Annotated in this window: 53 protein-coding genes and 2 pseudogenes (1 of these 55 cut by a window edge); 32 read left to right on the top strand and 23 right to left on the bottom strand. The window is 46.8% G+C overall.

Annotated elements, in window-relative coordinates:
* Together NDI34_RS04170 and NDI34_RS04165 are read right to left on the bottom strand one after the other, a co-directional pair.
* Positions 1-672, bottom strand: partial view of a sorbosone dehydrogenase family protein gene (locus tag NDI34_RS04170; RefSeq protein WP_348231948.1) — the 5' end (the start) only. Its footprint begins 687 nt before the window's first position; 672 of the gene's 1,359 nt are visible here — the first part of the coding sequence; its start codon is at positions 670-672; its stop codon lies beyond the left edge, outside the window.
* Between the two features lie 167 nt (positions 673-839).
* Positions 840-1,925, bottom strand: a complete 1,086-nt coding sequence (locus tag NDI34_RS04165) for an RNA ligase family protein (protein WP_348231947.1) — start codon at positions 1,923-1,925, stop codon at positions 840-842.
* 213 nt (positions 1,926-2,138) lie between these two features.
* Here NDI34_RS04165 and NDI34_RS04160 point away from each other — a divergent pair, with 213 nt between their 5' ends.
* On the top strand, positions 2,139-2,357 hold the full coding sequence (locus NDI34_RS04160; protein WP_190430814.1) for a hypothetical protein: 219 nt from the start codon (positions 2,139-2,141) through the stop codon (positions 2,355-2,357).
* On the opposite strand, the gene NDI34_RS04155 is transcribed toward NDI34_RS04160, so the two are convergent.
* Both NDI34_RS04155 and NDI34_RS04150 read right to left on the bottom strand, forming a co-directional pair.
* The gene (locus tag NDI34_RS04155; protein WP_348231946.1) at positions 2,354-2,596 is read right to left on the bottom strand and encodes a hypothetical protein; all 243 of its coding nucleotides are present in this window, start codon (positions 2,594-2,596) and stop codon (positions 2,354-2,356) included. The two genes, NDI34_RS04160 and NDI34_RS04155, sit on opposite strands and share 4 nt — an antisense overlap.
* Complete coding sequence (locus NDI34_RS04150; RefSeq protein ID WP_348231945.1) at positions 2,586-5,114, bottom strand: tetratricopeptide repeat protein; 2,529 nt, start codon at positions 5,112-5,114, stop codon at positions 2,586-2,588. Before NDI34_RS04150 ends, NDI34_RS04155 begins: the two co-directional genes overlap by 11 nt.
* Before the next feature lie 172 nt (positions 5,115-5,286).
* On the opposite strand from NDI34_RS04150, the gene NDI34_RS04145 reads away from it, so the two are divergent.
* On the top strand, positions 5,287-5,922 hold the full coding sequence (locus NDI34_RS04145; RefSeq protein WP_190430817.1) for a hypothetical protein: 636 nt from the start codon (positions 5,287-5,289) through the stop codon (positions 5,920-5,922).
* 5 nt (positions 5,923-5,927) lie between these two features.
* Here the strand turns inward: NDI34_RS04145 and NDI34_RS04140 are convergent, their stop codons facing one another.
* From NDI34_RS04140 to NDI34_RS04120, 5 genes are all read right to left on the bottom strand, one after another.
* Positions 5,928-6,611 (bottom strand): chromophore lyase CpcT/CpeT, encoded by a 684-nt coding sequence (locus tag NDI34_RS04140; RefSeq protein WP_348231944.1) that lies wholly within the window; start codon positions 6,609-6,611, stop codon positions 5,928-5,930.
* Between the two features lie 15 nt (positions 6,612-6,626).
* A complete protein-coding gene (locus NDI34_RS04135) occupies positions 6,627-7,043 on the bottom strand; it encodes a hypothetical protein (RefSeq protein WP_348231943.1) in 417 nt (138 codons plus the stop codon).
* Positions 7,044-7,106: 63 nt separating this feature from the next.
* A complete protein-coding gene (locus NDI34_RS04130) occupies positions 7,107-7,976 on the bottom strand; it encodes an FAD-binding domain-containing protein (protein WP_348231942.1) in 870 nt (289 codons plus the stop codon).
* A 107-nt stretch (positions 7,977-8,083) separates the two neighbouring features.
* Positions 8,084-8,767, bottom strand: coding sequence for an S-layer homology domain-containing protein (locus tag NDI34_RS04125; RefSeq protein ID WP_190430327.1), 684 nt, complete (start codon positions 8,765-8,767; stop codon positions 8,084-8,086).
* A gap of 439 nt (positions 8,768-9,206) precedes the next feature.
* On the bottom strand, positions 9,207-9,431 hold the full coding sequence (locus NDI34_RS04120; RefSeq protein ID WP_348231941.1) for a hypothetical protein: 225 nt from the start codon (positions 9,429-9,431) through the stop codon (positions 9,207-9,209).
* 94 nt (positions 9,432-9,525) lie between these two features.
* Between NDI34_RS04120 and NDI34_RS04115 the strand changes: the two genes are divergently transcribed.
* The 6 genes from NDI34_RS04115 (at position 9,526) to NDI34_RS04090 (ending at position 17,837) form a co-directional block, all read left to right on the top strand.
* Positions 9,526-11,322 carry a serine/threonine-protein kinase gene (locus NDI34_RS04115; RefSeq protein WP_348231940.1) on the top strand — a complete coding sequence of 599 codons (1,797 nt, stop codon included), beginning with the start codon at positions 9,526-9,528 and terminating at the stop codon, positions 11,320-11,322.
* A 23-nt stretch (positions 11,323-11,345) separates the two neighbouring features.
* On the top strand, positions 11,346-11,513 hold the full coding sequence (locus tag NDI34_RS04110) for a hypothetical protein (protein WP_190526880.1): 168 nt from the start codon (positions 11,346-11,348) through the stop codon (positions 11,511-11,513).
* 24 nt (positions 11,514-11,537) lie between these two features.
* Positions 11,538-11,885: a hypothetical protein gene (locus NDI34_RS04105; RefSeq protein WP_190532715.1), complete on the top strand. Its 348-nt coding sequence runs from the start codon at positions 11,538-11,540 to the stop codon at positions 11,883-11,885.
* Between the two features lie 209 nt (positions 11,886-12,094).
* Positions 12,095-14,308 (top strand): polysaccharide biosynthesis tyrosine autokinase, encoded by a 2,214-nt coding sequence (locus tag NDI34_RS04100; RefSeq protein ID WP_348231939.1) that lies wholly within the window; start codon positions 12,095-12,097, stop codon positions 14,306-14,308.
* A gap of 1,097 nt (positions 14,309-15,405) precedes the next feature.
* Positions 15,406-16,653, top strand: a complete 1,248-nt coding sequence (locus tag NDI34_RS04095; protein ID WP_348231938.1) for a glycosyltransferase family 4 protein — start codon at positions 15,406-15,408, stop codon at positions 16,651-16,653.
* On the top strand, positions 16,650-17,837 hold the full coding sequence (locus tag NDI34_RS04090; RefSeq protein ID WP_190411463.1) for a glycosyltransferase family 4 protein: 1,188 nt from the start codon (positions 16,650-16,652) through the stop codon (positions 17,835-17,837). The genes NDI34_RS04095 and NDI34_RS04090 overlap by 4 nt, the downstream gene beginning before the upstream one ends.
* A gap of 702 nt (positions 17,838-18,539) precedes the next feature.
* Here NDI34_RS04090 and NDI34_RS04085 read toward each other — a convergent pair.
* From NDI34_RS04085 to NDI34_RS04075, 3 genes are all read right to left on the bottom strand, one after another.
* Positions 18,540-18,725, bottom strand: a complete 186-nt coding sequence (locus NDI34_RS04085; RefSeq protein WP_190678293.1) for a hypothetical protein — start codon at positions 18,723-18,725, stop codon at positions 18,540-18,542.
* A 141-nt stretch (positions 18,726-18,866) separates the two neighbouring features.
* On the bottom strand, positions 18,867-19,046 hold the full coding sequence (locus tag NDI34_RS04080; RefSeq protein ID WP_190532706.1) for a hypothetical protein: 180 nt from the start codon (positions 19,044-19,046) through the stop codon (positions 18,867-18,869).
* 146 nt (positions 19,047-19,192) lie between these two features.
* A complete protein-coding gene (locus tag NDI34_RS04075) occupies positions 19,193-19,672 on the bottom strand; it encodes a hypothetical protein (RefSeq protein WP_348231937.1) in 480 nt (159 codons plus the stop codon).
* 874 nt (positions 19,673-20,546) lie between these two features.
* On the opposite strand from NDI34_RS04075, the gene NDI34_RS04070 reads away from it, so the two are divergent.
* From NDI34_RS04070 to NDI34_RS04050, 5 genes are all read left to right on the top strand, one after another.
* Positions 20,547-21,947: an oligosaccharide flippase family protein gene (locus NDI34_RS04070; RefSeq protein ID WP_190411467.1), complete on the top strand. Its 1,401-nt coding sequence runs from the start codon at positions 20,547-20,549 to the stop codon at positions 21,945-21,947.
* A 125-nt stretch (positions 21,948-22,072) separates the two neighbouring features.
* The gene (locus NDI34_RS04065; protein ID WP_348231936.1) at positions 22,073-23,365 is read left to right on the top strand and encodes an O-antigen ligase; all 1,293 of its coding nucleotides are present in this window, start codon (positions 22,073-22,075) and stop codon (positions 23,363-23,365) included.
* Between the two features lie 105 nt (positions 23,366-23,470).
* Positions 23,471-24,568 carry a glycosyltransferase gene (locus NDI34_RS04060; protein ID WP_348231935.1) on the top strand — a complete coding sequence of 366 codons (1,098 nt, stop codon included), beginning with the start codon at positions 23,471-23,473 and terminating at the stop codon, positions 24,566-24,568.
* Between the two features lie 74 nt (positions 24,569-24,642).
* The gene (locus NDI34_RS04055; RefSeq protein ID WP_190689533.1) at positions 24,643-25,590 is read left to right on the top strand and encodes a glycosyltransferase; all 948 of its coding nucleotides are present in this window, start codon (positions 24,643-24,645) and stop codon (positions 25,588-25,590) included.
* A 119-nt stretch (positions 25,591-25,709) separates the two neighbouring features.
* Positions 25,710-27,887, top strand: a complete 2,178-nt coding sequence (locus tag NDI34_RS04050; RefSeq protein WP_348231934.1) for a hypothetical protein — start codon at positions 25,710-25,712, stop codon at positions 27,885-27,887.
* A gap of 284 nt (positions 27,888-28,171) precedes the next feature.
* On the opposite strand, the gene NDI34_RS04045 is transcribed toward NDI34_RS04050, so the two are convergent.
* The 4 genes from NDI34_RS04045 to rpmI all read right to left on the bottom strand — a co-directional run bounded on the left by NDI34_RS04045 (position 28,172) and on the right by rpmI (position 30,321).
* Positions 28,172-28,699, bottom strand: coding sequence for a tetratricopeptide repeat protein (locus NDI34_RS04045; protein WP_190413797.1), 528 nt, complete (start codon positions 28,697-28,699; stop codon positions 28,172-28,174).
* 97 nt (positions 28,700-28,796) lie between these two features.
* Positions 28,797-29,570 (bottom strand): transporter substrate-binding domain-containing protein, encoded by a 774-nt coding sequence (locus NDI34_RS04040; RefSeq protein WP_348231991.1) that lies wholly within the window; start codon positions 29,568-29,570, stop codon positions 28,797-28,799.
* A 98-nt stretch (positions 29,571-29,668) separates the two neighbouring features.
* Positions 29,669-30,025 carry a 50S ribosomal protein L20 gene (gene rplT, locus NDI34_RS04035; RefSeq protein ID WP_190413799.1) on the bottom strand — a complete coding sequence of 119 codons (357 nt, stop codon included), beginning with the start codon at positions 30,023-30,025 and terminating at the stop codon, positions 29,669-29,671.
* Between the two features lie 98 nt (positions 30,026-30,123).
* Positions 30,124-30,321, bottom strand: coding sequence for a 50S ribosomal protein L35 (gene rpmI, locus NDI34_RS04030; RefSeq protein ID WP_190413800.1), 198 nt, complete (start codon positions 30,319-30,321; stop codon positions 30,124-30,126).
* Positions 30,322-30,451: 130 nt separating this feature from the next.
* Between rpmI and NDI34_RS04025 the strand changes: the two are divergent.
* Positions 30,452-30,883, top strand: a pseudogene (locus tag NDI34_RS04025) (late competence development ComFB family protein); the annotation flags it as partial.
* Positions 30,884-30,949: 66 nt separating this feature from the next.
* Here NDI34_RS04025 and galK read toward each other — a convergent pair.
* Both galK and NDI34_RS04015 read right to left on the bottom strand, forming a co-directional pair.
* Positions 30,950-32,008, bottom strand: coding sequence for a galactokinase (galK, locus tag NDI34_RS04020; protein WP_190986277.1), 1,059 nt, complete (start codon positions 32,006-32,008; stop codon positions 30,950-30,952).
* Between the two features lie 184 nt (positions 32,009-32,192).
* Positions 32,193-32,666 carry a tryptophan-rich sensory protein gene (locus NDI34_RS04015; protein WP_190413802.1) on the bottom strand — a complete coding sequence of 158 codons (474 nt, stop codon included), beginning with the start codon at positions 32,664-32,666 and terminating at the stop codon, positions 32,193-32,195.
* A 686-nt stretch (positions 32,667-33,352) separates the two neighbouring features.
* Here NDI34_RS04015 and NDI34_RS04010 point away from each other — a divergent pair.
* From NDI34_RS04010 to NDI34_RS03995, 4 genes are all read left to right on the top strand, one after another.
* Positions 33,353-33,997, top strand: coding sequence for a PEP-CTERM sorting domain-containing protein (locus tag NDI34_RS04010; RefSeq protein WP_348231933.1), 645 nt, complete (start codon positions 33,353-33,355; stop codon positions 33,995-33,997).
* Between the two features lie 67 nt (positions 33,998-34,064).
* Positions 34,065-34,757, top strand: a complete 693-nt coding sequence (locus NDI34_RS04005) for a PEP-CTERM sorting domain-containing protein (RefSeq protein ID WP_348231932.1) — start codon at positions 34,065-34,067, stop codon at positions 34,755-34,757.
* A gap of 135 nt (positions 34,758-34,892) precedes the next feature.
* Positions 34,893-36,182, top strand: a complete 1,290-nt coding sequence (locus tag NDI34_RS04000) for a choice-of-anchor tandem repeat NxxGxxAF-containing protein (protein ID WP_348231931.1) — start codon at positions 34,893-34,895, stop codon at positions 36,180-36,182.
* A gap of 74 nt (positions 36,183-36,256) precedes the next feature.
* Complete coding sequence (locus tag NDI34_RS03995) at positions 36,257-36,979, top strand: PEP-CTERM sorting domain-containing protein (protein ID WP_348231930.1); 723 nt, start codon at positions 36,257-36,259, stop codon at positions 36,977-36,979.
* A gap of 1 nt (position 36,980) precedes the next feature.
* Here NDI34_RS03995 and NDI34_RS03990 read toward each other — a convergent pair whose 3' ends face one another.
* Positions 36,981-39,338 (bottom strand): ATP-dependent helicase, encoded by a 2,358-nt coding sequence (locus NDI34_RS03990; protein ID WP_348231990.1) that lies wholly within the window; start codon positions 39,336-39,338, stop codon positions 36,981-36,983.
* 231 nt (positions 39,339-39,569) lie between these two features.
* On the opposite strand from NDI34_RS03990, the gene NDI34_RS03985 reads away from it, so the two are divergent.
* On the top strand, positions 39,570-41,390 hold the full coding sequence (locus tag NDI34_RS03985) for a glycosyltransferase family 39 protein (RefSeq protein WP_348231929.1): 1,821 nt from the start codon (positions 39,570-39,572) through the stop codon (positions 41,388-41,390).
* A 177-nt stretch (positions 41,391-41,567) separates the two neighbouring features.
* Here NDI34_RS03985 and NDI34_RS03980 read toward each other — a convergent pair whose 3' ends face one another.
* Entirely contained in the window at positions 41,568-42,668 is a 1,101-nt protein-coding gene (locus NDI34_RS03980; protein ID WP_348231928.1) for a RuBisCO accumulation factor 1, read from the bottom strand.
* A 244-nt stretch (positions 42,669-42,912) separates the two neighbouring features.
* Here NDI34_RS03980 and NDI34_RS03975 point away from each other — a divergent pair, with 244 nt between their 5' ends.
* The 4 genes from NDI34_RS03975 to NDI34_RS03960 all read left to right on the top strand — a co-directional run bounded on the left by NDI34_RS03975 (position 42,913) and on the right by NDI34_RS03960 (position 47,421).
* Entirely contained in the window at positions 42,913-43,857 is a 945-nt protein-coding gene (locus NDI34_RS03975) for a response regulator (RefSeq protein ID WP_348231927.1), read from the top strand.
* A gap of 66 nt (positions 43,858-43,923) precedes the next feature.
* A complete protein-coding gene (gene ubiE, locus NDI34_RS03970) occupies positions 43,924-44,625 on the top strand; it encodes a bifunctional demethylmenaquinone methyltransferase/2-methoxy-6-polyprenyl-1,4-benzoquinol methylase UbiE (protein ID WP_348231926.1) in 702 nt (233 codons plus the stop codon).
* A 140-nt stretch (positions 44,626-44,765) separates the two neighbouring features.
* Complete coding sequence (locus NDI34_RS03965) at positions 44,766-45,995, top strand: DUF445 family protein (RefSeq protein ID WP_190413809.1); 1,230 nt, start codon at positions 44,766-44,768, stop codon at positions 45,993-45,995.
* A 46-nt stretch (positions 45,996-46,041) separates the two neighbouring features.
* Positions 46,042-47,421 (top strand): serine/threonine-protein kinase, encoded by a 1,380-nt coding sequence (locus NDI34_RS03960; protein ID WP_348231925.1) that lies wholly within the window; start codon positions 46,042-46,044, stop codon positions 47,419-47,421.
* Between the two features lie 69 nt (positions 47,422-47,490).
* Here NDI34_RS03960 and NDI34_RS03955 read toward each other — a convergent pair whose 3' ends face one another.
* On the bottom strand, positions 47,491-47,946 hold the full coding sequence (locus NDI34_RS03955; protein WP_348231924.1) for a hypothetical protein: 456 nt from the start codon (positions 47,944-47,946) through the stop codon (positions 47,491-47,493).
* 118 nt (positions 47,947-48,064) lie between these two features.
* Between NDI34_RS03955 and NDI34_RS03950 the strand changes: the two genes are divergently transcribed.
* Positions 48,065-48,286 carry a helix-turn-helix transcriptional regulator gene (locus tag NDI34_RS03950; RefSeq protein ID WP_190413812.1) on the top strand — a complete coding sequence of 74 codons (222 nt, stop codon included), beginning with the start codon at positions 48,065-48,067 and terminating at the stop codon, positions 48,284-48,286.
* A 90-nt stretch (positions 48,287-48,376) separates the two neighbouring features.
* Positions 48,377-49,606 carry a serine/threonine-protein kinase gene (locus NDI34_RS03945; RefSeq protein ID WP_348231923.1) on the top strand — a complete coding sequence of 410 codons (1,230 nt, stop codon included), beginning with the start codon at positions 48,377-48,379 and terminating at the stop codon, positions 49,604-49,606.
* 83 nt (positions 49,607-49,689) lie between these two features.
* On the opposite strand, the gene NDI34_RS03940 is transcribed toward NDI34_RS03945, so the two are convergent.
* Positions 49,690-49,899, bottom strand: coding sequence for a hypothetical protein (locus tag NDI34_RS03940; protein ID WP_190666224.1), 210 nt, complete (start codon positions 49,897-49,899; stop codon positions 49,690-49,692).
* A gap of 8 nt (positions 49,900-49,907) precedes the next feature.
* Between NDI34_RS03940 and NDI34_RS03935 the strand changes: the two genes are divergently transcribed.
* The gene (locus tag NDI34_RS03935) at positions 49,908-50,807 is read left to right on the top strand and encodes a class I SAM-dependent methyltransferase (RefSeq protein ID WP_348231922.1); all 900 of its coding nucleotides are present in this window, start codon (positions 49,908-49,910) and stop codon (positions 50,805-50,807) included.
* A gap of 364 nt (positions 50,808-51,171) precedes the next feature.
* Here the strand turns inward: NDI34_RS03935 and NDI34_RS03930 are convergent, their stop codons facing one another.
* Positions 51,172-52,155, bottom strand: a complete 984-nt coding sequence (locus NDI34_RS03930) for an AraC family transcriptional regulator (RefSeq protein ID WP_190678249.1) — start codon at positions 52,153-52,155, stop codon at positions 51,172-51,174.
* Between the two features lie 359 nt (positions 52,156-52,514).
* On the opposite strand from NDI34_RS03930, the gene NDI34_RS03925 reads away from it, so the two are divergent.
* The 6 genes and pseudogenes from NDI34_RS03925 to NDI34_RS03900 all read left to right on the top strand — a co-directional run.
* The gene (locus NDI34_RS03925; RefSeq protein ID WP_348231921.1) at positions 52,515-53,018 is read left to right on the top strand and encodes a cupin domain-containing protein; all 504 of its coding nucleotides are present in this window, start codon (positions 52,515-52,517) and stop codon (positions 53,016-53,018) included.
* Positions 53,018-53,545: a cyclophilin-like fold protein gene (locus NDI34_RS03920; RefSeq protein ID WP_348231920.1), complete on the top strand. Its 528-nt coding sequence runs from the start codon at positions 53,018-53,020 to the stop codon at positions 53,543-53,545. Before NDI34_RS03925 ends, NDI34_RS03920 begins: the two co-directional genes overlap by 1 nt.
* An 83-nt stretch (positions 53,546-53,628) precedes the next feature.
* Positions 53,629-54,720, top strand: a complete 1,092-nt coding sequence (locus NDI34_RS03915) for an alpha/beta hydrolase (protein WP_348231919.1) — start codon at positions 53,629-53,631, stop codon at positions 54,718-54,720.
* Between the two features lie 23 nt (positions 54,721-54,743).
* Positions 54,744-55,538, top strand: a complete 795-nt coding sequence (locus tag NDI34_RS03910; protein WP_348231918.1) for an SDR family oxidoreductase — start codon at positions 54,744-54,746, stop codon at positions 55,536-55,538.
* Between the two features lie 224 nt (positions 55,539-55,762).
* Positions 55,763-56,824: an NAD(P)-dependent alcohol dehydrogenase gene (locus NDI34_RS03905; protein ID WP_348231917.1), complete on the top strand. Its 1,062-nt coding sequence runs from the start codon at positions 55,763-55,765 to the stop codon at positions 56,822-56,824.
* Between the two features lie 161 nt (positions 56,825-56,985).
* Positions 56,986-57,281 (top strand): annotated as a pseudogene (locus tag NDI34_RS03900) (alpha/beta hydrolase); the annotation flags it as partial.
* Between the last annotated feature and the right edge of the window lie 113 nt (positions 57,282-57,394).

Below are 57,394 nucleotides of genomic sequence, written 5' to 3'. Positions count from 1 at the left end.
ATCGGGTGAGGCAACGACGTTGCGCGTCCAGTGCTGGTTGTAGCCGCCGGGGGTTAAGTTAGCAATTTTTTCGCCGGTTCCGGTGAGTTGTTGTTGTCCTTGAGTGTAGGGATACCGTCGGACTTCGCCTGTGTTGCCGAGGAAGAAGTATCCGCCCGCAAAGGTCATGCCAAAGGGGATATTTACCCCATTTTGGGAACTGGCAAAGGTTTGGCGGACATCGGCGACGCCATCGCCGTTAGTGTCGCGCAGCAAGCGAATCTGGTTTTGTCGGGTTTCGGTGACTAACACGTCACCGTTCGGGGTGAGTGCCAGCCAACGGGGTGCATCTAATCCATCGGCAAAAACGTTGACGACGAAACCAGCCGGGACGCGCAGGGTGGGGTTTTGCGGGATAGGCACCACATTGGGCGAGTTGGAGGCACTGTCGCTGGCGTAGGGTTTGGGTAAGTTATCGAGGGTGATGCGAATCGGTTGGGGTGTGAGTGGTTCGGTTCGCACCACGTTGTTGGTCTGCGTCGCTTGGGAAAGCTGTTGGTTCGGCTGTGCCGGAGTTTCTGTCGGTTGCTCGGTTGGTTGGGTTGTCTGGGGGTCGAGGGATGCCTGAGTTGAGTCACAGGCGGCTGCTGTAGTCAGGATGAGCAGCAGCAGCAAGAAACGTATCGATTTCATGTCAAAAGGTGGGAACTCTAATTCCAGGGTAGTCATTGAAGACTAGAGTGCGATCGCGCTCATGCGAAGCGAGGCGTTAGCCTAGCGCAGAAAAAGTCAGTTCGCACTCTTCGTTTCAGATCGAGTATTTAGTTAGCCGCTGCTCACCCTACACCTGTTCCTAAATATTATTTTTTGAAGTAATTATTTATCAATTTTTTTGATTCCTGCTCCAATTGTTCGATTAAAGTCTGTTGACTTTTCTCAGGTAAGCTTTTAAAAATGCTTTCATAAGATTCGTCAAATGTTTCTATTACATCATTCACAAATAATTGAAAAACTTTGTCTATTGCTTTTGGGTCTTTACCAGAAACCCGGCCTAGTTTTGATAGAGTATTCATCAATCTATTTTCTGTAACCAATGCAAGCATCGCCTCATGTAGCCATTTTTCATCACTCAAATAGGGAGGAGATGTTGCTAATTTTTGGCTGCTCCATTTTTCTGCTTGATGGAATCGGCTCTCTTCAGCAAATTTTGGAATTTTTCTCTTCAAGACCGGCCTAATTCTTCCCTTGGGAGTATCTATATAGATCGACTTTACAGGTTTAATGACAATCCCTTCCGCCTGATTGCTAAACGGCAATTTTGGCAAACCTAATAAGCCAGGAATGGTAGATTCAAACTCTATATTCTGTGCAATGGCTTGTTCGTATTTTCCAATAAATAGTGGTTTGGCAGCCAGCATTTCTACTTGCTGAAATAATTTTAGCGTTTTCTCATAATCTATGTAATCTCGTTTTGCAGTTCTATGATTTTCTTCAACAGCGATATCAAAAGCACAAAATTCAATTTCGGGTGAATAATAGATTCCTGTTTGGACAGCCTGTACATTAGGATTGACGGGCACATCAGAATGCGGATATTCTCCGCCAAACAATTCCCCATATACAGAAACTCTAAACGTTGCCTGACGTTCAGCCTGGATAATTTTGAATATTTCTTTGACTTGTTGGATTAATTTAATTTGAAGGGATTGATGACCAAAAAAGTCTTCATCTGGCTGCAAGAACTCTTTCTTTTTTGCAAAGCGAACTTCTGAGCCATCAGTGACTATACAAAAATTAGCTCCGTGAATTTTTTCAGTTACCACCCAGGCAGTTTTCTTAAAAGCGCGAAAATCTGATTCTGCCAACTTCCAATTATTCGGGTTTTCCGGTATTTTTTCATAACTGGTATGCGTCCAGTTAGTAAAGTTGTCTTTTTGTTTGTCCATCGGTTTTATTTTTTTGGAAAGAAGCGGCTCAATCGCGATCGCATAGCTGGTTGAGGGATGCGATCGCGATTGAGCCGCTTGTGCCTTGAGTGCCTATGTAATTCAGATCACTCGAAAGGCTGAGAATTTTCACACGTTACTCATCGAAGCGATCGCTCGGCGGGACGGAAAGGGGTGAGATATTAAATATCGTAGAGTTGACGCCCAACAACCATGCTTCCCCAAATCCAACTACTCCCCGGTGCTATCTCTGAAATCCTAGCCTCTGTCAGCGAAACTGGTATTCTGACTCTGGCTGACCGTTATGGACTGATGGCAGCTGCTTTGGATGAGTCCTTGGATGAAGAAGAAAGAGGTTGCGTCAACAGACTGCTGCGTTCTGTACTCAAAGGACGGGTAATAGTAGTGGCTGACCTCTCCGCTGCCGCTTAATCTCGAAGTAAGGAAATGTGCATTGCTGCTGCCAGGACAATGGGCGTTGAACTCAGCAGCGATCGCATTCTAAAATTTTGAACCAAAATTGCAACTAGATGAAGCTTCAAGCTTATCAAGAGCGATCGCGTCTTTAGTCCCGGTTGAGGGAATGTGATCGCGTGGCTGGTTGAGGGATAAGATGGAGCACAACTCGTGAAGGCAGATTTTCTGCGTGCAGCCGCGATTTTAATTTTCATAGCCGAGAGTAGCGCGGACAGCATTAAGATTTTTACGGACAGTAACACTGAGAGGATAATCTGCCCCCAACCGTTGCTCACAAATAGCCAAGGCTTGTATATATAAGGGTTCAGCGTCCCTATAGCTACCCTGAACATCGTAGAGAACTGCTAGATTATTTAAGCTAGCTGCTACATCAGCATGGTCTTCTCCTAGTATGTTTTTTCTCAGTTCCAAAGCCTGCTCAAAGAATTTTTTAGCCTCGCTATAGAAGGTTTTACGTTGGTAGAAACATCCCAAGTTGTTCAAGCTATTAGCTAAGTTGGGATGGTTATTCCCTAGGCAATGTTGTAATAGTTCTAAAGCTTGTAGAAAAAGCGTTTCTGCTTTGTCCTCAAAACCCTGAAATGAGTAAATTTCTGCCAGGTTATTCAGAATAACTGCCATATCAGGATTCTTCTCTCCAAATAAACAGCGGATGAGTTCTAAAGCTTGCAAAAATAATAGTTCTGCTTCGGAGTATCGGCCTTGCTCAAGGTAGAGCGTTGCTAGATTATTCAGTAATTTTATTATTTGAGGTTCTGCCTGTCCTGCCCAGCAGCGAATGAGTTCTAAAGCTTGCAAAAACAGTTGTTCTGCTTCGTGGTATCGACCTTGCTCACAGTAGAGTAATGCCAAATTACTCATCGTTTTCACCGGGGGATGCTCCTGTATCGGTAAGCGCTGATGAAGTTCTAAAGCTTCTAAAAAGAGTGGTTCCGCTTCGTTGTAACGGCTTTGATCACGGTAGAGATTTGCTAGATTATTCAGGGTTAGTGCAACATAACAATTCTCCTCTCCCAGCAAACGACGATAAAGTTCTAACGAACTTACTAAAAGTGGTTCGGCTATACAATAACGACCCTGATATTGGTAGAGGAGTGCCAAATTATTCAGGCTAGTTGCCACTTGAAGATGATCTGAGCCTAAGCGTGATTCAGTAACGGAAAGACACTGCTTTAACCAAGGTTCTGCTAGGTGATACAACCCTTGACCTTGGTAAAACCAGCCTAACCCTGTAAAAGTCCAGATTAAATCATCATTGGCCAGCAAGTTTGTCAAGTTTTTAGCTGCTAGTGCTACATGAGGTATAGCAGGGCTAACTTCTGCAATCACCTCACGGGTTGGCTGCTCAGGAATCTGCTTTGCCACTGCCACCATTGTTCGACAATACGCGATCATTAGATTATCTAGCTGGTCAAACTGTCCCAACTTCTCCCGAAAAAATTCCCGAATCAGCTGATGTAAGAGGTAGGTTCCGTCACCCATGCGCTGAAGCAGATGCAGATTCAGAAGGAAATCGTCTCTCATTTCTTCCAGGTCTTCTGGATCTTGATCGGGCGCGGCTTTTTCCACCAACTTCCAAGGAATGGGAGCAGGAGCAAATAAACTCAGTAGATACCCTAACTGCTTTGCCTCATCGTTCAATGTTTCCCAACTCAACTCAAAGGCTCCTTTCACTGCCCATTTTGCGGTCATGTCTGGATCTCGTTTTTGGAGTGACTTTTCATTGAACCCTTTATCTTCTAGCCGTTGCAGCATTTCTGCCAGCAACAGATCAGGTTTCCGATCCAAATATCGCCCTACTAATTCCAACCCCAAGGGCAAATAACCCAACCCCGCACAGAGTTTTTTAGCTTCGGTTAATTCCTGTTGGATGCGTTCCTCTCCTACAAGTGACACCAACAACTTTAAGGCATCTGGTTCATATAAAACATCTAAGGACAAGGGCTGAATTGACCTACCTAACCGCTGGATTCTTGTTGTTATCAAAACTTTAAAACGTGGTTCCACTGGTGGTAGATATGGCTGGATGCGCTCATAGTCAGTGACATCATCCAAGACTATTAACACATCGCCAGATTGCCAGCGTCGCCAACAGAAATCAACCTGAGTCTTTAAATCCCAATCTTCTAGGGGGTTTAATGCGAACTGCGATCGCGCAAAGCGCACCAACTCAATCCCCATATCCGGTTCTTTTCCTGGTAGCCAGCAAACTCCACCTACGTAGTTAGCTAAATGTTGCTGTGCGTATTGAATCGCCAGTTCCGTTTTGCCTACTCCACCCATCCCAGCGATGGCAGAAATAATCGGTACCTGGCTCTTTTGCTGTAACAACTGGTGTAGAGTTTCGAGTTCACGCGAACGTCCAACAAACTGCTTGGGAATAACACCACTGCGGGGAATATTCTCGTAGCGTGTCGCGCTAACCTCAGATATCTGCTTTGGTTCTGGGGTTTGGAGGGCTGTATTCCACTCGTTGGGATCGACAATATCCGCCGGATGCAAATTTAAGGCTCTGGCAATCTTTTCAATAGCGTCTCTTTGAATCTTGCGTCCCCAATGTGGGTTGAAAAGATGCCTAACCCGATCCAAACTTACATCCGCCTTTTCTGCCAAAATTTCGTGAGTGTATCCCTTCTCCAATCTTTTAGCTTCAAGCCTTGTCAGCCCCTCATGGCTAGCAAAAAAGCCACGAGGCTTACGCTTTTGAGTCATAGATAACGGATAGATTCAGTTACGGCTACTAATACCTTAGCCAGCTTCAAGTGTCTTGTGGGAATGCAGATAACTGATTTTAACTATCTGTACCTATCTGCATTGATTCTCTCTGTTGTCAGCCCTGTTTACCTCGATATGATCCAAATCGTAACTTTGAGGTATCCCATCCATGACCCAGCTTAACGGCGCATATATCGGCTATCCTGGCTGTCACGTCCACGACCTTATTTCACCAGATGATTTTGATAGTGAATTAAATATTCCCCATGTTGAAGAAATAATCAAATTTGGTCGCAGTATTGGGATATCAAAAATTACCATCAAACCGGGTTATGAACAATGGTGGAACATTCTCCATGAAATTGGTCACTTTGCTGTCAAGCCTGATAGCTATATTCAAATGTGGCGATCGCATGGAGCGCCCGACGGTATTCCTAATCTAAACTGGTTTGCTGGTCAGAACGTAATTAAACCCGAAGATCCAACACCTGATGAGTGGGGAGTCCGAGCTTGGTGCTTATCAGTTTTAGAATTGAAAGGCTGGCTCAATCCCCTACAATGTATTGATTGGCCTGTCGCTAATGACTGGGAAGGACGAGGAAGAAATAACCCTCATTTGTGGATGAAGTCAGAAATAACTAGTCGTTGTCATCCCCTCTATAAAAATGGATTTAGGCAATTAGCAGCTATAGGTATCGACTTCAACCGTGGCATCTTGCGTCCCACAAAAGAAATCGTGACTGTTGGCTGGCAACCAGTGTTTCGTTGGCAGGTTGCCGAAAGTACAGAGGACATCAGCTTTTAATGGATTCACCGACTCGCGCTTGGCTGAACCCATCGAAACTGATAAGGTTCACCTTTTGACCCCCAAACTTGATTTCCTGCGGCATCAAAAGCCCGATCTAATGTGTCCATTCCCGTAGAATGCAACACAATTCTATTTGTTACTTTCACTGCGCCTTTGTAGTCGCTGGAACAACCTGCCTTCGGTGTCTCGCCGATGTAGTTCTCACCGTCAGGTTTTAAAAATACGCTGCATTTAGCAGCACCAATATCGGTTAATTTGATGACACGCTTTGCTTCTGGTTTGCTACATAGACCAATCAAAGCTTCTGGTGTTGGTGGTTTAAATGATTGCGATTCTATGCTTTGGTGATCAGCACTGGGGGCAATTTTTAGGAATCTCTGCCGATAGGGTTTGGCAAGATTCTGAGACATGGCTTGTTCTTGGTAGAGGAAAACTACCTTGGGATTTTTTTTAGTATTTTCTACGCTGACTTTACAGGTAGTCATTCTCACATTTGGGGCTTTGGGATTGGCTTGCGCTTGTGCAGACGTGTCCATTACTCCGACTAAATGCGACACTACTTCCCCAACTTGTTGCTGCATTGGTACCAATGTTTGGATATTCGTTGCTGGACGCGAATAAGCCGCTGTGCCAGTTGAGGAAAAAAGAGCGATCGCGATCAAACTCCGAGTTCTTGTATTCTTCACAATAGTCTGCCTGTGCTAATCAAAAACATAACGTTCGGCAACGCGCCAGTACCGAGAAAAGCGTTTAAGGTCAATATATCCGTCGTATTTCACAAACGGCTCAACAGGTAACACTTCGATAGGCAGCGATTCCTCAATGTTGTCGCAAATGAGGCCAAAACGGGGGCTAGGACTTTCTGCTGTAACAATTCCATCGGCACTGTGTTCCTTGGCAAAAGCGATAACTTCAACAGCGACATCCCCACGTCGAATCGTTACTGGAAGTTCTAGCAAACATTCATAAATAAAAGTAATCCGCTTGAGACTCATCTGCCACTCTTCAATCAAAGCATCGTCCCAAACCCATATCGCGGGGCTTTCAGGGTATGCTTGCAATGCGGGATTTCCAGGACTTAAACAGTCTCCATGCACCCAAATTATCGGCTGTTTCATTAATTCAAGGCTCACGCACTCAAAACTCACGCACTCAAAACTCGCGCACTCAAAACTCACGCACTACCGACGCTTCTTCCCGCGCTGAAAACTCTTGCTACCGCCACTTCGATCGAAACTTTGAGCTTTAGGAAACAATCGCTTCTCTAGTTCATCGTAGCTGCCCTCGAAGTCACAATGACCGTACAGGGGGCATTGGCGGCAATAGACGCCATCCGTATAGCGTTCTAAGTTCTCCCGGTTAAAGAAATAAGGCTTTTGGCTAAAGGTGCTGGCAACCCACTGCCAGGAGAGATTATTGCTGGCTGGATCGCCATCCAGTAAGTGTTGCAGAAACCATCTTGCCCCGACTTGCCAACGAATCCGCCGCCAGTGAACTAGGTAAGCGGCTAGCCACATTCGCCCGTGGTTGTGCAGGTAGCCAGAGGAGTGCAAGTCGCGGCTAAAACTGTCAAGACACACCATGCCGGTGCTACTTTTGTCAACATCTGCCGGTAACTTTTCGGTATAGTCTTTGGCTGTGTAGCCTGTCTTGTAAGGCTCTTGATCTTCCCAAATGTCGTTTCCCAGCTTGGCATAGAGACGCTGCCAGTAATCGCGCCAGCCGAGTTCGTTGATGAGTTTTTGTGCGTCATCTCGGTTTTCCACTTTGTTCAGCACAGCATCCCGCACTTCTGCTAAGCTCAAGACGCCGTAGCGGAGATAGGGCGAAAGGCGCGTGACTGCGCCACTAAAAGAATTGCGCGTTTTGGCGTAACGGGCGGGATCTACTTGACTTAAGAAGGCTTCTGCGGCTTTACGTCCTCCTACAGTGGTAGCGATCGCGTCATCGCGTTCGGCGGCGGTAGGAAATTGTTCGCGGAGATAGGTAATTAAATCGTCGCGGCTGGCAAAATCTCGCCGCATATCTCGATTATTTGGCGTGGCGTTCATCGGTTAGCGATCGCTCCAAACTTATCGAGTGTAACAAGTGAGCCGCCTTCTGGCGCTCTTCAAAAGCAAAAAAGCCGTTTTCTCAAAGAAAACGGCTTTTTCGGAACTTATTGGATTGGTAAGCTCGCTGGCGAAGGTAAATCTTCTTCCAACATCGGTGCGGGTGCTTCTTGTCGCTCCAAAAATTTACTCAAGGCGTAAGCCATATCCCCTCTCGTCATCGGATTTAGGGGATTCAGATTGCCTTGTTCATCGGGATTAGCAAATCCCTCGTAAAGTGCAGTTGCCATCGATTTTTTAGCCCAATCCGGTATATTCCCGGAATCTGGATACTTCGCAAGAATTTTAGCAACGGTGTCATTCGGAAACTGAAATACACCGTGAGCTTGGGCAAAGATAGATAAAGCTTCAGCGCGATTGATTTTTTGGTTGGGGAAGAACATATCTCCCCGATATCCCTTCATAATGCCAGTTTTTAAAACTGTCTGAATGTCGTTATATGCCCAGTGGGAAGAAGGTACATCTTGAACTGAAATAACTTCTTGTTTGGTGGCACCCGCTCGTTTGTCCAGTTTAAAAGTTTTGACCAAAATTGAGGCAAGTTCTGCACGACTGATGAATTGTTCTGAACGAAACTGTCCATCAGGATATGCAGTCATTAATTTGGCAGCAATCACCTGTTCGATGGGGTCAGATGGGGCGTCTGAAGCAGGTTGTGTTTGAGCAGAAACAACTGCTGGAAAACATTGTAGAAACCCCAATAGAGAAAGAGTGCCCAGGATCTGACGCATAATTAAAATCACTTTTCAGTTGCTAACTTCACTGTATAAACACTGGAACCAAATCTTCATCGCCCATTCGGGTCAATCCAAGCGGGGATGTTGGCAATAATGGTGACGAATCTGGAGTTTGCAAAGTTGCAACCAGTGCTAAGACCGTGGATGCTTCCGAGGAGCCGTTGCAAAAAGTGGCATTCGCTGGCGACGATCCCGGCTAAGAGCGCATAGGAAGAAGGCGATCGCAACAATCAATCAGCCTAGACACTCCCAACCTAAACAATCGGAACCTCTCGAATTATTAACTTCCTTAGAAATCGCCACATTCGCTTCTGATAGCTGTGTCATAATTACGATCCTTAGATATCAAGTTCTTAACTAGGTGTAGCTCACTCACTTTATTTTTATGAACTTTCACAGCGAAAACAGAAATTCCTACTCCTAAGCTGGTGAACTAGGATGAGAAGGGACAACTGGGAAAAGGGGAAAGATGAAGTCTCAAAAAAGGCGTACACCCACTTCCTGTATCTGCCATCCCTGGTTTGTTCGGATTGCGCGATCGCTCTGGCGTATGCCGCAAGTTAGCGGCTACTCGCTCTGGCGTATGCCGCAAGTTAGCGGCTACTCGCTCTGGCGTATGCCGCAAGTTAGCGGCTACTCGCTCTGGCGTATGCCGCAAGTTAGCGGCTACTCGCTCTAGCTGCTCCCGCTAACTGCAACTGCTCGCGTAGCGGTTGCATAGAATCATTCAACCTGCGTTCGTTCTCTCACACATGAGCAACTTTCCAGACTTATCCAGCCACGGTTATCAGGTCGTCCGAGAATTAGGACACAACCGCGCCGGTGGTCGAGTAACCTACCTGGCGCTCAATCTGAAAACTCGGCAACCCGCTGTCATTAAACGGTTTCAGTTTGCTAAAATCAACGCTACCTGGTCAGACTACGACGCCTACCAGCGCGAAATTCAAGTGTTACAGGGACTGAATCATCCCGGAATCCCCCGCTACCTAGATTCCTTCCAAACATCCGATGGCTTTTGCATGGTTCAGGAGTATAAAAAAGCACCGTCTTTAGCCGTACCTCGTAGCTTCGACCCGGATGAAATTAAGAAAATTGCCGTCTCTTTATTAGAAATTCTTGTTTATCTGCAAAATCGCATTCCCACCGTTATCCATCGAGATATTAAACCCGAAAATATCTTGGTCGATGGCAACATCAATGTTTTTTTAGTTGATTTTGGTTTGGCTCGAATTGGGGATGGGGAAGTGACGATGAACAGCGTGGCAAAAGGAACTTTAGGGTTCATGCCGCCCGAACAATTATTCCATCGGCAGCTTACTGAAGCCTCAGATTTATATAGTTTGGGAGCAACGCTAATTTGCTTATTAACTGGAATCAAATCTTCTGAGATTAGCCAGTTAATTGATGATGATTATCGAATTAATTTCAAGCATCTCGTTCCCAAGCTCAGTCTGCGGTGGATTGACTGGTTGCAAAAGATGGTGGAAATCAAACCAAAAGACCGCTATCCTAACGCAGCGATCGCCTTGGAAGCTCTCAAGCCTATCTATGTGATTCGCGTACCCGAAGCGAAGCTGAGTAAACCCATCCTAGAATTTAAGGCAAGAAAATTAGGTGAAAGGGTGACTCAAACAATCGCAGTTACGAACTCGATTCCTGATACCCTTCTGGAAGGAAATTGGGAAGTGGCACCCCACGAAAGCGATCCCCCCCATACACCAGATACTCACACTTGGATTTCTTTTGATTCCGTTAAGTTTGAGAACAATCAGGCGAAGTGTAAAATCAATGTGAATACCAGCCGGTTGATGGCAGATAAAACCTACGAGCGACATCTGTTATTACACACAAATTCTCTGCCAGAAACTCACGATATTACTGTTAAGATTCAGACTGCCCCGGTTCCGATTGCGAACAAAAAACTACCTTATATCGCGCTCGCTTTACTGGTGACACTTGCTGCCTCGGCGGCTTGGATTGAGGGAATCGCTTGGGGCGGAACGATTGCCCAAGTTGGGGCGATGGGTGTGGTCATGGCTGGGTTTATCACGCTGTTTGTCGCTGCATTTGGTGTGGCAGCAGCGGCTACGGCGGCGGCTGGGGCTGTGTTTGTCGCTAAGCTTCTATCCAGGTATAAAGTTAAGTTTGCGGGTATAGACACGGTTGTAGCTTTGTTGGTTGCGGGAATTGTCGCTTTTTTTGTGACGGGTTTTGGCGAGCAATTTAGAGCGGCAAATTCGGCGGCGGTTGGGTTTGAAGCGGTGGATTTTGCTGTATTTATGGCTGGTTTTGGGGCGCAGAGTCTGGCAGTTAGTTGTTTGAAAAGAGGATTTAGTCCCAATCTCGCGATTGGGGTGTCGCTATTAGCAATGGCGTTAGGCATGACTTTAGGAGTTGGCTTCCAAGTTGGATTGCTAAATCCTTTGGTGATGGGCGCTGTTTTGGCAGTTGGTTTACCTTTGGGAACCATCTTGTTTTATCCCCCTTTTGAGCGGGCAAGGTTAATTGGTAACTATCGCAAGTTTGAGCAACATTTGATTAAGCCGTAGTCAGGCAATTTGGCTCACGCCGCGTGCAACTTTTTTTAGGGAGTTTAGGCAAAGGCTTTCAACCTGTCAAACAGGTTGAAAGCTTTAAGGTAAGAGATTTATCTTCAGGAGCGGGGACGGTTTCTTCACACACCAAGGATATTCATGCCGTGAATCCTGGCAATCATCCGATTTGTTCAGGCTGGTGGTAATCTCTTTGGCTAAAGAATAATCGGATGTTTATACAGATATCTCAGGATTTTGAGGGCGATCGCACAAAGCAGAAATATGTTCCCAGATATTTGTGCCAAATTAATCTTCCAGTCACTCCGGCAATCGTCCCAAAACTGCCTCCGATAGGACCTAAAATATTTCCGACTCAATTGTTTGAGTCATTCTATAGCGATCGCGCAGTTAATTCTGCTTTAAGGTGTAAGCTTAAGGTGCTTTCATCCAAAGCGATCGCACTTCTACTCTTTGCCATAGTCCGGTTGTCCGTCAGCATCAAAAAAATTTCGCAGCCCGCTTTTGTTAATCCCTCTTATCTAGAGCTACCAGCCGAATGCTACTGCATACAGCTTTAAGCTCATCCTTTCATTGATTAACAGTTTTTTTTATCACTCCAACTTTTACTAGCCTTGTTAGGATACAATTGTCGGCTGAGTAAGAACTACCAGATGCTGCCTCTCGATAAGCGAGGAAATAGTCTACACTGCAAGGACTCGCTTCTGGGAGCGGCTAATACACCTGCCTCCAAAACAACCTTATTACCACTCTCCTACACGAGCCTCTTATGGAAACTAGACAATACACAGAAGATATAGATTTTAAAAAATACTGGCTTATCCTCAAACGGCGTTGGCTACCCGCCAGTACCGTCTTTATATTTACAGTTGCACTCGCCGCCGCATTTGCGTTCTTAAAAAAGCCTACCTACGAAGCCGAAGGGAGGCTTTTGTTTAAGAAGCAAAATACGACTTCTGCTTTAGTCACAGAGGCGGGAGCAAAAATCGGACAGTTAGAACCGCTCAATGTCTTGAATACTCCTCTGGATACAGAAGCCGAGATAGTCCGTTCTGAGCCTCTGATACAAGAGACGATAAATTCTCTAAACCTAAAAGACAAAAAGGGAGATCCCCTAAAACCTGCTGATTTCCTAAAACAGCTTACGGTAAAAGGGATCAAAGGAACCGATGTTTTGCAGATATCCGTTAAAGGCAAAGATCCCCAGGAAGCTGCAAAGATAGTCAACAAACTGATGGATTTGTATCGCGAGAAGAATGTACTTAATAACCGCGCTCAAGCAGCGGCGGCTCGCGAATTTATTAGTAAGCAGCTACCGAAGACTGAAGCCACTGTTCGTCAAGCAGAAGCCGCTTTGCGTAGTTTCAAAGAACAGAATAACATTGTAGCTCTAGAAGAAGAAGGAAGCTCAGCCGTAAAAGCGATCGCAGAGCTAGACAGCAAAAAAGCGCAAACTCAAGCTGAACTTGAAGATGCAACTGCTAGAGTCGCCGCCTTCCAAAGTAAGATAGGACTGAATTCACAGCGGGCTATGGCTCTAAACTCGCTCAGCCAATCTCCCGCAGTTCAGCAAGTGCTGATAGAACTCCAAAAAATTGAAGGCGAGTTGACAGTTGAGCGCACCCGCTTTCAGGATGAAAACCCCAAAATAATTAATCTCGAAAGCAAACAAGCGGCATTAAAAGCTTTACTACAGGAACGGGTAGGAGAGATTGTTGGCACCAACCAACAAGTATCCGAAGCAAATTTACAAATTGGGGAACTTGAACAAAAACTGACCGCAGAATTAGTCAACGCAGAAGTGCAACGCTTAGGTTTGGCTAATCAAGTGACTTTTTTATCTCGCGCTCAGGAGGCGTACAAACAAAGAGCGAACATTTTACCTAGATTGCAACAGGGTCAGCGGGATTTACAACGGCAAGTAGAAGCCGCGCAATCTACCTACCAAATTCTTTTGAAAAATCTTCAAGAGGTACAGATTGCGGAAAATCAAAATGTAGGCAACGCTAGTTTAATTTCCGCCGCTACAGTTCCAGAAAAGCCCGTAGGTACTCGCAAGCTAATAATCATAGCTGCCGGAATTGTTGCAGGCAGTCTACTTTATGTAATTACTGCTTTCCTTGTAGACCTGAAAGATCCAACTATCAAAACTGCCAAGGAGGTGCGGGAGTTATTTAAATATACTGTCCTGGGAATGATTCCTTCTTTGAAGAAAAAAGTTACTTTTCGCAGTAAGAAACTAGAAAGAATTCTTCCGCAGCTTCCTGTTAGAGATAATCCACATTCGGTTATCAGTGAAGCTTACCGTATGCTTCAGGCAAACTTGAAGTTTCTCAGTCCAGATCAAGAGCTGAAAGTCATTGCGGTGACAAGTTCTGTTTCTAAAGAAGGCAAGTCTACAGTTTGTGCCAACTTGGCTATCGCTATGGCTCAACTAGGAAGACGAGTTTTATTAATAGATGCGGATCTGCACCATCCCATGCAGCATCATATTTGGGACTTGACTAATGCAATTGGTCTGAGCGATGTCATCGTTAATCAAGCTGAGTTTGAGATGGCTGTGCGAGAAGTGATGGATAACTTGGATGTGCTTCCTTCTGGGGTGATTCCTCCTAATCCATTGGCTCTTGTTGACTCAAAGCGGATGGCTGGATTAATTGACAATTTTTCTAAAGACTACGATTTTATAATCCTTGATACGCCTCCAATTGTTCTGGTGGCAGATGCTCTGGCAGTAGGCAAGATGACTGATGGTATGTTATTGGTAGTTCGCCCAGGCGTGGTTGATACTGTCAGCGCTGCTGCTTGTAAGCAATTTTTGGTACAGTCAGGTCAGAAGGTCTTGGGCTTGGTTGTCAATGGTGTGATTGTGGAAAACGAACCTGATAGTTATTTCCACCATGCCAAGGCATACTACAAGGAAGATGCCAGTACGCCAAAAATGCTGACAGCGAAGGCTTTTAAAAATAGCGATCGCGCTTAAACAAGCATTAATCGATTACTTCTAGCTCGAACCATAAGCGTACCGTTGTAAGGACGTTCTATACGCTTATGGCGAATCCTCTTCTCCTAACCGTGTTCGGGGTAGGAGAATTTTGTTATGGGAAAAAGGCGAGTCCCCTTTCCGTGTAGAGAAGACCGCTGATATACACTTGCTTAAATGCGTTACGTTGATACCCCTCACCAATAGGACAACTAAGCAAATTCGCTCTTGCAGGCTGCTACTGCGGATCGGCAAAGAAATATTTTCTAGTAGAGAATATTAAATAAAATTCTATTTTTGTATAGTGGCTGTCAAATTACACTTTTAAATACAGACTTCGTTAGCAGTCTATATCCGATGCCTCGGAAAGTTAATTGTAAAGTACGAAAGTACAATTTATACAATTAAGCGGCTTTATGTATAAACTCAGTTCGCATCTTCCATAAGGAGTATTCATAATTCCTACTTTTGATAGTAGTAATAGCCTTCGGAAAGTTAATTTCGAAGTACAATTCATAAAACTAAGTAATCTTACGTATAAACTCAGTCCGCATCTTCCATAAGAAGTATTCATAATTCCTACTTTTGATAGTAGTAATAGCCTTCGGAAAGTTAATTTCAAAGTACAATTCATACAACTAAGTAATCTTACGTATAAACTCAGTCCGCATCTTCCATAAGGAGTATTTTATAACTCCTACTTTTGATAGTAGTAGTAGGAGTAACGAGTTCTCTTTCAGGGTGGTATTAGATTTGGTAAAAGCTTAGGAATGGCTGGGTCAGGGTTTTTCGGGTTTGGGAGAAATTATTGGGCAGTGTTAAAATTGAGCCATTTTTTGCCTTCATAGCGTCTTGAACCTCATTATAAAGTTGCCATGAAGTCAAGTGGGAAATTTGAGAACTTTCTGTAAAATCTGGCAAATTCAATTTACTTAAGTAGGGTTTTACAGTAATCTAAGCAATTATGAGGAAGAGAATCTCAGACTCTCAAGTCAGCTAAGCAATCATGCTGAAATAAATCTACTGACAGACTGCTTAATTAATCTTTGCCACAACAAAAAAACAACCAATACACCTAGCTATATATAGGTATTGTTATGCGTAAACCTGTTTTGACTATCTTCTACCAGTTCAATCCGAGTAGCATTAGCATCGGGGGTATACAAACAGTCATACGCACTTTTGTTAAATACGCTCCTAGCGAGTTTGAAATCCGGCTGGTAGGAACGGAGAACGATCCATCGCAACCCATAGGAGTATGGAGAGACGCCCAGTTGGCAGGCAGAGAGATCCGCTTTATGCCCTTGTTTTTTATAGAAAACGATAACTTTAAAAAATTAGTACCAACCACTATTAAATATACGGCTGCCCTTTTGGGTCGGAATTTGAGTTCGGATTTCATGCACTTTCACAGGCTGGAACCCACACTTTTTACTCGCAACTGGTCAGGAGAAAAGACTCTCTTTATTCACAACGATATTCAAAAGCAAATTAATTCTGCGGACAAAAAAAATGCGATTCTGTGGCAACGTTTTCCAGCAGCATATTTTGCTATCGAACGCTATCTTGTAAGTCAGTTTTCTCAAATCTTGTCGTGTAATACTGAATCGGTGCAACATTACCAGCAGCATTACCCAGAGATAGCAGAGCGCATTTCCTACGTCAAAAACACAGTAGATAACGAAATCTGCTACCCATTGACCTTAGATGAACGAGAGAAAGGTAGGCGCACACTTGCACAGCAGATGGGTTTAGCGGAAGATACACGCTTTATTCTATTTGCTGGTCGCCTTCACGCCCAGAAAGATCCCGTCTTGCTAGTCCGCTCCATTGCTGCCCTGAACGATTCAAATGTTCACCTCCTCATAGCAGGCGATGGAGACTTAAAGGATAAGCTACGTTCTGAGATTTCCCGCCTTGGATTGTCCGGACAGGTAACGCTGCTGGGACCATTAGCCCAGGCAGAACTTGCACAGTTGCAACGTATATGTAGTGTTTTTGTACTAACGAGCGCCTATGAAGGTCTTCCTATGGTCGTTCTCGAAGCACTTGCCAGTGGTACGCCAGTGGTGACAACCCAATGCGGCGAAACTCCAAACCTACTCACTACTGATAGTGGAGTGGTGTGCGAGGAGCGATCGCCAGCCGCAATTGCAGATGCCTTGCGGAAGGTACTGCACAACGGTAGAGATTATCCAATCGAGGCGTGCGTTAAAGCTGCCAAACCTTACAGTGCCAAGACTGTCGTGGGTGATATCTACAGCGATATGCTAAGCCGCTGGCAACAGCGGAATTTGTCTACTAGCCAGATTAATCAAAAAACTTTTACCGGGGTTTCGCCATGAAAATTGCCGTAATTGGAGCAAAAGGGTTGCCTGCTAAACAGGGTGGTATCGAGCACCACTGTGAAGAAATTTATTCACGGGTTGTGGAACAGGGTCATGAAGTGGATTTGTTTGCCCGTTCCTCATACACTGGAGATGTTTCGCTCAGCCACTATAACGTTCATGGTGTGAAGGTTGTTTCCATACCCAGCTTGAATATCAAGGGAATGGATGCTCTGTTGAGTTCGGCGCTGGGAGCGATCGCTTGCAATGCGAAGCGTTATGATATCGTTCACTTCCATGCTTTAGGACCAGCCCTCTTTACTTGGCTACCCAAAATTGCTTCCTCGGCAAAAGTTGTTGTTACCTGTCATGGCTTAGATTGGCAACGTGCCAAATGGAACAAAGCTTCTAGCGACCTAATCCGTCGCGGCGAACGTGCTGCTGTCCGCTTCTCTGATAGCATGATCGTCGTCTCAGAGGAACTGCGCTCATACTTTAAGGAAACTTACGGTAAGGAGACAATTTATATTCCTAACGCACCCTCAAATATGGGTGATTCAGACCCTACTTTTAGCTATGGAACTTCGCTAGGTCTGGAACAGGGACGCTATATTCTATTTTTAGGTAGACTCGTACCGGAAAAGTGCCCTGACTTACTCATCAAAGCCTTCCAAAACCTTCAGCAAGAAGGATGGAAACTCGTCATGGTGGGCGGTACCAGCGATACCAATGAGTTCACCTCGGAGATCACCGAGATGGCGGCGAATAACAAGAACATCATATTCACAGGTGAACTTAGAGGTCCCCGTCTTGCAGAAATCCTTCGGGGTGCGGGATTGTTTGTACTTCCTTCTGAGTTGGAGGGATTACCTCTATCAATGTTGGAAGCAATGCAGGAAGGTGTTCCCGTACTCGGTAGTGACATTCCCGTGCATCAGCAATTGATCGGCAAAAACCGAGGGATGCTTTTCCAGGTAAAAAATGTAGACTCCTGCCTCCGCAGCTTGGAATGGGCAATCAATCACCAGAATGAATTGGCGGTAATGGCTAAAAACGCCCAGAGTTATGTGCAAGCACACTATACCTGGAACCAGATTACTAGCGAAACATTGGAGTTGTACAGAACACTCACCGCCCTTGCTCCACTAGACAACGAAAACGGCAAACGAATTCCAGTTCCATCAGACCTGGTCAAGGCTTAAAAGCGCTGTTGCATTTCTAAATTGTCAATATAACTTAATATTTTCCTGCCAGGTGATAGGGGCGCACAAATAGCTGTACGCCCCTACTATTTTTTGTCTTTATATTATCTTTATATTTTTTTTACACAAAATAGCCATGAACACTCACTTCACTAGTGTTATAAGCGCGACACACATATTTACATTCAATTACGTATTTACTAGCAGCATTTAGCAGCATTCAGTTAAAAAAACTTAGCTTTCAGGACAAAATCAGAAAAACATCCTTTAATTTATTTGTAGAAAAATATACTTAAAGCGTCTCCGTATGTTTTCGGGTTTATAAAGGAGTTCTTTACAAAAAATTCAAAAAATTCACTGATGTCAAGACCCTGTAGTGTTTCATATCCTAGAGGGGTAAACAAAACTATTTACCAAAATGAACGCCTTTATCAAGAAACTAATTTCTACAAGCGTCATGTTTCTCTTCACGGCTGCTGGTTTCGTAGTATTGGCATTTTCGGTAGTCTTGATGACGGTTGAATCCCTCGTCTCGTACGTGTTGTCACAAGTAACAGCACTACAAAATCATTCTTTAACAGAACGTGTTACTAGCGTGAAAGAACCGTCTTCTGTTAAAGGCTAATGCCTTGGTACTTTTCGGGTAAATTTAACCAGTATTCAGGGGCGAATTGCGTGTACGGGCGCGGAAGATAAAGCAGCCTACTCCTTGGAATCGTCAGGAGTTCCGTAGTAGATGCCCCTGCCATTGGTACCAACGAAAACCAAGCCAAACTGTTGCCAACTCGCCTCCATCGCATTTGGCTCGCCAGCGATGGGATTTTGGCTAGAACCAATGCTTATCCAAGTTCTGCCTCTGTCGAGAGAACGGAAGATCCCCTCGCCCATACCAGAAATTTTTCCATACAAATAAAGCTCTGGAGTTGTCCTTCCGGTCTGCGGTTTCCCAAAAGTAAACAAATGCGCCTTTTCTACTGAAGGCAGCTTAGCGAACGTTTTGCCACCGTCTGTGGAGTTAAATAAACCTTCCTAGTCTAAGCTGAGCCTGACTTCAGTTTTCGCATCTGGAACTGTTTTCAGCGCATACGAATAGTAGTCACTCTTAATATTGGGAATCGATGAGTTGACAATGCTAAAGGCTAAAGGATGCACCTTGGTCAGTGCTGCGGTAAACTTTGCTGTCGCTGTAATAGTAAAAAGTATTTCCATCTACTTTATTCGCCACCAAGGGCTGATCTCAATACCAGGGACATTCTGAGCAATTTGGTAGTCCAGACACTGCACTCCCTGAAGCGCCGCCATTAGTGGTGCGTAGGGGTAGAGCTTTACTTACAGCTACAACAAACAAGTTTGGATTAGTTGCCGATATCGCTACGCGCAGTGGTAATTGATGCCGGAAACGACGCAAACTTCTTCCAGGTTAATCCAGCGTCTGTTGAAGTTGCTTCTGTATAAGTTGAGTGCCACCTTGAACCGCCAACGCAGACGAGATGCCAACGCCTTTGGTAAGCGTTGGGGATAAAGTTGCGACTTTCGCCCATTGTCGCGCCTGCATCCGAGTATCTCCACACCCCATCGTGCCGCGAATCAATGAAAATAATGTTGGAGTTAGCCGGATTGAGAGCTAGTCTTTTTCCCACCCAGCCATGCTCAACATTACTGTCTATCCCTAAGTTGATGTTTAGTTTAGTCCAGTTTTTACCTCGCTCTGTGGACTTAAAGATTGATCTTTTGGGTTGCCGCTGGGAGTATTTACCTGCTGCCATGTAAACGATATTTGGGTTGATGGGATCTGTTGCGATCGCTTCTTCCCCGTAATATGTTTTCTCTTTCATTGTGAAGCTGTCATGTAATCGAATGCAGGTTTTATCTTCGGCATTCCAGCGATAAAAGCCACCAACGTCGGTTCTGAGCTAAACCAGATCCTTTTGTACGTTGTGAGTATAAACACCTGTAACAAACCCTCCACCTCCTATCGACACGTTAGCCCAGCGACGTAGGAAGTGGGTGCCATCGGTACGGACACAAGATCCGCGCCTACAATCGGCTGTTGGTTGCTACCTATTGCTACTAGCAGTACACCCAAGCATAGTGCCAATAAACACAGGAGCCACAGCCCGATGGAGAAGTTTTAATATCATGATTGCCTAAACACTGGTAAGATTACAGACATTTTGCAGAGAATAATGTAAGTTATCTATTTCATAAAGTTGAAGTTCTAATGAAGAATTATCAAGCCTTCCATAGCTCAATGCCAAATGTGTAAATATTCAGTGTCTTTATAAAAGCTTTAAACTTTGGGGGGGAATTCTCACAAATCCACACTGTTGTCTGTGGTAAATTAAATTTGCTTGCTTAAAAAGAGATTGGCACCCAAGTACGATCGCTTTAACTGTTGCTGAGATATTTTTGCCAATCTGTACTAGCGTTAGTAGCAATTGACTATTTATTCAATGAAATATGCTGACGACCTTAGAAGGCCGTCTACTGATGCAGTAGCGATGAACCAAGGCAAACTAAGGAGAAAAATGTGCTGGAGCTGAGCCACCTGCTCAAAAAATTGATGAGCATTCTACCGATTTTCCCGCATCTTGCGCCGCTAAAGACTCCCAAGCTGCGATCGCTATCTATAAATCTCTTTTTCTGGAAGTCTTCATTGGTAGAACATCAAGGATTTCTCCGTAATATTTGCTACTTTGAGGGTCAAGCATGAACCTGAAAACGCAAGTCATGCGGGGAGGAGTCTACCTGGTACTGCGTCAGGGACTGGGAGTATTCATCAGTCTGGCAGGAGTGATGCTAGTTACCAAAGTCATAGGACCGGAGAAATACGGTCTCTATGCTGCCACCATCAGTATATTTTTGTACCTTCAGATGCTCAGCCAGCTAGGCATTGAAGTTTATCTGGTGCGGCGGGAAGGGGAAGAGGAACTCGGAGTATATCACCAAGCTTTCACCCTGCTGTTGCTGCAAGCGTTTACAGGAATGCTTTTAGCTTTTTTGGCGCTTCCCTTAGTGGAAAGCTGGGTGAATATCCAAGGGTTTCGCCCGGTAGCGCAAGTCTTGTTTCTGGGACTTCCCGTCGTTCTCCTCAATCAAGTCCCGATGGCTCGGCTAGAGCGCAATCTAGATTACAAGCGGGTAGCTTTAATTGAACTTCTCGGTCAGTTAGTTTACTACGTGATAGCCTTTCCAATGGCTTTTCGGGGAGCCGGAGTTTGGGCGCTGGTGGCTGGATGGTGGCTACAGCAAGTTCAAACTCTAGCACTACTCTACTGGAGTGCCGGATATCGTCCCCGCTTTGCTTGGAATTGGGTTTTAGTTAAGCAGATGCTGGGATACAGCATCGGATTTTCCACCTCAGTCTGGGTGTGGCAACTACGTACTCTGATCAACCCCCTGCTAGTAGGTAGATACGCTGGTGCCGAGGCAGTGGGATATGTAGCCCTAGCCATCCGGATCATCGACATTCTCAGTTTCGTAAAAACCGCAACGTGGCGGATTTCCATTGCCACCTTGGGGCGCTTGCAGGGAGATCGAGAGCGGTTACGCAGAGCTGTCACTGAGGGCATGGGTCTTCAGATATTAGCTTTAGGACCCCTACTCGTAGTAGTCAGCTGGGCTTTGCCTGTGCTTATTCCATTGGTGTTTGGCGATCGCTGGCTTCCTGTAGTGGCGATCTATCCTTATATCGCCTTGAGCAATCTGACCAACTCCATGTTTAATATGCATTCCTCAACCCTCTACGTTTTGCGGCGGAACTGGGAAGTTACAGTTTTTCACATCGTGTATATGGCTCTTTTTGTAGGAGCAGCATTCGTGCTGTTACCCCGCTTGGAATTAGTGGGATACGGCTGGGCTGAGGTGGCGACTTTAGCGAGTTATATTGTCATCCACTTCTACCTAGTGCGGGACATTGGCAGTCCTGACTATCGATTGGCTGGCTTGTGGTGCGGGACTTTTGGAATAGCTTTGTTTGCCTACCAGTTAGGATGGTGGGTAGTTTTGGGCTTAGTAGTCGTGGCATTGTTGCCCAGTACCCAGCAGAAGCTGAGAGATTATATTAAAAGTATCAAAGGAGTAAAGCAGGAAAAATCATCCGAAGCTTAACGCCACCTTCAACAAAAACTGCATCATCCTAGAAACTTGTCAAAAGTCATTTTCTCCCCCCTCACCCGACTGAAAAGACCTAGACTTGAGTTGAATTCTAGATACTTTTACCACCCTCTAAAGTCGTGAATCCACTCCTAAATTTCGCTGAAAAGAGATTCTCGGTTCTGGCGCTGCTAGTGTTCTCAGGATTATTAAACTTTGCCAGCTTAAACAATGCGTCGGAGGGAACAGCTGGCTACGCTGTTTATGTTCCTTCCGTGTTTGACAAGATCATATCGCTGCTACAGTTGGGAGTCTATGCGGGGACAATTTTTTTTATTCTTGCCCGGTTCAAAAGTGTTGTTCGTCCAGCTTTGAGAGACATTTTCTTATGGGGTTTAGTCGCAACGATTGTAATCTCATTTTTTTGGTCTGATTTCCCGCCTATTTCTAGAAAAGCTGGCATCAATGTGTTACAAACAACCTTGTTTGGACTGTATTTTGCTTCGCGCTATACCTTGAAAGAGCAAGTACGCATAATAGCGTGGGCGCTGGGTATAGGAGCAGTAATTACCGTAATGTACACCCTAGTTTTTCGGGGAGGTGGAATAGAAAGTGGAACTCATGCAGGAGCTTGGCGGGGGCCTTTGTTACACAAAAACCTCTTGTCTCGCCTGATGCTGGTACCAGCATTGTCTACCTTACTTGTGGCTCTGAACGTTCGCAAATATCGTTACTTGGTATGGGGTGTTTGTGGTATTTGCGTTGGCGTGATTGTACTTACAACTTCAAAAACTGCTTTAATTATCTTCTTGACTTTGATAATTCTCTTGCCTTTTTACAGCGCTTTACGGTGGAGCGACAACTTAGCTATTCCCTTCTTCATTACATTGATATTAATCGGTGGAAGTCTAGCTACATGGGGCGTGGCAAGTTGGGATAACTTGCTGTTTAGCTTAGGCAAAGATCCTACCCTCAGCGGTCGTACAGAGATTTGGGATGCTGTAATAGAAAAAATCTGGGATCGCCCTTGGTTAGGCTATGGTTATCAGGGATTTTGGCTGGAGGGAGGGGAGTCGGAATATGTTTGGCGTGTACTTCGCTATAAGGTATACCACGCTCACAATGGCTTTTTAAACTTGACGGTTGATCTCGGCTTTGTAGGGATATTCTTCTTTGGGATTAGTATTATTTTCACCTATTTTAGAGCCATAAAATGGGTGCGTTCCACTAAAGAACCCGAAGATTTATGGCCCCTAACTTACGTGACGTTTTTACTAATGTATAACTATACCGAAAGTACAATTGTAGAACCGCACTCTCTGTTTTGGATATTGTATGTATCAGCAACTTTATCATTGAAGCGCCTCCCAATGTCGAATATTAGGTCGTTTGAGACGGAGGAAAGAAAAGAAGGATTAGTTGAAACAACGTAGTAAGGTTAGCAATAAATTTACCAACTTTTTCAAGTAACCCTTCCCTTAACTCCTCCCCAGAGAGCGGGAATTAGGGAATAGAAGTATTTTCAACCTCAAATAAAAATGTCTAGCATAACAATTTTTCTTACTTCCCTATATGGCGGTGGCGCTGAGAGAGTCCTCGTTAATTTGGCTCGTGGTTTTGTCGAGCAAGGCTTAAGCGTAGACTTAGTTTTAGTGAAGGTGGAAGGACCTTATCTGTCTCTAGTACCGCCAGAGGTGAGAATTGTGGACTTGAAAGGTAAGCGGCTGCTATCAAGTCTCCCCGCCTTGGTACGCTATCTGAAAGAAAATAAACCTACAGCTTTGCTTTCGGCTTTGGAAGATACGAATATAGTGGCTTTGTTGGCTCGAAGGCTGGCTGGTGTATCTACAAGAGTGGTAGTGAGCGTACATAACACCCTATCTCAGGAGGCGCAAAACTCTAAGCAGCTGAAAAGGCGAATTGCACCTTACTTGGTACGCTGGTTTTACCCGATGGCTGATGCAGTTGTTAGTGTGTCTCAAGGGTCGGCTGATGATTTGGTGCATCTAGGATTAGCAAAAGAACAAATCAAAGTTATTTACAACCCAGTTGTTACCCCGGATCTGTTCAAAAAAGCCAGTGAACTTGTGGAACATCCTTGGTTTGAGCCGGGACAGCCTCCGGTAATTTTGGGTGTGGGACGCCTGGAAAAGCAGAAAGACTTTCCTTCTTTGATTCGCGCCTTTGCTCAAGTGCAACAACAGCGTCCGGCGCGGCTGATGATTTTAGGGGAGGGAACGGAGCGATCGCAGCTTGAAGCTTTGGTGCAGGAATTGGGTATAGCATCGAATGTGGCTTTACCTGGGTTTGTGGCAAATCCCTATGCTTATATGGCATCTTCAGCAGTATTCGTCCTATCTTCTTTATATGAAGGATTGCCTACTGTACTCATTGAGGCGATCGCTATGGGGACCAGGGTAGTTTCTACCGATTGTCCTAGCGGGCCAGAAGAGATTTTAGCAAACGGAAAGTACGGTCAGTTAGTCAGTGTTGGAGATGTCAAAGGTTTAGCAGAAGCGATCGCGACTACCTTAGATAAGCCTTCTGACTCGGAAGCACTGCGGCTAAGAGCTGATGAGTTCTCCCTGGAAAAGTCTGTAGCACAGTATCGGCATGTATTGGGTATTGATTCATAGGCATTGCTGTGTTCTTCCCAAGCTTGCTGCTATTGTCACTACTCAAACCAGACGCTCATAACAACACTAAAAGCATGAACAGCAACCCTAAAGTTAGCATCGCCATTAATAACTACAATTATGCTCGTTTCCTATCACAGGCAATTGATAGCGCCCTAAGGCAAACCTATCCCCACGTCGAGGTAATTGTGGTGGACGACGGTTCTACCGACAACTCACGAGAAGTTATTGCCAGTTATGGCGATAAAATTCTCCCGGTGCTAAAGGAAAATGGGGGACAAGCTTCAGCTTTCAATGCAGGCTTTGCGGCGAGTAAAGGAGATATTGTTTGCTTTTTGGATGCTGACGATACTTTTGTACCTGAAAAAGCAGAAAAAGTAGTAGAAGCATTAGGCGATCGCCCAGATTTAGGTTGGTGTTTCCATCCTCTTAAATTTGTGGACGAAAAGTTAGTGGAAATAAATGATAAAAAACTTAAAACCAGTCCCGATTTATTCCGCGAGTACGATTTGACACAGTTAACTAAAAGTGGCAGATTCTACAAAAACTTTCCTTACCCCTCTACCTCTGGTCTTTGCTTGAAACGGTCACTTTTACAACAAATTCTGCCAATGCCGGATAAAGCAGGAAGCACTTTGCTCAATGATGCTTTTTTAATTTTTAGCTCATTAGGGCTAAGTAAAGGGATCGTTTTGGATAAGGAATTAAGTCTTTATCGGGTACATGGGAAGAACGCCAATGCTATCGGAAAAGAGACTAAGGGGAAATCAAAAGACTATCAGAAGCGAACCGCCAAGATCAATATCCTTTTAGGCTATTGGATAGGAGTCAAATTCCCATCATTTTATGAGTTTTCTAACCACATGATGGCGACAGGAATGGGTGTGTATCTCCGGAATGGAGAAATGGATGCGGAGTTTAAAAAACTTGTTAAAAATCATCTTGCCACCGTAAAACCGATAGATAAACTAAAAATCTATATTAGAGCTTTCTATAATTTTGTAAAAAATCCTAAATATTAAACTTAAGCAATATAACTTCTCGTACACCATTAATTTACTGGGAATGAAATCGGGAATGAACAGAGACTTACACAAATAATTGATTGGTGTTCATCTGTGTTTATCTTTGGTTATAAATTATGAAAATACCAAAATTTATCGCTTTGACTGGTTTGCCTATTTTGGTGGGAATTATTGCTGCGTGTGCCACTAGCAACCAACAACCGCAAACATACAAAAGCCTTGGCATAGCATCTGTAGCCGCAGCACCCATCTACTCGATCGGGGGAAATGGATATCGCTGGGCTAACGTTTCTATAGGTGGAGGTGGGTTTGTTACAGGTGTCTACCCCCATCCTTTAGAAAAGGATCTTGTTTATATCAGAACTGACGTTGGTGGTTTTTATCGCTGGAATGCAGCAGATAAAAGTTGGATTCCTTTAAATGACAGCTTTCCACTTGCCCAAAAAACTTATTACGGGGGAGAAGCACTAGCCGTCGATCCAAATGATGCGAATATTGTCTACATGGCGGCAGGCAAATACTCCCAGTGGGAGCCGAAGGGGTCAATTTTCAAGTCTAGCGATCGAGGAAAAACTTGGACTAAATTGAAGATAGACTTAGGGATGGACAGCAACTCCGAAGAGCGGTGGGCAGGAGAAAGGTTAGCTGTCGATCCGTCTAACTCTAAAGTAATCTTTTTTGGTTCGCGGCACGATGGGTTGTGGAAGTCGTCTGACGCGGGGGCGACATGGGCTAGAGTTACTTCTTTTTCCCCAAATCTGACAAAAGGAATTGGAATTTTAGGCATTGCGTTTGACAAGCGATCGCCCGGTTTAGTCTACGCGAATGTCTATGGAGATGGAATCTATAAATCTACTGACACGGGTAATACTTGGAGCAAAATCCAGGGAAGCCCGACACAGGCACAGCGAATGGCTGTTTCCAGCAACGGTATTCTCTACGTTACGCACAAATCAGGAGTTAGCAAATATGCTGGTGGAACCTGGAGTAACATCACTCCAGATGGCAAGCCAGCGTTTTTCAATGCCTTGGGTGTTAACCCAACGAATCCCAATCATTTAGTCGTATCTTTAGGTCAAATAACTAGCAAAATCCTCTATAGTTCCTTAGATGGGGGAGCGACTTGGACAGAAAAAAAGGCAAATATAGACCACACGGTTTCTTGGTGGCATGATGCCATGTTTGAATCGTGGGTTTCAGCAATTGAATTTGACCCGAAAGTACCGGGAAAAGTTTGGTTGACGAATGGTTCTGGAATTTGGCAAACAGACAATATCAATGCCAATCCGGTGACTTGGGCTAACTATCAGCAAGGACAAGAAGAGATAGTCGCTTTCGCCCTAGCTGCACCTCCAAAAGGTGCTGTGTTATTAAGTGGTGTAGCCGATGTAGACGGTTTCAATCACAACAATGGGCTTAATTCTTATCCATCGAAAAGGATGGGCGGTATCGGACCTTGGCCTCAGCATACTTACGGTATTACCTACTCTGAAAGCGACCCGTCGCGGGTGGTGCGGGTTGGTGGTGTGGAGTGGGAACCAATCCACAATGGCGGAACAACTTCGACAGACGGCGGATTGACTTGGAAGAAGTTTGGGTCATTTCCCTCAAAGGCAATGCCGTTGCGCGTAGCTATATCGGCAAATAACCCAAACAATTTTGTCGTGACTCTCAGCGAGGCTCAGCCGATACAGACAACTGATGGCGGCGCGTCATGGAGTAAAGTGTCGGGGCTACCTAATGGGGCTAAAGGCCCCTGGTATTGGGGTGAGCCGTTGGCCGCAGATAAAGTAGATGGCAACACGTTTTACTATTACAGCGAAGGCAAAGTTTATCGCAGTACTGATAGGGGCGCATCGTTTCAGGTTGTTAACTCATCGATTAAAAGCGAGTATTGGGCAGATTTGTGGTGCAGGCTGAAAACAGTTCCGGGTGTGAAAGATGAGGTGTGGCTTAGTCTGGATTGGAATGGTTTGTACCGTTCAACAGACGGTGGCAAGACTCTGACTAAGCTGCCTTCAGTAGAGAGGGCACATTTGTTCGCCTTCGGGAAACCGCCGGATGGCAGCACGACTCCGGCACTTTATCTGTATGGAAAAGTTGCTGGCATGGGCGAGGGAATTTTTCGGTCTCTTGATAGAGGCCAAACTTGGACGAGCATTGGCTCTCAAGAGAATCCTATCGGTGGTGAGCCAAATGTGATGGAGGCGAGTTGGCAGCAGTTTGGGCTGGTGTTTATCGGTACCAATGGTAGGGGCATCTACTACGGAAAACCAGATGGTTCCTCTGGATAGGCGGCTTCATCTTCCACGCGGGCGATCGCTGTCTGTCACTGAAAGTTTGCTTTTTCCCGCTCCCAGCCTCCAACTTGAAACGCCTGTGATGAGGCTGAGCCTCATCGCAGGCTTCAGCTTTTTTAATTAACTTTGCCTTGTGTAGCGTCCCATCAGTTCTACAGCCTCGAAAATATGACCTTGCTACGGATAAAGCTGTAGGGGCACAAAAGTTTGCGCCCCTACAATCGTTACGTTTTATTTGAGTTCCGCAGGAGGCAGAGCCTCAGGGATGACAAGGTGTTTTAAGTCGAGGGAACCAACCGTTTCCGCAAGGATTCGGCGCGGCGCTTGGCGGTGCCATTGTCAGGCTCGTGCTTCAGCGCTTCCTCATAGCTTTCCAACGCCTGAGCAGTTAACTTCTTCTTCTCGTAAACATGACCCAGATTATTGAGCGCCGTGACATAATTTGGAGCTATTTTCAAAGCTTCTTTGTAGTTGCGAATCGCTACGTCGTACTGCTCTTGGGAGAAGTAAGCAAAGCCTAAGGCATTGTAGATAGGCGCGAGGTTTTCCTCTTCGGCATCCTCAGCTTTGAGTGCTTTTTGAAGCAGCGAGATTGCCTGAGTGTAAAGTTTTTTATCTAAATAGATGCTGCCGAGTTCGTAAAACTCTTGGGTTGTGCATTTGTCGTTTTGCACCTTATTTTGCAGCCGGGAGAGGACACTTTCAACTTTGCGGGTTTTGAAAACCTGGCGCACAACTGCCCAACCGGCAACGGCAAGCAGTACCAGCAACAAGGAGAGATAAAAAATTGCCAGAGAGTTATCCATTGCCCTTCAAATACAGAGATTAATTTGCTTTCTCTATTCATTATGGGACGTGATTGCGGCGGAGGTAGATCGCTACAGGTGCCCTATCGGAAGTTTTCTAAAATCGGTTGGTATTGCTCTGGGGGAGTCCCCAATACTTAACCCGTTCTTGTAGCCAGCCTTCTCGCTTCCAACGCGCGATCGCATCATTTACCCGTTGCCGCAATTGATTGTACTGCAAGCCTTTGGGCATCACTACTGCTAGCGGCTCCCCTGACAAGCGTACCGGCAGCAGTCGGTACTGGGGGTATTCCTGCACCCAGCCGCTGAGAATGCTGGCATCGGCGGCGAAGGCATCGGCGTTACCCGATTCCAGGAGCGATCGCGCCTGTTCGTAGGAATCTACGCCAATTAGCTGAACTTGGGGGATAAGATAGCGCACCGTAGAAATCGTATCCGATCCTTTCAGAACGGCGACTTTTCTCTGTTGCAGATCGTTAAGCCTTTGTAAGGATGCGTCCTGAGTGACTAAAGCGGTGCCGTCTAGGTAGTAAGGAATGCTGAAGTTGACCAAGCGATCGCGCGAAGCATTTTGTGTCACCCTCGCGATCGTCAGATCGACCGTTCCATCCACCACCACCGAGAGCCGCTCTCGATTCGCCACCGGCTGCAACTTTACCGCATCGGGTTTATCTAGGAGTTCTGCTGCTAAACGCTGGGCAATGTCAATTTCCAGCCCTTGCAGTTTGCCTTCCCCATCCCGAAAAGCCAGGGGACGAACATTGTCTTTCACTGCAACAATTAGGTAGCCGCGCTCCACAATCTCTTGTAGCTCGGCAGCAACCGCTAAGTTTGGCGTTTTTATACTAGCAAAGAGCCAAAGAAAAAACATTCCCAGGCGGTGCCTGGGAACGAGGCTGGCAACAAACGAGTGGCGAGCTTCATTCATCCCACCCTCTGGGAAGGACAAAGCCCTACATCCTTCATCCTTTACCCTTGAGCCTGTGTAGCGAGTTGCAGCACTTTGTCAAAGCCAGCGGGATCGAGAACAGCCATCTGTGCCAGCATCTTGCGATTAATCTGGACATTTGCCTTTTTCAATTTGCCCATCAGCTGGCTATAGCTAATGCCGTGCTGACGTGCTGCGGCGTTGATACGGGTGATCCAGAGGCTGCGGAAGTCGCGTTTGCGCTTCTTGCGATCGCGGTAGGCGTTACGCAGCGCCTTCATGACCTGTTGATTGGCTGTCCGGAACAAAGTTGAATGAGAACCTCGGAAGCCTTTGGCTAGTTTGAGAATTTTTTTGCGGCGTTTGCGAGCAACGTTACCGCGTTTTACCCGTGTCATGGCTAATTATTAGTTGTTATTGATCGGTGGTCAGCAGTCATTCGTCATTAGTCATTAGCAATTGACTAGAGACTCATCATAGAAAGCAAGTTGCTTCCTTACAAATAGGGCAGCATCAAGCGTACATTTTCTTCATCGCGTTCATGCACCAGAGCCATTTTAGAAATCCGCCGTTTCCGGTCAGAACTCTTGTGCTGTAGCAAGTGACTTTTGAAGGCTTTGCGGTGGACGATTTTGCCGCTGCCGGTGGCTCTAAAACGCTTTGCCGCTGCTTTACGGGTTTTCAGTTTAGGCATGGATGGTCTTTAATTCGACACAATCTATAAAATTAGCACTATTTAGGCTAATTAGACAAGTTATAAATTTCAAATCTAAGGCAGAATCATAGGATTGCCGTTTGAAATGCGATCGTCAGGGAGAGATGCGATGAGTTTGGAAAAGCTCACGATAGGAACAATTGTTGAACAAGCTTTGCAGGACGGATATATGACGCCATCTCTAGCACAAGAGATTGGCAGCATCTGCGAAATTTCGGAAATTTCTGTTGACGACTACATCGCTTTAGATCGCTTATTCGGGCAACTTTTAACCGATGAAGCGATCGCGATTCCCGGAAAACAGTTTATCAATGTGATGGAAGCATTGGTGCTAATAGAAGCGAGCGTGCAGGTGCTAAAAATGGAAGTAACCAACCCTTGCCTTCTGGATCTGGGAGAGATTGCTGCTTATGCGCTCAATCGACTGCCACCCCTCTATGCCACCACTGAGGAAGGCGCTAGCTTTCAGCGTCAGCGTGGCAAGGAGGAACTTCGAGAGTTAATTACCCAGAAAGTTAAAGAAGCGATCGCGCGATCGCTGATGCCAGGATGATTCGGCTGCTCGCCCTTCCCCTGAGTGTATAAAGTGTATACCGCTAGCTTCGCCTTACTGAACCAGAATCCGTCCGGTGTAACCCGATCCGTTGTAGCGTTGAAGTACGTTTTGGGCGATCGCTTCCGCCTTCCCAACCTCTACCAAAGCAACGCAAGCGCCCCCAAACCCAGCACCCGTCAATCGTGCGCCGAATACGCCACGGGTTTCTTGCAACATTCTCACCAGCGTATCCAACGCCGGTACGGAAACTTCGTAATCGTCCCGCAAACTGGCATGAGAAGCATTCATCAACTCGCCAAAGCGCTCCGCAGAGACGCCCTGTATCGCCTCCAGCACCCGGTTATCCTCTGTAACCACATGAAGAGCGCGACGCCGCAGCGGTTCGGGTAAAGACTCTACAGCTTGCGGATCGGTGATATCTCTGAGCGCCTTCACTCCCAACAACCGTGCTGCTTCCTCACAATCAGCGCGTCGTTGGTTGTAGCCACTTGCCGCCAGGGTACGAGGTACGCCGCTATCGATTACCACAACTTCTGCTCCCTTTGGGAAAGGAAGAACTTGACGTTCCAGCGTGCGCGTGTCCAGAAACAGCATCGAATCAGTGTCAGCAAGACTCGACGCCATCTGATCCATAATTCCGCATTGCACGCCAGCATAGTGAATTTCTGCCTGTTGTGCGAGTTGGGCGATTTGCACATCATCGAGAGTAAGTGAAAGAAGCGATCTCAATCCTCTGAGAGTCGCCACTTCCAACGCCGCACTGCTAGACAAACCCGAACCAATAGGAACGGAGGATGTAACATACACGTTAACCGGCGGGATAGTGTTACCTTCCTGCTCTAAAAGTCGGATACACCCAAATACATAACTTGCGAAACTAGACGGCGTATGAGTGCTTTCTAAAACGTCTACTTTTTCGTCAAGTTCCGCAGAGTAAAAGTGGTGCTGTTCATCTTTGCTAAATCCCAATTGTACCGTCGTTTTTTGGGGGATAGCTGTTGGGAGGACAAATCCATCGTTATAGTCCGTGTGTTCGCCTAGTAGATTTACTCGTCCTGGTGCGCTGGCTTCGACTTCTGGTTCTGTACCGAATACTTGTTGAAAATTCATCATGGTTTGTTGAGAGAAAGTACCTAGCGATGTTTATAATCGCAACTTCTGCCCCCCTTCAGAAGAAGGAGGGCAGAAATTGCGAGAGCTTTTATCAAACGAAGTCTGTCTTCGCTGACTGTCGAGAGGCAAAGTTTCGGGTCTTTACAAATAGATTTCAAACCGGCTGAGAAGCCTTTCCTAACTATATAGACTCAGGATTCAGTTGAATCATCTCCCAAGTCGTATAGGTTCCAACTGGACTCCAAAGCACATAGGGGAGTAATAAAAGAGCCGATAATCCAGAAATCGGTAATACAAACAATGCTAAAAGAACCCCTAAAATAACGCCCGATCCCCCTAATAGGGTACCGACTGTAAGGCTGCGGAGTCTGAGCGTGGTAGGAATGTAAGCGACTGTGACAATTTCCAAGAGTAGGTAAAGTGCCATCAACAACCAAGTTTTGAGGCTACCTGGATCTTGTTCCCAAATTATGGTTGCTGATAAAGCTCCGCCTGCAAAAACAATCGTCCAGATAAACGGAATCAGAGGCTCAAAGACAAGCCAACTAGGTCGGGTCAAGTTTTTGACCCATTGAGTATCGCGCGGTCTAAACAAGAGACTTCCTAGCGCAACGAATAAGGTCACGCCCCCAATAATCATCATTGAATTAATCATTTTTTTACCCTCTGCGATCGCCTAGCGTGCCAAATGGTTTATCGCTATACTTGCGCTCTCGATCCATCTGAAGCAACCTTTACAAATCGATCGTGTCAATTTCAAGAATGACTTTAATCAGTCTTTGGTGAGAGAGTGTAGGGAATTTTGACTATTATTAGCTTCGCAGCGCCCTTTATCTATCAAAAGATAGATTCAAAATTTTAATCCATTCTAGATTTAGAACTTACAGTTTTTCTACTATTTCTGCGGTGGTAGATGAATCTCAAAAATGAAGAAAATTTAATTAAAACCTTGATTATGCATCTACCTTAAGCTTGACTTGTTTTACCTACACCAAAACTTTATATAGTCTCAGTAGAACCACTTAAAGCCAGACTGAGCGAATCATCAGGGCTTTAGCGTTTTCCCCGTTTTTTTTTGCTCCTCAAAGTTTATTGTTTTGATAAAGATTCAGTATAACTACTATCATTTTCATAAAAAAAATGTGAAGCTTTCATGACAGGCGAAGATACTCTAAAAAATAGGCGCTCAACAGATTACCAGCCTAAGTAATTTCCGCAAATATTTATCGCTTCTGTTGAGCGCCAAATATACACAGTTGCCCTTGGTAAGACAATTGTGGCGATCGCACTTTGGATCATTTCCAATATCAAAATTAAGCTTTACGGAGGAAGGGTTATTTTATGTCTATTTCAACCATGTGGAAGATGTTGCCAATAGCTGTTAGTGCAATATTTGTGGCTCTGGGAACCGTTAATTTGGCTCCAGCGAACGCCATAACATTTAACTTCCAAGGGGATGTTGCTATCGACGGATTGGTCAACTCACTCGAAGGCAGCTACACCGTCGCCGATGATATCCTCGAACTCTTAGTTAGTGATGTACGGAGACAAGATCCTTTCCTACAGGTAGAAAATCCTCTTGAATTTTTTTCCTTGAGCGTGAACGGCAATAACGTTTTTAGTGGCAAACCATCAAACTCATCTTTAATATCTTTGATTCCGGTAAAAGGAGTCTTTGCTCTTAGAGAGCTTTTGAGACTAGATGTTCAGGATAACTTTTTCGTCCTTCAGCTAAGTGTAGCAACCGCTGATGAGGGGCCAAGAGAACCTGTTGCCCAGTGTTTAGTTAAAGAATGTCAAGGATTTACGATTTTTGGCTTTGGAAGTAGAACTCTTCCAGGTGTTTTTGGAGATGGATTTGTTTCCCATAAACCCGTGAATGTTGTCGAGTCCGTACCAGAACCAACGGCAGCGATCGCGCTTGGTGTGATAGGCGCTTCCATGCTAATTCGCAGAAGAAAGTTATCGTCCTCGCCACACGCCTAAACTAGATTTCAATTAGCAATATTTGTCATAACAAGCTGCTTAGCAACAGCCTGCATTTTTTCAATTTATGGCAAATTTATGGCGGTTCCATAAGCAGTTAGAAGCACCAATTTTATCAACAGTTAACTTTACGGAGGCTTGTTTTATGTCTACTTCAAAAATGTGGAAGAAATTGTCAATAGCTGTTAGTGCAGCATTGGTGGGTCTGGGAACAGTTAATTTGGCTCCGGCGAACGCCATAACATTTAATTTTCAAGGAAATCTTGATGGAGACTCAGTTGAAGGCACTTACACCGTCGCCGATGAAATTCTAGACTTATTAGTCAGCGATGTACGGATAGGAAATTATCTAGATGTCAAAAATCCTTTTGATTTTTTCTCCTTGAGCGTGAATGGCAATAATATCTTTAGTGGCAAGCCATCAGACTCATTTTTAACATCTTTGATTCCGGTAAATGGAGTTTTTGCTTTCAGAGAGGTTTTGAGACTAGATGTTAATGATACGAATTTTGACTTTCAGCTAAGTGTAGCAACTGGTGATAATGGGCCAAGAGAACCTGTTGCTCAGTGTTTAGTTAAAGAATGTCAAGGATTTACGATTTTTAGCGTTTCGGGCGTTAATGGAAGTGGATTTGTTTCCCATAAACCTGTGAATGATGTCGAGTCCGTACCAGAACCAACCGCCACGATCGCGTTAGGTGTGATAGGCGCTTCTATGCTAATCCGCAAAAGAAAATTATCGGCCTCGCCACACGCCTAAACTAGCTCCCAATTAGCAATATTTGCCAGAATAAACTGTTTTACTACAGTCTGCACATTCTGGCAAATTTTTGGTAATTGCAAAACAAGTAACTCCTCTTGTCGCTAGTCACTCCATTTCAAAAGAGAAATAGCTATGAAATTACACTTAAGCATTCCCACAGCATTGATGGGCTTATGCCTCAGCTTTTTGGCAGCGGGAGAAGTGCAAGCTGCCAGCTTCACCTTTACGAAAATTGCGGATACAAGCGATCGCTTCAGTTCCTTTCTGTCATCTCCCGCCTTAAATAATGCTGGAACCGCCGCCTTTTTGGCTGGACTAGATACAGGGAGCATAGGTATTTTCACGGCCAATGGCTCCACAATTACCACGATTGCCAACACCAATAATTTCTTTAGTAGCTTTCGTACTCCTCTCTCCATTAATGATGGAGGAACCGTCGCCTTCAGCGCTGTCCTAGCTGAGGTAGGTGGAGGTATTTTCACTGGGAACGGAACAACAACGCCCACTCCTATCGCCCTTGCTTTCCCTCAATCCGACTCGAATGGTGTTGAGTCACCCTGGATTGATGATGACGTTATTGTAGCGAAGGACTACTTTAGCGATTTTTATTCGCCCTCAATTAATAATGCTGGAGTTGTAGCTTTCGTAGAGAGACTTTACCGGGGCGAACGTATTCTCACCAGCGAAGGAAAAGTTATCGATACTATCTTTTATGGCAGCGTCAATTCTCCCTTCATCAATGATGAAAGAACTGTAGCCTATAGAATTGAAAGTGGGAATCCTAGCACGGTAATTGTTACGAGTAACGGCACTACAAGGACTATCGTTGCCAGCATTGGAAATAATTATCCTGAGGATTCTGGCTTTGGTTCCCCTGCCCTCAATAATGTAGGAAACGTTGCCTTTTATGCTCCCCCGGCTATTGATCCAAGCAATGATTGGTATACTCCGCCAGAGCCATTTGTGGGAGGAAAAAATGAAGCTTTGTTCGCTAGCAACAGCAAAACAACAACCTTAATTGCAGACACGAGCGGCTCCTTTAACGGCTTTCTTGGCGTTCCCTCAATTAATGATGTGGGAACCATTGCCTTTTTTACTAAACTGGATGCAGGCGGGACAGGGAGCTTCACTGGAGCCGATCCCCTAAAAGATAAGGTAATTAGTACTGGTGATACTCTATTTGGTTCCACCGTAACGTCCCTTAGTTTTTCGCGGGAAGGATTAAATAATGCTGGTCAGGTGGCATTTCTTGCCAGTCTTGCGGATGGCACTATGGGCATTTTCCGCGCCGATCCGGGAGTGTCTAGCGAACCGCCAAAGGATGTTCCCGAACCCGCTTCAGGTTTGGGTTTACTCGCATTGGGTGCTTTGGGTGCTGGTTCAGTGATGCAGCGTCAACAGAAACAGCAGATCGACGACTAATTATAGATAGCGATCGCATTCCACTTTTACCCATTCCCACTTGCAACTTCTACAATTTTTGAGAAATGGCTTGTATGGCTACCTTCAGAAAAACACTTTCAGCCTTAGTCTTCAGCACAGTCTGCTTTTCCTTATCTGCACTGATGGCACCTAAAAGCGTGCAGGCTGCTACATTGACTACATTAACTTTTGATGAGCTGCCGACTCAACCAGCGGATGATTTGAGTTTTAAGGGCGTTACATTTGACTTTAAAGTAAATGGAGAAAACTCAACTGCTGCCACCTACAATGTTGAAAGAAAATTGAATCTCGGAGGTTTGTTCGGCGTTGAAGAAGCATTTTATTTCCTTGATTTATCACCCCCCGTCTTAGAGATTGGTGCGCCAGGAATTTTAACCCTTGACTTTGCCATGTCTACTTCTAATATTATGTTCGACGTGGCGAAGCTAGGGGATTTTCGCTTTCAGCCTCTACCCAAATTAACCGTCCAACTTTTTGACGAAGACTTCACTTCTCTTGGCATCACAGAGGTGATTCTGGATAAAACATTCGTAGACGACTTTCCTTCCCCACTCAGAATTAGTGTTTCCGGCACTACTTTTACTTACAGCGGCACCCCTGTAAAACGGGCAGTTGTAGATTTCACTAACGAATTAGGTTCATGGGGATTTGACAACCTTAGTTATCTAACCGCCGATCGAACCGCTTCGGTTCCCGAACCAGCTTCTGTATTGGGTTTACTGGCATTGGGTGCTTTCGGTGCAACTTCACGACTTAAGCGCAAACAAAAAAAGTAAACTAACTCGGCATCCTAGACAGAGCAACCACCGATTTAGGAAAGCGACTCTTTAACGCGGGTATCACCGGACACGGTTTTTTCTCCTGTAAATTGTCTTGATTATTCCAGTTGAAGGTGTTCCAGCGGAAAGGTCCCTTTTGAGCAGCTGCCATCCAGAGTAGGCGCTTCGCTCGTGTCATCGCCACGTAGAGGAGGCGGAATTCCTCTGCGTTTTTGAGCTGTCCCGCTTGTTCCCAGGCTGCGGGTGCTGGGGGTAAGGGATATTGACCGTGGAGACTGGCGCGAATCTGCGCCCTAGCGACCTCTGCTAGGGTAAAATCGCCCAGGAATTGGGCAGCAGTAGGCACCCAAGGACTGCCGGGAATACTATCTTCGTGCAAAAACGGCATAAAGACATAATCCCAGTCCAATCCCTTGGCTTTGTGCATCGTAATGATGGTGAGTTGACCGGCGCGGACATAGCGGGCGTCTGTGTCCTCAGTTTCTACGGGTTCAAAGCGTTCGGAATTCACAATTTCGCTTAAGACTTCCAGAGTAGAACTCATGGAACTGTTGCCGTAGGTTTGTTGGGCGATGCGTTCGGCTAATTTATCCGCTGTGGCGAGTTCGGACGGGTCGTATTTTAAGGTGAGAGCGAGAAAGGTGGGCAATTGGTAGTGGGGCAGTTCCAAGCGGGCGCGAAGCAAACTGCGACAGTACCGCGCCGCCTGATGCACGGGTGGCGTTTGGGGAGGATCGAGCGGGCCGGGATAGAGAAATTGCTCTGGAAAAGTGGCGAGGGCGTTGAGGTCTTGGGTGGGAATCAGCTGACGCTGTACGAGTACCTCTAGTGCGGCTTTTATGTAGTCGGGGGAGTGGGGACGATCGAGAAATTGTAAGAGGGCGAGGATTTCGGTGGGGACGTTAGAGTGGCGATCGCTCTGGGAAACATCGTACACCTGAATTTTGTGCTGGCTTTGCAGATAACTCAGCCTTTCAGCCACAAATCGGGCTTGCCGATTTTCCCGCACCAAAACCGCCGCCCGACCTTTGGGATTTTTCTCAAATAATTCGATCGTCCGTTCTCCGATCAGCTGGACGGTATGGTAAATGTCGCGGGGGGTGTAGATTTCCAATCCTCGACCCGTTGGTTCCGGGTTGGCGTCAGATTGGGGATCGCCCGCGTCAACGGGATGAATGGTTTGGGGACGAAAGGGCAGTTCAGTTGGGTTTTGGGAGGATTTTGACGAAGTTGTTCCTCTACGGTCGGGTTTGCCTCCATAGGTGTGATTCACCCACTCCAGGACGAAGTTCGCGGCGTCAACAATGGTCTGACTACTCCGACCCGCCCGATCCATCGTTGCCAAGCGTTGCTGGCCTTCGCAGGCTTCGCAGAAGCGACGGAAGTATATCGGATCGGCAGGGGTGAAGGTGGAGTTAATTGCCTGGTTGGGGTCTCCCACGCGCACCAAGTTGAGGGCTGGGGAATTGCTGGCGGGTTGAGCGGCGAGAATTTCTAAAAGTCGGCTTTGGAGGGGGCTAGAGTCTTGGGCTTCATCTTCAAAGACGGCAAAGACTTGGTTTTGCCAAAGTTTGCGGGCGCTTTCGTTTTGCAGCACCCGCAGGGCACCGAGAATCATTTCGTCGTAGTCGATCAAGTCGCGCGATCGCAATAAAGCTTGATATTGTTCGTACAACCCAGCAGCGACGCTCAAAATTCCATAATCATCCGGCGTCTGTCTTGCCAGTTCCCACAAATTTTCCGGCAACAATCCAGAGCTTTTTGCTTCGTGAATCACTGTGTTAGCAAGACTGGGCAACACTTCGGTGCGTAAAACTGCCTGACGGCGCAACCGCTCGGTTTCTTCCCCATCAAATTGCAATCCCTCCAACAGCGTGGAGTAGCGCTGAGGATTGTGGGAAATCCATCGCTCTACGCAGTCTCGAATCAAGCGGTGGCTTTGGTTTGGAGAAACCAAAGTTACCGTTTCCAAATTCAAACCCGATAGCTCTGGATGACGGGTAGCAATATTCAGTGCCAAACCGTGTAACGTATGGACAACAAAGCCCGTTTGCGGTAGTCGCAAATCCTCCCGCAGGCACTGCCGAATCTTGGCTTTAATATTTGCCGCAGCCGAGCGAGTAAAGGTGACAACGACTAAATAGCGTCGAGTATGCAATTGGTAACGAGCGATCGCTAATGCCGCCGCCACTGCCATCCCGGTAGACTTACCCGCACCGGGTACGGCAGAAACCGCTAAAGGGCCACCTCGCCAGTCAGCCATGCTTTGCTGCCCCGCTCGCAACCCATTGCGGAGTCGCTGCATTGCCTGTTCGCGCACTGCTGCTAGCGACACCTGAGCCAAATCCGGCACCATTTGGGCTGCTGTACCATCTGGGTGAATAAGATTATCGTCATTCATGGCTAATGGCTTGTGAGAGTTTTGAGTTGTAGAGTCGCGGTTTGTCGCGTCTAAGGTTTAAGTTTTGAGGTTTGAGTTGTAGAGTCGCGGTTTATCGCGTTTGAGGTTTGAGTTCCAAGAGAATTTTTTAGTTCAAAATTTAACACTTAAAACTTTTTACTAATTAGCAGCTAACAACAGAAAAACATGAATCGCCTAAAGTTCTTTCTACATTATTTAGCGCTAGCTGGGGTAATTGTCTTGGGCGCTGCTTTGCGGTTTTGGCATCTTGACCTGAAACCGCTGTGGCTAGATGAGGTGATTACAGGGTTATTTAGTTTGGGACGGACTTACAATGATGTCCCGCTTGACGTAGTTTTTCCCCTATCAACCTTAAAGCAAATTTTTACCCTGAAGCCAGACGTTAGCTGTGCTGAAATTGCTCATACACTTGCAACTCAGTCTACCCATCCTCCCCTATTTTTTTGCCTGATGCACGGCTGGCTAAAATTACTCAGCCATGAGTACGGACAAGGCGCTACCGTCCCCCTACTGCTCAGCACTGACTTGCGATCGCTTCCTGCAATTTTCGGAGTCGGCGCGATCGCGGCAATTTACTGGCTGGGACGCATCGCCTTCTTCCCCGCGGTCGGTTTGATGACCGCCGCAATCATGGCGGTTTCCCCTTTTGGCGTCTACCTCTCCCAAGAAGCACGGCACTACACCCTTCCGGTGCTGTTGATTACCTTGGCACTGGTAGGATTCATTCAAATTCAGCAAGACCTGGAAAAAAATCGGCAGACGGGATGGCGCGTTTGGCTTGGCTGGGGCGTTGTCAACAGTATTGCCTTCTACGTCCACTACTTTTTTGTCTTGGCTTTCGTGGCGCAGCTGGTGACGCTCCTGACGATATTTTACTGGCGGCGGCGATCGCTTAAAATTCACACCTGGGTTGGGCTGAGTCTGACAATTTTGGGGATTGTACTCAGCTTTCTGCCTTGGTTGCCGGTACTACTGGGACATTCTGGACGTTCCGAAACCAGTTGGCTTCCGTCTCCCCATAATGTTGCGCCTTTATACCAAACTTTGGTCGGTTGGCTGCTGATGGCGATCGCCCTACCCGTAGAAAGTCAGCCTTTATGGATTGCGATTCCATCGGGGCTGCTGATGCTTCTGTTTGGCTGTTGGCTGGGAAGGCAAATTTATAATTTTTTTAAGGGAAAGAGGCAATTAACCGTCTCTGGAGGGCGCACGCAGGTCAATCCAAGTCGTTTTAAAACCCTCTATGCCTCAGCAATTTTCGCCTTGGGTAGTTTCACTTTTTGCGTGCTGCTGCAATTCTTAGCCATTGTCTACCTGCTGGACAAAGACATCACCATTGCCCCTCGCTATCACTTTGTCTATTACCCAGCTTTGTGCGCCCTTTTGGGAGCTATCCTCACCATCGGGACTGCGGCAAAAGAATTGCCGACTGAAGATGCCCAAGAAAATTTTGATGGAAATCCACGGACTCAGCACCAAAGCCAAGCTCCATACTTACTCCTGAGTCCTCAGTCCTCAGTTGTACTGCTAGTTTGCCTTCTCAGCAGCGTCTTTGTCGTTTTTAACCTAGCATTCATAAAGCCCTTTAACCCCCTGCAAGTCTCCCACCATATGAACTTAGAACCGACCGTTCCTCTAATGGTTGTGGTGGGATACAACGATTCCCAGGATGTCGCTTTGGGGTTAAGCTTTGCCCTTGCTGTCGATAAAATCCGGGCACCTCGCGTCGGTGATTTTGAGCCGGAGGGCGAGAAAGCCTACTTTGCTTTCTTAAACGCGAAACCTAGTTATGATGCCCTTTGGCAAAATCTCTCTGCCATCCAAACTCCTTTGAAATCGCCACTGAATTTGTGGGTGGTTGCCCCTGGACTCAAGCGGGTCGATTATCCCCACTCTTTGGCACTTGCCGAGCCAACGAGTTGTACTATTGACTCTACTCAGCACTACCGAATCGGGGTTCCTTATCAGCTATATCGATGTCGTTAGCCAGTTTTGAGTTTTGAGTTTTGAGTTTTGAATTTAGGACTTACGCACCAGGAACGGAAAAATGAACCATCTTCGCTTAAGACACGAAGAAATAAGAGTGTGAGAGAGTTTTTGCATAAGTCCTGGAATGAAAAATTCTCTTGTAACTCAAAACTCAAAACTCATAACTCCCATCAACTATTCTTCAATCTGCCATAAATCCTTAGTCATGTCTTCATCGACAATTTTCTTCGGACGCAACACCAGGAGGATTTGTCCCAAGATGGGGACAGTAGGAGCATCGGGGAACCAGTGAAGTTGCAGCTCTCCTGACTGGTCAACGATAAAATAGCTGCTGTCATTCCATTCTTGTCGAGATCGATCGATGAGAACTAGAATTCCTTCCGGTTTGTTGGTATGTTGGCTGGGCAACTGGCTGCTGTTGCAGAGAATGACGACCGGGTCTTGTGCGTTCAAGACGACTTGCCAACCGGGTAGAGACACCCAAGATCCACTCCAAGAAGTTTGCACTAACCGGAACGGCTCAATCTGTTCTACTGGGGGAACCAATTGCAAGTCTGCGGGTGTCAAGGGCAAGGCACCGGCGACGGGTATCGTCCGAGGTAGTTGTTCGTCCTCGTCCAGTCGGTACAGGGGTAAAGTAGGGGCGCGACGAGGGGTAGCCCCAGCGACTCCTTCGGTTAGCATCTGTTCGATTTGATTTCGGGCACTTTGGCTGTGAGCAAACATTAAGCCGCGTGCAATAAAACGCGATCGCTCTTGCAAATTACTTAATTGTTTTGCCCGTCTCCAATACTGATAAGCAACCGCGTCTCCAGGATGGTCGGTAAATCCCTGCGGTAGAGTCCGCATCCGGGACAATTCTTTCACGTCTTTGGCGACTTCACGGGCAACATCGGCGTCGAGGTTTCTGGATCGAATAAAGTCTGCCGCTGCGACCCGTTCTGGCTCAGTCAGAATCCGCAATTCGTATAAAATATCACTGCCAGTGCGAGAATAGTGCGATCGCACTTCTTCTACTGCCCCACCATTCACTAACGACGTATAGACCTGTGAGCCTACAATTACTTGATTCTGATGTATCGGCTCAAAGCCAGTTGCCTCAAAAATCGCTTGGGTACTGTAACCGGCTTTTTGCAATTTGGCACAGGCGTGTCCCCAGTCAACCCAGGTTCCTTCTTTACGTCGGAGCGAGAACAGCAAATCTTCAACATTCACGTTCGCTGACTCTGGTTGAAGGCTACGATCGGGAGTGTCTGCGGAAGGTGTTTCAGTCATAATGACCTCAAAAAGCTTTTCATCGCTATCAAGCGACCAGGAACGTTTTTAAATGTATCGCGTTCGGGTCACGAATAAATTTACATGGCAAGTTTAGTTTGATGTCCGGTCTGTTTGACGCAAACCAGGAATTCCTAGTTATGTCATTTGTCCCGAAAGCGCTACTAAACGATCGGTCTTAAGATAGATGTTTTGTGTATCTGAATTTGCCTTAACAAGTTGACCAAGAGTTTGTTGTATCGTTATGGACAATGCTATTCCAGAGCTTGATAGTATCAGCCGTCAGTTAATGAGCCTAGAACGCCCCAAGAAGCCCAAAATGTTGGTGGTAGACGATGAGCCAGATAATTTAGACTTGCTCTACCGCACTTTTCGACGAGATTTCAATGTGCTGAGAGCCGAAAGCGGTATTCACGCCCTGGAAGTGCTGGCGACAGAAGGGGAAGTAGCCGTGATTATCTCCGATCAGCGGATGCCAGAAATGAAGGGAACGGAATTTTTGAGCAGAACCGTGCCCAAGTTCCCGGATACGGTACGAATCATCCTCACGGGTTTTACCGATGTGGAAGATTTGGTAGAAGCGATTAATTCTGGACAAGTCTACAAGTACATTACCAAGCCTTGGGACCCCAACGAATTAAAGGCGGTAGTCCAGCGGGCAGCAGATACCTATGAATTGCTAAAGCAACGCACGGAGGAACTGCATCGCGCTCAAGCACAAACGGCACTGCTGGCAACGATTGTGCAAGTGGCTCAGGAGTCTCCCAATGTAGAGGCAACGCTAGAACCCATCGCCAGTGCCTTTGGCAGAAATTTCGCAGCAGATGGCTGTATTTTACAGCAGGTAGAAGGCAATCAGCTGGGAGCGGCAGGAACTTATAGTGCTGTAGGCGACACGGAAAACTGGTTGGAAAAAGACCCTCTGGTACAGGATGCGATCGCCTCTCGAAAACTTCAGGTTTGGGTAAATACTCCGGGAACGACTCCTCCAGCAAGTATCGAACAATACCAAGCTTCCGGTCTCCAGGCGCATCTAGCGATCCCGATCATCTATCGGAGCGACGTGCTAGCGTTGCTATCCCTCCAGTGGAAACGACCCTGTAAACTACGCGAAGATGAGTTGAAATTCATTCACTTATCCGCCCAGCAGATTGCTCTGGTTCTAACCACGACCCGCACTCATCAGTAATCGTTAAGGGCTAATGGTAATTTCCTAATTAGCCATTAGCCCTTACCTGTTAGCAACTGAAACATCATGACCTCTGAGCATATTCAAGCCATCTTTGACCGCATTGCACCCGTTTACGACGAGCTTAACGATCGCTTAAGTCTGGGACAGCACCGCGTATGGAAGCTGATGACGGTGAAGTGGAGTCAGCCGAGTCAGGGAGATATTTGCTTGGATGTCTGCTGTGGCAGTGGTGACATTGCCCAGCTACTGGCGCGACAGGTGGGAGAGAAGGGGCAGGTATTTGGGGTGGATTTTTCACCGGCGCAATTAGCGATCGCCAGAGAGCGGTGCGAAAATAGGGGTACCCAAAACGAGTGCCCTATCACCTGGATAGAAGGAGATGCCCTGAATCTCCCCTTCCCCGACAACCATTTCGACTGCGCCACAATGGGTTACGGACTTCGCAACGTCATCAATATTCCCCGCTGTCTTGAGGAGTTGCACCGCGTCCTTAAGCCGGGTGCCAAAGCCGCTATCCTAGACTTCCATCGTCCCAGCAATCGTTTAATGCGAAGCTTTCAGCAATGGTATCTCGATACCATCGTCGTCCCAACCGCCAAACAAATGGGATTGACTGAAGAATATGCCTACATTAGCCCTAGCTTAGATAAATTTCCCACGGGCAGCGAACAAGTGGATTTAGCCGGAAAAGCGGGATTTACCGCCGCGACCCACTATCAAATTGCGGGTGGGGTCATGGGCGTATTGGTAGTAACCAAAGCCTAAGATGGTAGTAGGGGGTAGCAGATGAGTTTTGAGTAATCAGTGTTGAATTATCAGTTATGAATTGACCCTAACTCAACACTCAACATTCAACATTCATAACTTCCCTTAAAACGTAACCCCTGCCTAATTGGATCGCCGCCTTGAATTGGTCTAACCTCTGGCTTTACGTCAGCCCCCCGATTGTTGGTGCAATTATTGGCTATTTCACCAACGATATCGCCATTAAAATGTTATTCCGCCCCTATCGGACTCTTTACATCGGTGGGCGGCGCGTCCCTTTCACGCCTGGATTGATTCCCCGAAATCAGGAACGGCTAGCCAACCGGGTTTCTGACACCATCATGGGTTCTCTGCTGACGCCAGAAGAATTGCAAAATCTGGCACGACGGCTGCTGCATACAGAACGGGTGCAGGGAGCAATTCTTTGGTTACTCCGGCTAGCGCTAGAGCAGGTCAAACCCGATGCCGAGCAGAAAACCGCTAAAATTATGGCGGGAATTCTGCGGGATTTGCTGGGTGAATCGTTTCCTCGCCTGCTGAAAGTTTTAGCTCGCCGCGAGGATTTTCTGGAAGTCCAACTCAACCAAATTTTTGATAAGGTTTTGCTGGAATTTCAGCTGAGTGACGATCAGGCAAAGAAGCTTTCTGACTGGATATTGCAAGTGGTGCTACCGCCAGATATTGTGCGGCAAGCTTTGATAGATTTTTTGACTGACCGCAATATTCAAGTCATTGATGAAGGCTTTCGGGCAAAGACGAGTGGCACTTACTGGGTAGTGGCGAATTTGTTTGGTCTTCGCAACACTCTGACTCGCCTGCGGACGTTTTGCCTGGATGAAAAAGAGGAAACAAATCAGCGGATAACAGAGTTGATTCTCTCTTTGGGAATTCGAGAACGTTTGCAGGAATGGCTGCAAAATCTCTCTTTACAAAATTTGCCGGTTTCGACGGTGCGCCAGTTGCGGAAAACGATGCGCGACAGCGTCCGCAGTTATATTCAAGAGCGGGGCGCTGATTTGTTGCAGGGATTGAGTGACTCTGTGGACTGGGAAAATATTGCTAAGTTAATCCTGGGTCGGCTGCGAACATCGCCTGCTGTCAACGCTTCCTTAGAAGTGGTTAGCAAAGAATTGGCTTTAATTTTAGAGCGCTATTTGGAGCGGGATCTGGAAAAAATTGTCGCTCAAGTAATTCCGATTTTGTCGATCGATCAGGTGATTATTGACCGAGTCAAGGGAACATCGGCAGCGGAATTAGAAATGGCAATTCAAGGCATCGTAAAAAGTGAATTGCAAGCAATTGTTAATTTAGGAGGCATCTTAGGGTTTGTCGTGGGTTTGTTACAGGGGGTTTTGCTGTTGCTGCGTTAAACTGTGCAAAAATTAACACGGTTCGTCTTGGAGTCTTTCGTAAGCTATGGCTTGGGCAGCTGGGCAGAGGTTATACGGCGATCGCTATATCATCGAAAGACCCCTGGGTCAGGGTGGTGTTGGGATTACCTATCTTGCTAAAGACAGAAAAGGCAATCAAGTTGTCATCAAGACGCTGAAGGACGATGTCCTCAACAACCCAGAACTCGCTTCTTTCCGGGATAAATTTCAGCGGGATTTCCGAGATGAGGCGCTACGCTTAGCCTTATGTCGTCATCCGCATATCGTGCAGATTGACAACGCTTTTCAGGAAGGTTCGCTTCCCTGTATGGCGATGGAATATGTAGAAGGGGAAGATTTATGGAAGTGGGTGAACAGGTGGGGACTGCTGTCGGAAATAGAAGCACTGCGCTACATTCAGCAGATTGGTGAAGCGCTGACCGTCGTTCACGATAAAGGGTTGCTGCATCGGGATGTAAAGCCGCACAACATCATGCTGCGTTCTGGCAAATTAGAGGCAGTTTTGATTGATTTTGGGATTGCACGGGAGTTTATCCGGGATACTACCCAAGCTCATACTCAAGCTTTAACCCACGGTTTTGCACCGATTGAGCAATATGCTGAGGAAGCGAGGCGAGGCGAGTATACGGATGTCTACGCCCTCGCTGCAACTCTGTATTATTTACTCACGGGAAAGCGCCCGACTCCGGCTTTTGCCAGGGCGGCGAAAGTTCCCTTAGAGGCACCGAGACAAATTAATTCTAGTATTAGCGATCGCGTTGAGCTGGCAATTCTCCTGGGAATGGAGTTTGAACCAGAGAATCGTCCTGCTTCCGTGCAAGCTTGGTTGGATTTATTCAACTTCAGCAGTCTCAATCAAGATGCGGCGACGTTACCCATCCGAAACGTTGAATCAGTCATTACTACGTCTGACACCACGCTTCCCACGACAATGTTTGTTTCTTCAGACTCTCACAACAAGCTGAGTCCGGAGGCGGGGGAAAATTACCGTCAATTGCGGGATTTATTGGCAGCAGGGAAGTGGAGAGAAGCCGATATGGAAACGGCGGCGATTATGCTGAAGGTAGCCCGTCGGGACGAAGAATGGCTGGATTACGAACACATTGAATCGTTTCCAGGGCAAGATTTACGCACCATCGACACTCTCTGGGTAAACTACAGCAACGGACGCTTTGGCTTGAGCGTCCAGAAGCGGATTTACAACGAGTGTGGGAAAGATTTTGTCACGTTTGGCGATCGCGTGGGTTGGCGCGTCAACGAAACTTGGTTGTGGTGGAATGACCTCAATTTCACTTCCGATGCTCTCCCCGGACATCTTCCGGGATGGCGAGTCGGGGGTTCGGGGGGTGTTTGGGGTTGTTTTGTAACGGTTGGCGAGTCGCTGCTGGCGCGTCCCGATTTGTAAGCGGATCAACTCAAGAGCGATCGCTTTGTTTTGAAGCAGCTGGTTCGCAAGATTTCTGGAAATTAATTCTTAAACAAGTTGAATTTGAAAATTTTCCATTGCTTGTTTTTTCTGGGCGTAGAGACTCCGCAACCGCTGCAATTGAGCCTCTGACAGCACAGATTTAATGACGCTCAGCAATTCCCCCCATCTGTACATTTCTGCCAAGGAAGGGGCTGTGTTTAGTTTCTGCTCGTAAAATTTCACCCAAAAGCCGGGGGCTTTATATTGATGCTTTCTCCAACGCTTGCGCCATCTGAGGAAATCTTTAGCAGTGGGTGTCTCTGCGCCTAAAATGGGTGGCAGATCCGCATAGCTGACAAACGTACTCACGCCTTTGCCAACAACGTGGATGACATATTGCCAGCAGTCGATCCGATATATCTGTTCGGGGTTGAGGTTAAGCAAAAGCGCGATCGCTTCTTTCGTCACAAACCGAGCCAATTGATGAACAACCCTTGCTTCAGGCTGTGAGCTTGATATCATAAGAATTAACTCCAATATCATGGAGTTTTTGTGGAATTAGCGATCGCTCTTCAGTTTCCGACGCCAAAGGGCGATCGCTTTTTACTGGATAAAATATTTTAGTCGAAATTTAAACTCTATGTCAAGAACAGAGTTAATAAAGTTGCGGATTAGGGAGTTTGCCGCCAAGGAAGGCTGGACACTGAAGGAGGTTTCCGAACGTTCCGGAGTCTCATACAGCACCATCAAAACTTATGCAGTGTCGCCGGGAATGGTGATGGCTGACTTAGCTGCTTTGCGAAAGTTAGCGCGAACGTTTGATGTGTTAATTGAAGATTTGTTGGAAGTGGTGCAAGAATAAGCGATCGCACAACATTCAATAAAGTTTAAGTGAGCGATCGCTTATTCTTGCTGTGCCAAAATTAACCCAAGCGTCTCGGAATTATAGGAAATGGTTTGGGTAGCAGGACAAAAACTACAAGATGGTAAATACACCATTGAGAAAGAATTGGGCGAAGGCGGCTTTGGTATCACCTATCTTGCTAAAGATAATAATGAACGGCAAGTTGTTATCAAAACCCTCAACGATGCAGTGCAACACCGTACCGACTTTGCTAAATTTCAGCAAGATTTCCTAAATGAAGCGTTACGGCTAGCCAGATGCTCTCATCCCCATATTGTAAGGGTTGATGAAGTCATCAATGAGGGGCATTTATGGTGCATTGTGATGGAATATATCGATGGGGAAGATTTAGCGAATCTGGTTAAAAATCAAGGCGCTTTACCAGAAGCTAAAGCGTTGCGCTACATTCAACAAATTGGAGAAGCGTTAACAGTTATTCATAATAATGGCTTGTTGCACCGCGATATTAAGCCTCACAATATCATGTTGCGCTCTGGTAAATCGGAGGCTGTATTAATTGATTTTGGCATAGCGCGGGAATTTACTCCGAATCTCACTCAGACGCATACGCAAATGTTATCTGATGGTTTTGCGCCAATTGAGCAATATGATAAACGAGCAAAACGGGGTGCTTACACCGATGTTTATGCCTTAGCTGCAACACTATATACTCTGTTAACTGGAGAAGTACCAATAATCGCTCCACTTTTGGCGATTGGTACGCTGTTAGAAGAACCAAAGCAGATAAATTCTAGTATTAGCGATCGCGTGAATCAGGCAATTGTCAAAGGAATGGAGGTAAAAGCAGAAAACCGTCCTCAGTCGATACAGGAGTGGTTGGCATTATTAGATCCTGGCTTAGCTATCCCTATCTCTTCAACTGCAAAATCTCCTTCAGTAATACCTATAATATCCCCGCCACCCTACCAATCGCTCTCACAAACTTCTGCTGTGAAATTAATCTCAACGGTAGGAGTTGACTACAGCAGACTGCAAGATTTATTAGCAAGTGGGAAATGGAAAGAAGCTGATCAAGAAACTGCGGCTGTTGTACTTAAAATAACCAATCGAGAAAAAGAAGGTTGGTTAGACATAGAAGCGATTAAAAAGATTCCCGATCCAGACTTTTGTACTATCGAAAAACTATGGTTAAGATACAGCAACGGGCATTTTGGTTATAGCGTACAAAAGAGTATCTGGCAGAGTGTCGGTGGTAAGCTGCACGCTGGCGATAAAACTTGGCAAAGTTTTGGCGATCGCTTGGGATGGTTTGAATAAGGTTGGTGCGAATATGATGAACTTACCTTCAGCTTGGATGCACCAGCAGGACATCTTCCTTGGATGCGATCGCTTAATTTCTCTTAGGGGCGACGTGGATTCTTCATTTTTAATTGTGGAAATGTCTTATCTCGCGTCGAGACTTGCAAGTTGTAGCAAAAAGTAATTTCCAGCGCTTTGATAAGACTTAGCAAAGGCATGCAATGACAAGCGATCGCTCTCTCTAAATCCAAGTGTTCACAAGCGATCGCTTCTGGCAAGATAAGGAGAAGTGTCACATTCACTAAGGTCATCAGTTGCTATGCGTTTGAAGCGAATCCTTGGCTTTTTGGTGTTGTGTGCGGGTGTTAGCAGCCTCTTCATCTGGCAAGAAGGGCGATCGCTACCCGTCTCCCAAGCTCAACCTCCACCCTTGCCGGAGGGGGTGCGATCGCAGACTGATGTGCCTTATGTGCCAACACCTAACGAGGTGGTGACAGCAATGCTAAAGATGGCTGACGTCACTCAAGATGATGTCGTCTACGATTTAGGTTCTGGCGATGGAAGGTTGGTTATCGCAGCCGCGAAGGAATTTGGCGCGAAGGGTGTCGGTTTCGAGATTAACCCCCGACTGATTCAGGAAAGTAACGAAAAAGCTAGATTAGCCAGTGTGAGCGATCGCGTGAAGTTTGTCGAGCAAGATTTGTTCCAAACTGACCTCAGCGAGGCTACCGTGGTGACGCTTTACCTGTTGCCTAAAGTTAACCTCCAACTGCGACCGAAACTGCTGCGCGAACTCAAACCCGGAACGCCCGTTGTATCTCACCAGTTCGACATGAAGGAATGGAAACCCGATCGGACTGAAGTGTTGCGGGTCGGTTCTCGCATTCATAGAGTTTTCTATTGGGTGATTCCCGCACAGGTAACAGGAACCTGGCAATGGAATATGCAATCCGTTGGCAGCAAAAACCCCTACACGCTGCAATTACGTCAACAGTTCCAAGAAGTTACGGGAACGGTGAGAATGAGCAATGACGAAATACCAATTACTGAGGCGAAATTAACCGGCGACCAACTTAGCTTTAAAGTTACACAGCCGAAGCAAGGGAAGCTAGTAACCATGCAGTTTAATGGGCGCATTTCTGACAACACCATTATTGGAAGCGTGGATATATTAGGCGGTGCCAAAGTAGATAGACGCAACTGGTCAGCCCGACGCTAATACTAAATTGGTCAAATTCCTTTGATGCAAGAGTTTTAAATTTTACTCTAACGCGAGCAACGAAAGAGCGATGATTGCCCGAATTAGAGGAGTTAGATAGATTGTATGAGTCTAATGAAATGATAGTTAGCCTGCTTCGTTTCTCGGTGGGCGCGTACCGTAACATTGTCTGTAGAGTGTCATCCTTAGACCTCCTGCATGAATAGGAAAGCAATGTGCCAGTTAGCGATCAAGGTAAAGGAGAATCGGGAAAACTTTAGGAAGAAGGACGGCAAGAGGGAGTTAAAATGCCCTATAACGAATTAGAACATCTATCCGGTAGAAACTTTTAGCGACTTCTGGCAAGATTAGGAGTCTTGAAGAGTCATATTGAACCAGCAGTCTCCCTGGCAGCTTCTCGCAGCCGCTCCACATCACGCATCGGTGGTGCACCAAAGAGCCGCTTGTATTCCCGGTTGAAGTGCGAGGCGTCATCATAACCCACATGGTAGGCAGCACTGTTAGCGTCAAGGTTTTGCCCCAGCATCAGACGGCGAGCCTCTTGAAGCCGTAGTTGCTTCTGAAACTGTAAAGGACTCATAGCAGTGACTGACTTGAAGTGATGGTGGAAGCCTGAGACACTCATGCCAAGCTCTCGTGCGATGCTTTCAATCCGAAGCGGCTGGTTAAAGTCTTTGCGAAGTCGATCGACGGCTCTGGCGATGTGGTGGGTGTAGCCACCTAGAACGGCAATCTGACGCAGCCGATTTCCGTGCGTTCCCATTAGGAGTCGGTAGATAATTTCCCGTTTAATCAGGGGTGCAAGCATATGGGCTTCCGCAGGAGAATCGAGAAGCCTGACAAGCCGCACCACAGCATCCAACAGGTCTGCATCCAACGGACTCACGTCGATCGCTTTTACACTAGCACCCCGTTGCGCTGAGGGATAGCCTGCCTCAACCATAGCTGAGCCAACGAGGGTAGGGTCGAGATCGAGACGAAGGCCTAGGTACGGTTTTTCCTGAGTTGCTTCTAGAATTTGGCTGGCAATCGGCAGTTCGACTGTCCCCAGCAGATAGTGCATCGGATCGTACTGATAGCGATCGCTGCCTAGAAGGACTTCTTTACTGCCCTGAGCGATCGCACAAAAGGCAGGAATAGAGACACTATGAAAGCATTCCGAAGGAGACGAGGTGCGATAGAAGTGCAATCCTTTCAGCAGCTCGATCGCTCCATCTTGACGAATCGCTTGGGCAATTCGCTCCCTTAGTTCCTCTCGGTTGGCTTGCGCTCGGTCTGCTTCACGCTTTGCCTGAGGGTTATTCATCAACGCTCTATCGGACTTTTCACTCGTTCTTGCAGCGTTCATTTCTGATGTCCGTTCAAATCGATTTATAGACACATCAAGGTCTAGAAAGGGGTTGGCAGCTAAGCCTGTAAAGAATCTAGCGTGGCTTGAATCGAAATGGCTGTAGGTTTGCAGGATTGTACAACGATCCTAGACGATCGTCCTATTGCTTGCCTTTCAGGATTCCTAGAATGAGGTTAAAGCAATGAAATGTGATTCCGGCTGCTTGTAAGCGTCTGGATTTTTATTCAAAAGAAAACTCAGGTTTGATTGGTCAATCGCTTCTGGCGATTGCACGAGAAGCATCCTTAAATCCACGGTAGGCATTGGTCGCTGTGGGAAAGCTTTGCACGGCTAAGCACAAACATGGAGGAACAGAAATGAAACGGCTCACGATGCCTGTTATGGCATTTTCCTTATTGGCTTTGGGGTTTGCACAGGCAGGTCATACACAAGTTTCATCTGGCGATCGCCCTCAAACCGTGGAAATCACGCGGAACGGTTCGCAGCCTTCCACTGAAGGAGCTGCCGACTATTTCACGGGTTCTGTACGCATCAATCCTCTTTTTCCGGTGCACGAACCGTCACGCGCATCTGGCGCAAGTGTCACCTTTGAGCGAGGTGCCCGAACCGCATGGCACACCCATCCCTTGGGGCAGACGCTCATTGTGACGGATGGAGTTGGCTGGGTTCAGCAGTGGGGCGGTCAAATTCAGGAAATTAGACCTGGTGATGTCGTCTGGATTCCACCCGGTGTGAAACACTGGCACGGAGCTACAGCCACTACAGCCATGACTCATACTGCCATTCACGAGGCGCTCAACGGCAGCCCTGTGGACTGGATGGAACAGGTCAGCAACGAGCAATATGGAGGACGATTTTGATGCTTTCGAGGTGGCTTCCCACTAGAGGAAAAAACGGTCAGAAGCGAATGCTGGTTTTGGTTCTCGCTTTAGCAATGTCCCTGTGTTCCTCAGCCTGCCGTGCCGACAACAGTATCACCAGCAATACTCAATCAGAGATACCAACTGAACTACCAACCAAGCAGGCAAACAGGATGAAGATTAACATCAAGGTCGGAAACGAAGTCGTGACAGCCACGTTGATTGATAGCAAAACCACTCAGGATTTTATTTCCCTGCTGCCATTAACGCTGACGCTGGAAGACCACGCGAACACCGAAAAAGTTAGTGATTTGCCAAGACGATTATCAACAGAGGATGCACCTCCGGGCAGCGATCCTGCGGTTGGAGATATTGCTTATTACGCTCCCTGGGGGAATTTGGCGATGTATTACAACGATTTTGGATACTCAAACGGACTCATTATTCTCGGAAAAATTGACGGTGACATCGAGGCATTGAATGTGCCTGGTTCTGTAAAAGTGACGATCGAGTTGCGATCGCAGTAAAGAGGGTACGAAATGAAACTGCTTGCGACGACTATTGAGCCAAAGTGAACCCGCTAAATAAACCCACACATACGAACAAATCAATGAAACACCGCGTTCTAATACCAACCCTCTTGATGAGTGCAATCTGTGCAACGGCGGCATTTGCGCTCGACAAAACACACGTCTGGCGTAATAGCCCCCAAGCACTCGCGCAGCAGTCCCCTGTGGTCGAGGGGGCGGACAACTTCTACAAAAGCGACAAGGTGACGGTGCAGAAGGTTACATTCAAAAACCAATACAACATGCAGGTTGCTGGGACTCTCTTCATCCCCAAAGCCTTGAATCAGAACGCCAGGAATCCGGCAATCATTGTCGGGCACCCAATGGGCGCAGTCAAAGAACAGAGCGCAAATCTGTATGCCCAAAAGCTGGCTGAGCAGGGATTCGTCACCTTGTCCCTCGATTTGTCTTTCTGGGGCGAGAGTGAGGGGCAGCCTCGCAACGTTGTTTCACCGGATATTTATGCCGAGGATTTCAGTGCTGCGGTCGATTTTCTGGGCACTCGACCATTCGTTGAGAGGGATCGGATTGGCGTTCTCGGGATTTGCGGCAGCGGGAGCTTCGTCATCAGCGCCGCCAAGCTCGACCCGCGCATGAAGGCCATTGCGACGGTCAGTATGTATGACATGGGTGCTGCCGCTCGCAACGGGCTTAAGCATTCTACGACCCTGGAACAAAGGAAGAAATGGATCGCAGAGGCGGCTGAGCAACGCTATGCGGAGTTCACAGGTGGCGAGACCAAATACACAAGCGGGACTGTGCATGAACTAAATGAGAACTCCAGCGCCATTGAGCGTGAGTTCTATGACTTCTACCGCACTCCCAGAGGCGAATACACCCCCAAAAGTTCGTCGCCGAAACTGACAACGCATCCGACACTTACCAGCAACGTCAAATTCATGAACTTTTACCCGTTCGATGACATTGAGACGATTTCGCCTCGTCCCATGCTGTTCATCACGGGTGACAATGCCCATTCTAAGGAGTTCAGCGAAGATGCCTACAAACGCGCAGCCGAGCCAAAGGATCTCTACATCGTTCCGAACGCGGGACACGTCGATTTGTACGACCGGGTGAACCTTATCCCGTGGGACAAGCTTGCGTCCTTTTTCAATCAGCACCTCAGTCGGTAAGCGAGAAACTGGCAGGAGAATATATGCTACTCAACTCGAATGGAAACTTCACAGATAAGGTGGCTTTTGTCACCGGAGCAGCGAACGGCATCGGTCGAGCGACAGCGCTGGCATTTGCCCGTGAGGGCGCTAACGTGGTGGTCGCTGACATTTCAGAACAAGGCAATCAAGAAACAGTCCGCATAATTGAGGAACTCGACGGGCGGGCGGGAGCTTCGCTGCTGCCGAAGGCGATCGCCGTCAGGTGCGACGTGACGCGAGCCGAGGACGTGAAGGCAGCCCTGGATAAGGCCATTGAGATTTTCGGGCGGCTGGACTTTGCCTTTAATAACGCTGGTGTGGAACAGAAGATAGCGGCGACTGCGGAACTGGATGAGGCAGATTGGGACCGCATCGTCAACATCAACCTGCGCGGCGTGTTCCTGTGCCTGAAGCACGAAATCCTGTTGATGCTTAAGCAAGGAAGCGGCGCGATCGTGAATACCTCTTCAGGTGCTGGAGTCAAAGGCTTCAAAGGTCAAGCGGCTTACGTGGCTGCAAAGCACGGCGTGGTCGGACTGGCCAAGGCGGCGGCACTCGACTACGCCTCACAAAACATTCGCATCAACGCTGTGTGTCCCGGAATCATCGACACCCCGATGATGGATCGCTTCAGCGGCGGCACTCCCGAAGGACGAGAACGAGTGATCTCGCAGGAACCAATTGGCAGGATGGGCCAGCCCGAAGAGATCGCCAACGCTGTCGTCTGGCTGTGTTCGGATGCGTCCTCCTTCGCCGTCGGGCACGCCCTGGTCGTCGATGGCGGTCAAACGGTTTAGTGATGTGCGTCGCCAACCAGATCGAACCCTAAACGCACGACAATAAAGCATTATCGGCATCGTCACATTCACCGCCAACGGCGATGACTCATATCGCTACTCAGGAGGTACTCGACGGCAAGCCCTTAGACTGGATGGAAAAGGTCAGCGACGAACAATACCAGGACAAATTCAAGACCGAGTAGAAGTAAACCAGCTTATCTTCCAGATTGGAGCATCAATTTATGTACAACGCCAAAGCTTACTCCGCAGTCAGTGCAACATCACAGCTGGCCTCCGACACAATCGCACGGCGCGATCCAACCGAGCACGACGTTCAGATTGAAATTCTCTTCTGTGGCATCTGCCACTCCGACCTCCATTCAGTGCGGGACGAGTGGAGCGATTTCATGTCCACAACCTACCCGATCGTTCCCGGTCATGAGATTGTTGGACGGGTCACTCAAGTCGGTTCAGCAGTGACCAAGTTCAAGTCGGGCGATCTAGTGGGAGTTGGCTGCATGGTCGATTCGGATGGTCACTGTCCCAATTGCAAGGCTGGCTTTGAGCAGTTTTGCCAAAATGCGATCTTCACCTACAACTCTCCAGACAAGCACAAGACCGCTCCAGTTACCTATGGTGGCTATTCCAATAGCATTGTTGTCGATCAACGCTTCGTGCTGCGCGTTCCCCCAAACCTCGATCTAGCTGGAGTTGCACCGCTCCTGTGTGCAGGCATTACCACGTATTCGCCACTCCGTCATTGGGGAGTTACAGAGGGTAAGAAAGTAGGTGTGGTCGGTCTGGGCGGATTGGGGCACATGGGCGTGAAGCTTGCTCATGCAATGGGAGCGCGCGTTGTTGTCTTTACCACGTCCCCCGACAAGAAAGAAGACGCGCTCCGCCTGGGTGCCGATGAAGTTGTTGTTTCCCGCAATGCTGACGAGATGCAAAAGCACGCTGGTAGCTTCGATTTTATCCTCGATACCGTCGCCGCCAAGCACGACATTAATGCTTATCTCAACCTGCTGGGCCTCGATGGTAATATCACCCTGGTTGGTGCGCCTGAAAAGCCTCTAGATGTCGCGGCATTTAGTCTGATTATGAGTCGCCGCAGTCTTTCTGGCTCTATGATCGGCGGCATCGCCGAAACCCAAGAGATGCTCGACTTTTGCGGTGAACACAATATCACCGCCGATGTTGAAGTCATCCCCATCCAGAAGGTCAACGAAGCCTACGAGCGACTGCTCAAGTCCGATGTGAAATATCGCTTTGTAATTGATATGGCTTCTCTGAAATCTGAATAACCGAGGTGAAACTTCGCAGGAGTACCAATGCAAACGTGCTTACGAGCGCTTGGTGAACAAGGACGCGCGCTATCGCTTCGTCATCGACATAGCCCCGCTGAAGGCAGGCGCGTCGAACCGAAGCTAACCCGCTAGATAAACCCACACATACGAACAAATCAATGAAACACCGCGTTCTAATCCAACCCTCTTGATGAGTGCAATCGGCGCAACGGCGGCATTTGCACTCGACAAAACACACGTCTGGCGTAATAGCCCCCAAGCACCCGTGTAGCAGTCCGCGGTAGTCGAGGGAGCAGACAACTTCTATAGGAGCGACAAGGTGACGGTGCAGAAGGTTACGTTCAGAAACCAATACAATATGCAGGTTGCTGGGAATCTCTTCATTCCCAAAGCCTTAGATCAGAACACCAAGAATCCCGCAATCATAGTCGGGCACCCAATGGGCGCAGTCAAAAGACCTCTTGCAAAAGTCGTCGCTGGGGTAATATGAGGTCTGAAATTATGCGCTCGCTCACCTGTCTTCTACGCTCACCCCTGGTAATTCATAAGTAAAGCTAATGAAATACG

The sequence above is a fragment of the Trichocoleus sp. DQ-U1 genome, from assembly GCF_039961925.1.
Taxonomy (GTDB): domain Bacteria; phylum Cyanobacteriota; class Cyanobacteriia; order Cyanobacteriales; family FACHB-T130; genus FACHB-T130.
This window is presented reverse-complemented; position numbering and strand designations above follow the sequence as displayed.

Excerpts from the sequence above, each read along its gene's own strand:
- NDI34_RS04105 (WP_190532715.1), top strand. The coding sequence starts at position 11,538 with ATGTTTATACAGATATCTCAGGATTTTGAGGGCGATCGCACAAAGCAG.
- NDI34_RS04070 (WP_190411467.1), top strand. The coding sequence starts at position 20,547 with ATGAACCTGAAAACGCAAGTCATGCGGGGAGGAGTCTACCTGGTACTG.
- NDI34_RS04090 (WP_190411463.1), top strand. The coding sequence starts at position 16,650 with ATGAAAATTGCCGTAATTGGAGCAAAAGGGTTGCCTGCTAAACAGGGT.
- NDI34_RS03975 (WP_348231927.1), top strand. The coding sequence starts at position 42,913 with ATGGACAATGCTATTCCAGAGCTTGATAGTATCAGCCGTCAGTTAATG.
- NDI34_RS04005 (WP_348231932.1), top strand. The coding sequence starts at position 34,065 with ATGGCAAATTTATGGCGGTTCCATAAGCAGTTAGAAGCACCAATTTTA.
- NDI34_RS04075 (WP_348231937.1), bottom strand. The coding sequence starts at position 19,672 with ATGAAAGAGAAAACATATTACGGGGAAGAAGCGATCGCAACAGATCCC.
- NDI34_RS04050 (WP_348231934.1), top strand. The coding sequence starts at position 25,710 with ATGAAAATACCAAAATTTATCGCTTTGACTGGTTTGCCTATTTTGGTG.
- NDI34_RS04010 (WP_348231933.1), top strand. The coding sequence starts at position 33,353 with ATGTCTATTTCAACCATGTGGAAGATGTTGCCAATAGCTGTTAGTGCA.
- NDI34_RS04130 (WP_348231942.1), bottom strand. The coding sequence starts at position 7,976 with ATGAACGCCACGCCAAATAATCGAGATATGCGGCGAGATTTTGCCAGC.
- NDI34_RS04125 (WP_190430327.1), bottom strand. The coding sequence starts at position 8,767 with ATGCGTCAGATCCTGGGCACTCTTTCTCTATTGGGGTTTCTACAATGT.
- NDI34_RS04000 (WP_348231931.1), top strand. The coding sequence starts at position 34,893 with ATGAAATTACACTTAAGCATTCCCACAGCATTGATGGGCTTATGCCTC.
- NDI34_RS03935 (WP_348231922.1), top strand. The coding sequence starts at position 49,908 with ATGCGTTTGAAGCGAATCCTTGGCTTTTTGGTGTTGTGTGCGGGTGTT.
- NDI34_RS03980 (WP_348231928.1), bottom strand. The coding sequence starts at position 42,668 with ATGACTGAAACACCTTCCGCAGACACTCCCGATCGTAGCCTTCAACCA.
- NDI34_RS04080 (WP_190532706.1), bottom strand. The coding sequence starts at position 19,046 with ATGGAAATACTTTTTACTATTACAGCGACAGCAAAGTTTACCGCAGCA.
- NDI34_RS04060 (WP_348231935.1), top strand. The coding sequence starts at position 23,471 with ATGTCTAGCATAACAATTTTTCTTACTTCCCTATATGGCGGTGGCGCT.
- NDI34_RS04135 (WP_348231943.1), bottom strand. The coding sequence starts at position 7,043 with ATGAAACAGCCGATAATTTGGGTGCATGGAGACTGTTTAAGTCCTGGA.
- NDI34_RS04145 (WP_190430817.1), top strand. The coding sequence starts at position 5,287 with ATGACCCAGCTTAACGGCGCATATATCGGCTATCCTGGCTGTCACGTC.
- NDI34_RS04100 (WP_348231939.1), top strand. The coding sequence starts at position 12,095 with ATGGAAACTAGACAATACACAGAAGATATAGATTTTAAAAAATACTGG.
- rpmI (WP_190413800.1), bottom strand. The coding sequence starts at position 30,321 with ATGCCTAAACTGAAAACCCGTAAAGCAGCGGCAAAGCGTTTTAGAGCC.
- NDI34_RS03930 (WP_190678249.1), bottom strand. The coding sequence starts at position 52,155 with ATGAACGCTGCAAGAACGAGTGAAAAGTCCGATAGAGCGTTGATGAAT.
- NDI34_RS03905 (WP_348231917.1), top strand. The coding sequence starts at position 55,763 with ATGTACAACGCCAAAGCTTACTCCGCAGTCAGTGCAACATCACAGCTG.
- galK (WP_190986277.1), bottom strand. The coding sequence starts at position 32,008 with ATGAATTTTCAACAAGTATTCGGTACAGAACCAGAAGTCGAAGCCAGC.
- NDI34_RS04040 (WP_348231991.1), bottom strand. The coding sequence starts at position 29,570 with ATGTTTTTTCTTTGGCTCTTTGCTAGTATAAAAACGCCAAACTTAGCG.
- NDI34_RS04150 (WP_348231945.1), bottom strand. The coding sequence starts at position 5,114 with ATGACTCAAAAGCGTAAGCCTCGTGGCTTTTTTGCTAGCCATGAGGGG.
- NDI34_RS03945 (WP_348231923.1), top strand. The coding sequence starts at position 48,377 with ATGGTTTGGGTAGCAGGACAAAAACTACAAGATGGTAAATACACCATT.
- NDI34_RS04095 (WP_348231938.1), top strand. The coding sequence starts at position 15,406 with ATGCGTAAACCTGTTTTGACTATCTTCTACCAGTTCAATCCGAGTAGC.
- rplT (WP_190413799.1), bottom strand. The coding sequence starts at position 30,025 with ATGACACGGGTAAAACGCGGTAACGTTGCTCGCAAACGCCGCAAAAAA.
- NDI34_RS03950 (WP_190413812.1), top strand. The coding sequence starts at position 48,065 with ATGTCAAGAACAGAGTTAATAAAGTTGCGGATTAGGGAGTTTGCCGCC.
- NDI34_RS04155 (WP_348231946.1), bottom strand. The coding sequence starts at position 2,596 with ATGAAAATTAAAATCGCGGCTGCACGCAGAAAATCTGCCTTCACGAGT.
- NDI34_RS04015 (WP_190413802.1), bottom strand. The coding sequence starts at position 32,666 with ATGATTAATTCAATGATGATTATTGGGGGCGTGACCTTATTCGTTGCG.
- NDI34_RS04055 (WP_190689533.1), top strand. The coding sequence starts at position 24,643 with ATGAACAGCAACCCTAAAGTTAGCATCGCCATTAATAACTACAATTAT.
- NDI34_RS03960 (WP_348231925.1), top strand. The coding sequence starts at position 46,042 with ATGGCTTGGGCAGCTGGGCAGAGGTTATACGGCGATCGCTATATCATC.
- NDI34_RS04165 (WP_348231947.1), bottom strand. The coding sequence starts at position 1,925 with ATGGACAAACAAAAAGACAACTTTACTAACTGGACGCATACCAGTTAT.
- NDI34_RS03995 (WP_348231930.1), top strand. The coding sequence starts at position 36,257 with ATGGCTACCTTCAGAAAAACACTTTCAGCCTTAGTCTTCAGCACAGTC.
- ubiE (WP_348231926.1), top strand. The coding sequence starts at position 43,924 with ATGACCTCTGAGCATATTCAAGCCATCTTTGACCGCATTGCACCCGTT.
- NDI34_RS04045 (WP_190413797.1), bottom strand. The coding sequence starts at position 28,699 with ATGGATAACTCTCTGGCAATTTTTTATCTCTCCTTGTTGCTGGTACTG.
- NDI34_RS04160 (WP_190430814.1), top strand. The coding sequence starts at position 2,139 with ATGCTTCCCCAAATCCAACTACTCCCCGGTGCTATCTCTGAAATCCTA.
- NDI34_RS04115 (WP_348231940.1), top strand. The coding sequence starts at position 9,526 with ATGAGCAACTTTCCAGACTTATCCAGCCACGGTTATCAGGTCGTCCGA.
- NDI34_RS03910 (WP_348231918.1), top strand. The coding sequence starts at position 54,744 with ATGCTACTCAACTCGAATGGAAACTTCACAGATAAGGTGGCTTTTGTC.
- NDI34_RS03920 (WP_348231920.1), top strand. The coding sequence starts at position 53,018 with ATGCTTTCGAGGTGGCTTCCCACTAGAGGAAAAAACGGTCAGAAGCGA.
- NDI34_RS03955 (WP_348231924.1), bottom strand. The coding sequence starts at position 47,946 with ATGATATCAAGCTCACAGCCTGAAGCAAGGGTTGTTCATCAATTGGCT.
- NDI34_RS04085 (WP_190678293.1), bottom strand. The coding sequence starts at position 18,725 with ATGGGCGAGGGGATCTTCCGTTCTCTCGACAGAGGCAGAACTTGGATA.
- NDI34_RS03940 (WP_190666224.1), bottom strand. The coding sequence starts at position 49,899 with ATGACCTTAGTGAATGTGACACTTCTCCTTATCTTGCCAGAAGCGATC.
- NDI34_RS03985 (WP_348231929.1), top strand. The coding sequence starts at position 39,570 with ATGAATCGCCTAAAGTTCTTTCTACATTATTTAGCGCTAGCTGGGGTA.
- NDI34_RS03925 (WP_348231921.1), top strand. The coding sequence starts at position 52,515 with ATGAAACGGCTCACGATGCCTGTTATGGCATTTTCCTTATTGGCTTTG.
- NDI34_RS03915 (WP_348231919.1), top strand. The coding sequence starts at position 53,629 with ATGAAACACCGCGTTCTAATACCAACCCTCTTGATGAGTGCAATCTGT.
- NDI34_RS03990 (WP_348231990.1), bottom strand. The coding sequence starts at position 39,338 with ATGGTGCCGGATTTGGCTCAGGTGTCGCTAGCAGCAGTGCGCGAACAG.